General features: G+C 52.6%; 55 protein-coding genes and 3 pseudogenes (2 of these 58 cut by a window edge). 25 read left to right on the top strand and 33 right to left on the bottom strand.

Annotated elements, in window-relative coordinates; genetic code table 11:
- The 8 genes from ugpE to livK form a co-directional block, all read right to left on the bottom strand.
- Positions 1–69: the beginning of a sn-glycerol-3-phosphate ABC transporter permease UgpE gene (ugpE, locus tag ACE15A_RS01325; protein WP_000572196.1), read on the bottom strand. The gene continues 777 nt to the left of window position 1, outside the view; 69 of the gene's 846 nt are visible here — the first part of the coding sequence; its start codon is at positions 67–69; the stop codon falls past the left edge of the window.
- Positions 66–953: a sn-glycerol-3-phosphate ABC transporter permease UgpA gene (ugpA, locus tag ACE15A_RS01320; protein WP_000099303.1), complete on the bottom strand. Its 888-nt coding sequence runs from the start codon at positions 951–953 to the stop codon at positions 66–68. The genes ugpE and ugpA overlap by 4 nt, the downstream gene beginning before the upstream one ends.
- A gap of 104 nt (positions 954–1057) precedes the next feature.
- Positions 1058–2374: a sn-glycerol-3-phosphate ABC transporter substrate-binding protein UgpB gene (ugpB, locus tag ACE15A_RS01315; RefSeq protein WP_046093893.1), complete on the bottom strand. Its 1317-nt coding sequence runs from the start codon at positions 2372–2374 to the stop codon at positions 1058–1060.
- A gap of 311 nt (positions 2375–2685) precedes the next feature.
- On the bottom strand, positions 2686–3399 hold the full coding sequence (livF, locus tag ACE15A_RS01310) for a high-affinity branched-chain amino acid ABC transporter ATP-binding protein LivF (protein WP_053507985.1): 714 nt from the start codon (positions 3397–3399) through the stop codon (positions 2686–2688).
- Between the two features lies 1 nt (position 3400).
- The gene (gene livG, locus ACE15A_RS01305; protein WP_000082083.1) at positions 3401–4168 is read right to left on the bottom strand and encodes a high-affinity branched-chain amino acid ABC transporter ATP-binding protein LivG; all 768 of its coding nucleotides are present in this window, start codon (positions 4166–4168) and stop codon (positions 3401–3403) included.
- The gene (gene livM / locus ACE15A_RS01300; protein ID WP_053507986.1) at positions 4165–5442 is read right to left on the bottom strand and encodes a branched chain amino acid ABC transporter permease LivM; all 1278 of its coding nucleotides are present in this window, start codon (positions 5440–5442) and stop codon (positions 4165–4167) included. The genes livG and livM overlap by 4 nt, the downstream gene beginning before the upstream one ends.
- A complete protein-coding gene (gene livH, locus ACE15A_RS01295) occupies positions 5439–6365 on the bottom strand; it encodes a high-affinity branched-chain amino acid ABC transporter permease LivH (RefSeq protein WP_000003007.1) in 927 nt (308 codons plus the stop codon). Before livH ends, livM begins: the two co-directional genes overlap by 4 nt.
- A 59-nt stretch (positions 6366–6424) precedes the next feature.
- A complete protein-coding gene (gene livK / locus ACE15A_RS01290; RefSeq protein WP_053507987.1) occupies positions 6425–7534 on the bottom strand; it encodes a high-affinity branched-chain amino acid ABC transporter substrate-binding protein LivK in 1110 nt (369 codons plus the stop codon).
- A 422-nt stretch (positions 7535–7956) separates the two neighbouring features.
- Here livK and panM point away from each other — a divergent pair, with 422 nt between their 5' ends.
- Entirely contained in the window at positions 7957–8340 is a 384-nt protein-coding gene (gene panM / locus ACE15A_RS01285) for an aspartate 1-decarboxylase autocleavage activator PanM (RefSeq protein WP_000778869.1), read from the top strand.
- Between the two features lie 43 nt (positions 8341–8383).
- Here the strand turns inward: panM and ACE15A_RS01280 are convergent, their stop codons facing one another.
- The 5 genes from ACE15A_RS01280 to ftsY all read right to left on the bottom strand — a co-directional run bounded on the left by ACE15A_RS01280 (position 8384) and on the right by ftsY (position 14031).
- Positions 8384–9487, bottom strand: coding sequence for a branched-chain amino acid ABC transporter substrate-binding protein (locus ACE15A_RS01280; RefSeq protein WP_072158646.1), 1104 nt, complete (start codon positions 9485–9487; stop codon positions 8384–8386).
- Between the two features lie 249 nt (positions 9488–9736).
- Positions 9737–10591 (bottom strand): RNA polymerase sigma factor RpoH, encoded by an 855-nt coding sequence (gene rpoH / locus ACE15A_RS01275; protein WP_000159621.1) that lies wholly within the window; start codon positions 10589–10591, stop codon positions 9737–9739.
- A gap of 245 nt (positions 10592–10836) precedes the next feature.
- On the bottom strand, positions 10837–11892 hold the full coding sequence (ftsX, locus tag ACE15A_RS01270; RefSeq protein ID WP_001081707.1) for a permease-like cell division protein FtsX: 1056 nt from the start codon (positions 11890–11892) through the stop codon (positions 10837–10839).
- Complete coding sequence (gene ftsE / locus ACE15A_RS01265) at positions 11885–12553, bottom strand: cell division ATP-binding protein FtsE (RefSeq protein WP_000617729.1); 669 nt, start codon at positions 12551–12553, stop codon at positions 11885–11887. Before ftsE ends, ftsX begins: the two co-directional genes overlap by 8 nt.
- A 2-nt stretch (positions 12554–12555) precedes the next feature.
- Positions 12556–14031 carry a signal recognition particle-docking protein FtsY gene (gene ftsY / locus ACE15A_RS01260; RefSeq protein WP_053507989.1) on the bottom strand — a complete coding sequence of 492 codons (1476 nt, stop codon included), beginning with the start codon at positions 14029–14031 and terminating at the stop codon, positions 12556–12558.
- Between the two features lie 125 nt (positions 14032–14156).
- Between ftsY and rsmD the strand changes: the two genes are divergently transcribed.
- Together rsmD and ACE15A_RS01250 are read left to right on the top strand one after the other, a co-directional pair.
- A complete protein-coding gene (gene rsmD / locus ACE15A_RS01255; protein ID WP_000743275.1) occupies positions 14157–14753 on the top strand; it encodes a 16S rRNA (guanine(966)-N(2))-methyltransferase in 597 nt (198 codons plus the stop codon).
- Positions 14743–15012, top strand: coding sequence for a DUF1145 family protein (locus tag ACE15A_RS01250; protein WP_000906762.1), 270 nt, complete (start codon positions 14743–14745; stop codon positions 15010–15012). The genes rsmD and ACE15A_RS01250 overlap by 11 nt, the downstream gene beginning before the upstream one ends.
- A 21-nt stretch (positions 15013–15033) precedes the next feature.
- Here ACE15A_RS01250 and ACE15A_RS01245 read toward each other — a convergent pair whose 3' ends face one another.
- Complete coding sequence (locus tag ACE15A_RS01245; RefSeq protein WP_000042850.1) at positions 15034–15405, bottom strand: DUF2500 domain-containing protein; 372 nt, start codon at positions 15403–15405, stop codon at positions 15034–15036.
- A gap of 141 nt (positions 15406–15546) precedes the next feature.
- On the opposite strand from ACE15A_RS01245, the gene ACE15A_RS01240 reads away from it, so the two are divergent.
- From ACE15A_RS01240 to ACE15A_RS01230, 3 genes are all read left to right on the top strand, one after another.
- Positions 15547–16173, top strand: coding sequence for a lysoplasmalogenase (locus tag ACE15A_RS01240; protein ID WP_000964735.1), 627 nt, complete (start codon positions 15547–15549; stop codon positions 16171–16173).
- A gap of 80 nt (positions 16174–16253) precedes the next feature.
- Positions 16254–18452 carry a Zn(II)/Cd(II)/Pb(II) translocating P-type ATPase ZntA gene (gene zntA / locus ACE15A_RS01235; RefSeq protein WP_053507990.1) on the top strand — a complete coding sequence of 733 codons (2199 nt, stop codon included), beginning with the start codon at positions 16254–16256 and terminating at the stop codon, positions 18450–18452.
- A gap of 199 nt (positions 18453–18651) precedes the next feature.
- Positions 18652–20295, top strand: a complete 1644-nt coding sequence (locus ACE15A_RS01230; protein WP_053507991.1) for a methyl-accepting chemotaxis citrate transducer — start codon at positions 18652–18654, stop codon at positions 20293–20295.
- 23 nt (positions 20296–20318) lie between these two features.
- Here the strand turns inward: ACE15A_RS01230 and tusA are convergent, their stop codons facing one another.
- Positions 20319–20564 (bottom strand): sulfurtransferase TusA, encoded by a 246-nt coding sequence (tusA, locus tag ACE15A_RS01225; protein WP_001541054.1) that lies wholly within the window; start codon positions 20562–20564, stop codon positions 20319–20321.
- 169 nt (positions 20565–20733) lie between these two features.
- Between tusA and ACE15A_RS01220 the strand changes: the two genes are divergently transcribed.
- Positions 20734–21399 carry a 7-cyano-7-deazaguanine/7-aminomethyl-7-deazaguanine transporter gene (locus ACE15A_RS01220; protein WP_053508032.1) on the top strand — a complete coding sequence of 222 codons (666 nt, stop codon included), beginning with the start codon at positions 20734–20736 and terminating at the stop codon, positions 21397–21399.
- A 72-nt stretch (positions 21400–21471) separates the two neighbouring features.
- Positions 21472–22029 carry a DcrB family lipoprotein gene (locus ACE15A_RS01215; protein ID WP_023247822.1) on the top strand — a complete coding sequence of 186 codons (558 nt, stop codon included), beginning with the start codon at positions 21472–21474 and terminating at the stop codon, positions 22027–22029.
- A 3-nt stretch (positions 22030–22032) separates the two neighbouring features.
- On the opposite strand, the gene ACE15A_RS01210 is transcribed toward ACE15A_RS01215, so the two are convergent.
- Complete coding sequence (locus ACE15A_RS01210; protein WP_064055964.1) at positions 22033–23250, bottom strand: MFS transporter; 1218 nt, start codon at positions 23248–23250, stop codon at positions 22033–22035.
- Between the two features lie 130 nt (positions 23251–23380).
- On the opposite strand from ACE15A_RS01210, the gene ACE15A_RS01205 reads away from it, so the two are divergent.
- From ACE15A_RS01205 to nikR, 3 genes are all read left to right on the top strand, one after another.
- The gene (locus tag ACE15A_RS01205; RefSeq protein WP_053507993.1) at positions 23381–24430 is read left to right on the top strand and encodes an AI-2E family transporter; all 1050 of its coding nucleotides are present in this window, start codon (positions 23381–23383) and stop codon (positions 24428–24430) included.
- Between the two features lie 51 nt (positions 24431–24481).
- A complete protein-coding gene (gene acpT / locus ACE15A_RS01200) occupies positions 24482–25060 on the top strand; it encodes a 4'-phosphopantetheinyl transferase AcpT (protein ID WP_023247819.1) in 579 nt (192 codons plus the stop codon).
- 91 nt (positions 25061–25151) lie between these two features.
- Positions 25152–25553 carry a nickel-responsive transcriptional regulator NikR gene (gene nikR / locus ACE15A_RS01195; RefSeq protein WP_023247818.1) on the top strand — a complete coding sequence of 134 codons (402 nt, stop codon included), beginning with the start codon at positions 25152–25154 and terminating at the stop codon, positions 25551–25553.
- Positions 25554–25626: 73 nt separating this feature from the next.
- Here the strand turns inward: nikR and ACE15A_RS01190 are convergent, their stop codons facing one another.
- From ACE15A_RS01190 to ACE15A_RS01170, 5 genes are all read right to left on the bottom strand, one after another.
- Positions 25627–26751, bottom strand: a complete 1125-nt coding sequence (locus ACE15A_RS01190) for an ABC transporter permease (protein ID WP_023247817.1) — start codon at positions 26749–26751, stop codon at positions 25627–25629.
- Entirely contained in the window at positions 26751–29492 is a 2742-nt protein-coding gene (gene rbbA / locus ACE15A_RS01185) for a ribosome-associated ATPase/putative transporter RbbA (protein WP_064055963.1), read from the bottom strand. The genes ACE15A_RS01190 and rbbA overlap by 1 nt, the downstream gene beginning before the upstream one ends.
- A complete protein-coding gene (locus tag ACE15A_RS01180) occupies positions 29489–30556 on the bottom strand; it encodes an HlyD family secretion protein (protein ID WP_023247815.1) in 1068 nt (355 codons plus the stop codon). Before ACE15A_RS01180 ends, rbbA begins: the two co-directional genes overlap by 4 nt.
- A gap of 63 nt (positions 30557–30619) precedes the next feature.
- Positions 30620–30757, bottom strand: coding sequence for a hypothetical protein (locus ACE15A_RS01175; protein ID WP_164984559.1), 138 nt, complete (start codon positions 30755–30757; stop codon positions 30620–30622).
- A 107-nt stretch (positions 30758–30864) separates the two neighbouring features.
- Positions 30865–32058: an NAD(P)/FAD-dependent oxidoreductase gene (locus ACE15A_RS01170; protein ID WP_129382339.1), complete on the bottom strand. Its 1194-nt coding sequence runs from the start codon at positions 32056–32058 to the stop codon at positions 30865–30867.
- A gap of 230 nt (positions 32059–32288) precedes the next feature.
- On the opposite strand from ACE15A_RS01170, the gene pitA reads away from it, so the two are divergent.
- Entirely contained in the window at positions 32289–33785 is a 1497-nt protein-coding gene (pitA, locus tag ACE15A_RS01165; RefSeq protein WP_000902757.1) for an inorganic phosphate transporter PitA, read from the top strand.
- Between the two features lie 83 nt (positions 33786–33868).
- On the opposite strand, the gene uspB is transcribed toward pitA, so the two are convergent.
- Entirely contained in the window at positions 33869–34204 is a 336-nt protein-coding gene (gene uspB / locus ACE15A_RS01160) for a universal stress protein UspB (RefSeq protein ID WP_000626193.1), read from the bottom strand.
- A gap of 387 nt (positions 34205–34591) precedes the next feature.
- Here uspB and uspA point away from each other — a divergent pair, with 387 nt between their 5' ends.
- Positions 34592–35026 (top strand): universal stress protein UspA, encoded by a 435-nt coding sequence (gene uspA, locus ACE15A_RS01155; RefSeq protein WP_053507996.1) that lies wholly within the window; start codon positions 34592–34594, stop codon positions 35024–35026.
- A gap of 317 nt (positions 35027–35343) precedes the next feature.
- Entirely contained in the window at positions 35344–36816 is a 1473-nt protein-coding gene (gene dtpB, locus ACE15A_RS01150) for a dipeptide/tripeptide permease DtpB (RefSeq protein WP_053507997.1), read from the top strand.
- Between the two features lie 84 nt (positions 36817–36900).
- Here dtpB and ACE15A_RS01145 read toward each other — a convergent pair whose 3' ends face one another.
- A complete protein-coding gene (locus ACE15A_RS01145; RefSeq protein ID WP_023247812.1) occupies positions 36901–37404 on the bottom strand; it encodes an Rrf2 family transcriptional regulator in 504 nt (167 codons plus the stop codon).
- A gap of 226 nt (positions 37405–37630) precedes the next feature.
- Here ACE15A_RS01145 and ACE15A_RS01140 point away from each other — a divergent pair, with 226 nt between their 5' ends.
- The 8 genes from ACE15A_RS01140 (at position 37631) to ACE15A_RS01105 (ending at position 45393) form a co-directional block, all read left to right on the top strand.
- Positions 37631–38833 (top strand): NAD(P)/FAD-dependent oxidoreductase, encoded by a 1203-nt coding sequence (locus tag ACE15A_RS01140; RefSeq protein ID WP_023247811.1) that lies wholly within the window; start codon positions 37631–37633, stop codon positions 38831–38833.
- A 459-nt stretch (positions 38834–39292) separates the two neighbouring features.
- Complete coding sequence (locus tag ACE15A_RS01135) at positions 39293–40102, top strand: sorbitol-6-phosphate dehydrogenase subunit (RefSeq protein WP_053507999.1); 810 nt, start codon at positions 39293–39295, stop codon at positions 40100–40102.
- Positions 40103–40132: 30 nt separating this feature from the next.
- On the top strand, positions 40133–41596 hold the full coding sequence (locus tag ACE15A_RS01130; protein ID WP_053508000.1) for a PTS mannitol transporter subunit IICB: 1464 nt from the start codon (positions 40133–40135) through the stop codon (positions 41594–41596).
- Positions 41593–42021 carry a PTS sugar transporter subunit IIA gene (locus ACE15A_RS01125; RefSeq protein ID WP_023247808.1) on the top strand — a complete coding sequence of 143 codons (429 nt, stop codon included), beginning with the start codon at positions 41593–41595 and terminating at the stop codon, positions 42019–42021. The genes ACE15A_RS01130 and ACE15A_RS01125 overlap by 4 nt, the downstream gene beginning before the upstream one ends.
- 40 nt (positions 42022–42061) lie before the next feature.
- Positions 42062–42760 carry a DeoR/GlpR family DNA-binding transcription regulator gene (locus tag ACE15A_RS01120; protein WP_023247807.1) on the top strand — a complete coding sequence of 233 codons (699 nt, stop codon included), beginning with the start codon at positions 42062–42064 and terminating at the stop codon, positions 42758–42760.
- Positions 42761–42777: 17 nt separating this feature from the next.
- Positions 42778–43950 carry a mannitol dehydrogenase gene (locus ACE15A_RS01115; protein ID WP_053508001.1) on the top strand — a complete coding sequence of 391 codons (1173 nt, stop codon included), beginning with the start codon at positions 42778–42780 and terminating at the stop codon, positions 43948–43950.
- 2 nt (positions 43951–43952) lie between these two features.
- Positions 43953–44240: an HPr family phosphocarrier protein gene (locus ACE15A_RS01110; protein ID WP_023247804.1), complete on the top strand. Its 288-nt coding sequence runs from the start codon at positions 43953–43955 to the stop codon at positions 44238–44240.
- A gap of 61 nt (positions 44241–44301) precedes the next feature.
- Positions 44302–45393: a glycerol dehydrogenase gene (locus tag ACE15A_RS01105; protein ID WP_053508002.1), complete on the top strand. Its 1092-nt coding sequence runs from the start codon at positions 44302–44304 to the stop codon at positions 45391–45393.
- A gap of 47 nt (positions 45394–45440) precedes the next feature.
- On the opposite strand, the gene hxpB is transcribed toward ACE15A_RS01105, so the two are convergent.
- From hxpB to ACE15A_RS01075, 6 genes are all read right to left on the bottom strand, one after another.
- Complete coding sequence (hxpB, locus tag ACE15A_RS01100; protein WP_053508003.1) at positions 45441–46091, bottom strand: hexitol phosphatase HxpB; 651 nt, start codon at positions 46089–46091, stop codon at positions 45441–45443.
- Between the two features lie 81 nt (positions 46092–46172).
- A complete protein-coding gene (gene hxlB / locus ACE15A_RS01095) occupies positions 46173–46730 on the bottom strand; it encodes a 6-phospho-3-hexuloisomerase (protein ID WP_023247801.1) in 558 nt (185 codons plus the stop codon).
- Positions 46720–47454 (bottom strand): ribulose-phosphate 3-epimerase, encoded by a 735-nt coding sequence (locus ACE15A_RS01090; protein ID WP_023247800.1) that lies wholly within the window; start codon positions 47452–47454, stop codon positions 46720–46722. The genes hxlB and ACE15A_RS01090 overlap by 11 nt, the downstream gene beginning before the upstream one ends.
- A gap of 227 nt (positions 47455–47681) precedes the next feature.
- Entirely contained in the window at positions 47682–48434 is a 753-nt protein-coding gene (gene rsmJ / locus ACE15A_RS01085) for a 16S rRNA (guanine(1516)-N(2))-methyltransferase RsmJ (protein ID WP_023247799.1), read from the bottom strand.
- A gap of 6 nt (positions 48435–48440) precedes the next feature.
- The gene (gene prlC, locus ACE15A_RS01080) at positions 48441–50483 is read right to left on the bottom strand and encodes an oligopeptidase A (protein ID WP_023247798.1); all 2043 of its coding nucleotides are present in this window, start codon (positions 50481–50483) and stop codon (positions 48441–48443) included.
- 181 nt (positions 50484–50664) lie between these two features.
- Positions 50665–51936, bottom strand: a complete 1272-nt coding sequence (locus ACE15A_RS01075; RefSeq protein WP_023247797.1) for a phosphatase PAP2 family protein — start codon at positions 51934–51936, stop codon at positions 50665–50667.
- A 210-nt stretch (positions 51937–52146) separates the two neighbouring features.
- Between ACE15A_RS01075 and ACE15A_RS01070 the strand changes: the two genes are divergently transcribed.
- A complete protein-coding gene (locus ACE15A_RS01070; RefSeq protein WP_023247796.1) occupies positions 52147–52989 on the top strand; it encodes a 23S rRNA (adenine(2030)-N(6))-methyltransferase RlmJ in 843 nt (280 codons plus the stop codon).
- Positions 52990–53093: 104 nt separating this feature from the next.
- Positions 53094–54446: a glutathione-disulfide reductase gene (gorA, locus tag ACE15A_RS01065; protein ID WP_053508004.1), complete on the top strand. Its 1353-nt coding sequence runs from the start codon at positions 53094–53096 to the stop codon at positions 54444–54446.
- 46 nt (positions 54447–54492) lie between these two features.
- Here gorA and ACE15A_RS01060 read toward each other — a convergent pair.
- The 4 genes and pseudogenes from ACE15A_RS01060 to ACE15A_RS01045 all read right to left on the bottom strand — a co-directional run.
- Positions 54493–54726, bottom strand: a pseudogene (locus tag ACE15A_RS01060) (L-asparaginase); the annotation flags it as partial.
- Positions 54699–54806 (bottom strand): annotated as a pseudogene (locus tag ACE15A_RS01055) (fructoselysine 6-kinase); the annotation flags it as partial. The pseudogenes ACE15A_RS01055 and ACE15A_RS01060, both read right to left, overlap by 28 nt.
- Positions 54800–55385, bottom strand: a pseudogene (gene fraB / locus ACE15A_RS01050) (6-phosphofructose-aspartate deglycase); the annotation flags it as partial. The pseudogenes fraB and ACE15A_RS01055, both read right to left, overlap by 7 nt.
- Positions 55386–55560: 175 nt before the next feature.
- Positions 55561–56280, bottom strand: coding sequence for a GntR family transcriptional regulator (locus tag ACE15A_RS01045; RefSeq protein WP_023176266.1), 720 nt, complete (start codon positions 56278–56280; stop codon positions 55561–55563).
- A 325-nt stretch (positions 56281–56605) separates the two neighbouring features.
- Here ACE15A_RS01045 and ACE15A_RS01040 point away from each other — a divergent pair, with 325 nt between their 5' ends.
- Positions 56606–56936 carry the 5' end (the start) of an alpha,alpha-trehalase gene (locus tag ACE15A_RS01040; protein ID WP_000934254.1) on the top strand. Its footprint extends 1319 nt past the window's final position, so the window shows 331 of its 1650 coding nt (coding positions 1–331); it begins with the start codon at positions 56606–56608; the stop codon falls past the right edge of the window.

The raw sequence follows: 56936 nt of genomic DNA, 5'->3' as shown, positions 1-56936 counted from the left end.
AATGACCGCGATCCCCAGAATCAGCATGGTATGGCTGAATATTGTCAGCCCGCGACGATTCTCTATCATTGGTAACGCACCTTACTTTCCACATAGCGGAACTGCACCACCGTCAGAATGATGACGAGGAACATCAACACCACCGACTGCGCGGCGGACGCCGAGAGATCCAGGCCGGTAAACCCTTCGCGATAGATCTTATAAATCAGCGTCGTGGTGGCTTGTACCGGCCCGCCGGCGGTCGCGGCGTCGATCACCGGGAAGGTGTCGAAAAAGGCGTACACCAGGTTGACCACCAGCAGGAAGAAACTGACCGGCGCAATAAGCGGCAAAGAAAGCCGGAAGAAACGACGAATCGGCCCGGCGCCGTCAATGGCCGCCGCTTCCACCAGCGAGCGGGGAATGGATTGCAGCGCGGCAAAGAAGAATAAAAAGTTGTAACTAATCTGCTTCCAGACTGACGCAAATACCACCAGGAACATCGCCTGACCGCTGTTTTGCGCGTGGTTCCAGTCATAGCCGAATTCGCCGAGGAAATGGGTGATTAATCCCCGCCCCGGGTTAAACAGGAAAATCCACAATACGGCGGCGACGGCGGGCGCGACGGCATAAGGCAGTAGCATCAGCGTCTGATAAAAACGGCTGCCGCGCACCACGTAATCCACCAGGGCGGCGAAAAACAGCGAGACCAGCAGGCCGCTAAACGTGACCAGCGCGCTGAATTTAATCGTCGTCCAGAAGGCGTCGAGATAATAACTGTCGTGAAAAAGCGCGACGAAATTCTCCAGCCCGACAAATTGGCTGGAAAAACCAAACGGATCGACGCTTTGCAGCGAATACCACAGCGCTTCGCCCGCAGGCCAGATAAAGAAAATAACGGTGATAACCAACTGCGGGGCAACCAGTAAATACGGCAGCCAGCGCGAGCGGAACACCGGACGGGATGATGACATGAAGGTTCTTTTCCTGGAAGGTGCCGGATGGCGGTGCAAGCACCTTATCAGGCCTACAAACGCTGTAGGCCTGATAAGCGCAGCGCCATCCGGCACTTATACACTTAAGATTTGCTCGCTTTCTCAAAACGACGCAGCAACTGATTCCCGCGATCCACTGCGGTATCCAACGCCTGTTGTGGGGTTTTCTTCCCGGTCCAGACGCTTTCCAGCTCTTCGTCCACGATGGTACGAATCTGCGGCATATTGCCCAGACGCAAGCCTTTGGTGAAGGGTAACGGCGGCTTATTCAACATCTGGCGAGTGGCGATATCCGCACCGGGGTTTTTATCGTAATAACCCTGCTCGCGGGTCAGCTCGTAGGCGGCGGTGGTAATCGGCAGGTAGCCGGTTTTTTGATGCCATTCAGCAGCGTTTTCCGGTTTTGCCAGGAAGTCGAGGAATTTGGCGACGCCGGTATAGGTTTCTTTATCTTTACCCTGCATGACCCATAGGCTGGCTCCGCCGATAATGGCGTTTTGCGGCGCGCCCTTGATATCAGCGTCGTACGGCATCATACCCACGCCATAGTTAAATTTGGCATACTGGCGGATATTGGCGAGCGAACCGGAGGACGCGGTTGTCATCGCGCAGTCACCGTTATAAAACTTCTCGGTAGACTCGTCCTTACGCCCAACATAGCTAAAATCGCCTTTTTTATTCATCTCTTCCAGCAGCGCGATATGTTTCACCTGCTCTGGCTTATTAAACTCCAGCACCGCATCTGTACCGTCAAAGCCATTGTTTTTACTGGCGAAGGGGAGACCGTTCCAGGCGCTGAAGTTTTCCAGTTGGATCCAGCCTTGCCAGCCGCTGGCGTAACCGCATTTCATGCCTGCCGCTCTCAATTTCGCGGTATAGTCAGCCAGCTCCTGCCAGGTTTTCGGCGGCTGCTCCGGATCTAAACCGGCTTTCTTAAAGGCGTCTTTGTTGTAGTACAGCACCGGGGTAGAGCTGTTAAAAGGCTGGGAGAGCAGATGCCCGCTTTTGGCATCGGTGTAGTAGCCTGCAACGGTCGGTACAAACTGGGACTCGTCAAAGTTAATACCGGCGTCTTTAAACACTTCATAAACCGGCTTAATGGCTTTCGAGGCCATCATGGTCGCCGTCCCAACCTCATAAACCTGCAATATTGCCGGCGCGTTGCCAGTACGGAATGCCGCGATCCCGGCGCTCAGGTTCTGTTCATAATTGCCCTTATAGACCGGAACGATTTTGTAATCCGGATTGGCCTGGTTGAAACGTTGCGCCAGTGAATCAACTTCTTTGCCTAACTCCCCTTCCATTGAATGCCAGAAGGGAATAGTGGTGACGGCCAACGCCTGACCCGTAAATGCCAGAGTCAGCGCCAGTCCTAAAGCTGTATGTCGTAACGATATCATCGGTTATCTCTCTTTTTGTGCCGGGATGCGCGATATCACGCGTTTTATGTTCGCGGGGGTAACATGACATGTTCGAATGACAGAAAAATAACTTTTTTATTACAAAAAAAAGATAGTAAGCAGTCAGGGAGATGACAAGGCGATGAAAGGTCGGGGGAAGTAAAGTGAGAGCTGAAACACGTATAAACGCCTTATCAGACTCTGGTGACGCACCGCCGGATGACGACGCTGACGTGTCTTATCCGGCCTACGAAGGGTGTTGTAGGCCGGATAAGGTATGTACGCCGCCATCCGACATTTACCGCAAAGATTTATCCTCCCAGATAGGCGTTACGCACCGCTTCGTTCGCCAGAAGCCGTGCGCCGGTATCTTCTAAAACCACATGACCGTTTTCGAGTACGTAACCCCGATCGGCGAGCTTCAGCGCCTGGTTAGCGTTTTGCTCAACAAGGAAGATGGTCATGCCCTGCTCGCGCAACTGCTCAATGGTGTCGAAAATTTGCTGAATAATAATCGGCGCCAGCCCCAGCGACGGTTCATCCAGCAGCAATAGCCTCGGCTGGCTCATCAACGCGCGGCCAATCGCCAGCATCTGCTGTTCGCCGCCAGACATGGTGCCCGCTCGCTGGATACGGCGTTCATGCAGACGCGGAAACAGCTCGTACACCCATTTGATACGCTCCTGAAACCGATCGCGCTCGACAAAAAAACCGCCCATCGCCAGATTCTCTTCCACCGTCATCCGCGAGAAGACGCGCCGCCCTTCCGGCACTATCGCCACCGCTTCACGCATGATTTTCGCCGTCTGCCAGTCGGTGATGTCTTTACCGTCAAACACCATCCGTCCGCTGGAGGCACGCGGATCGCCGCACAAGGTGCCAAGCAGCGTCGTTTTCCCCGCGCCGTTAGCGCCAATCAGGGTAACGATTTCCCCCTGGTTGATGTGCAGACTGACGTCGTGCAGCGCCTGAATCTTGCCGTAGTGAGCGCTGACCTTTTCAAACGTTAACATCGTTTTTTCCATCTTATGCCTCACCCAGATAAGCGCGAATGACGTCCGGGTTGTTGCGGATCTCTTCCGGCGTGCCGTTCGCCAGCGGCGTGCCCTGATTCACCACGTAAATGCGATCGGAAATGCCCATCACCAGTTTCATATCGTGTTCAATCAGCAAGATAGTGGTGTTGTGATGGTTACGTAGTTCGGCAATCAGCTCATCCAGCTCTTTGGTCTCTTTAGGGTTAAGACCGGCCGCCGGTTCGTCGAGCATCAGAATTTCTGGCTGTGTCACCATGCAGCGGGCAATCTCCAGCCGACGCTGGTCGCCGTAGGCCAGATTACTGGCCTGGCGGTTGGCATGTTCAAGCAGGCCAATACGCTCAAGCCAGGTCGCCGCGCGGTCCAGCGCTTCGCTTTGCGCGCGGCGGAAAGCGGGCGTTTTCAACAGGCCGGAAAAGAGGCCCGTTTTCAGTTGCTGGTGCTGCGCTACCAGCAGGTTTTCAATCACCGTCATTTCGCGAAACAGACGCACATGCTGGAAAGTGCGCACCACGCCCATGCGGGCGATCTGCTGGCCCGGCAGTCCTTCCAGATGCCGCTCGCGCAGTGTGATCGTACCGCCTGTCGGCTTATAAAAACCGGTCAGACAGTTAAACACCGTGGTTTTACCCGCGCCGTTAGGGCCAATCAGCGACACAATTTCCCGCTCACGCAATTCCAGCGATACATTGTTGACCGCCAGCAAACCGCCAAAGCGCATCATCAGGCCGTTAACCGCTAATAATGGCTGACTCATGCCTGCTCTCCTTTCGCCTGACCATTTTTCAGCTTCAACTGCGGACGCGTCATCGGCAGCAATCCCTGCGGGCGCCAGATCATCATCAACACCATCAAACCGCCGAGCATCAACATGCTGTATTCGTTGAAGTCGCGCATCAATTCGCGCGATACCACCAGCAGAACCGCCGCCAGGATCACCGCAAACTGCGAGCCCATTCCGCCCAGCACCACAATCGCCAGCACGAAGGCGGACTCAGCGAAGGTGAAGGATTCCGGGCTGACAAAGCCCTGGCGGGCGGCAAACAACGTACCGGCGAAACCGGCAAACGCGGCGCTGATAGTAAAAGCGGTCAGCTTGATGCGCGTCGGGCTTAAGCCTAATGAACGACAAGCGATCTCATCTTCACGCAACGCTTCCCACGCCCGGCCCAGCGGCATCCGCAGCAGGCGGTTAATGACAAACAGCGACAAGACCACCAGCAGCAAGGCTACCAGATAGAGGAAGATGACCCGGTCGGACGGGTCGTACTTCACGCCAAAGAAATTGCTGAAGGTATCCCAGCCGCCTTCGCGGGTACTGCGGCTAAACTCCAGACCAAACAGCGTCGGTTTGGGGATCTGGCTAATGCCGTTCGGACCGCCGGTTACTTCGGTGTTGTTGAGCAGCAGAATACGGACGATTTCGCCGAAGCCGAGCGTCACAATCGCCAGATAGTCGCCGCGCAGGCGCAGTACCGGGAAGCCAAGCAGGAAACCGGCGGCAGCAGAGACCAATCCCGCCAGCGGCAGGCAAGTCCAGAAGCCCAAACCGTAATAGTGGTTGAGCAGCGCAAAGGTGTAGGCGCCGATGGCGTAAAAGCCGCCATAGCCCAATACCAGCAGACCGGACAGCCCCACCACCACGTTCAGCCCCAGACCGAGGATGATATAAATCATGGTCAGGGTGGCGATATCCACGCTACCGCGCGACACCATAAACGGCCACGCCACGGCGATAACCAGCAGCGCTATCAAAAACAGCTTTTGCTTAACGGTAGAGCCATCGATCGCCGGCAGAATAAACTTCGGTCCGGAGACGTTCTTCACCGCTTTCTGGCACATCGGACGCAGCAACTGAAAGAAAAAGACCACTGCCGTACCGATAAAGATCCACTGCCAGCGGATGTCGGCGGCGGTATCCACCACCAGCCTGGTGCCGTCCAGCTCCAGTTGTACGCCCATGAAGACGCCAGCCAGAACGAAAAACATCGCCGCAGAGAACAGAGCCATCGCAATATGCATCGGTTTCATACTTTCTCTACCTCCGGACGACCCAGGATACCGGTCGGCATCACCAGCAGTACCAGAATCAGCAGAGCGAACGACACGACATCTTTATATTCGGTACTTAAATATGCAGACGAGAGCGCTTCGGCGACGCCCAAAATCAGACCGCCAATCATCGCGCCCGGAATGCTGCCAATACCGCCCAGCACCGCCGCGGTGAACGCTTTCATCCCGGCCATAAAACCGATGTAGGGGTTAATCACGCCGTAAAATTGTCCGAGCAGAACGCCCGCCACCGCCGCCATTGCCGCACCGATAACAAACGTTAGCGCAATGACGCGGTCGGTATTAATGCCGAGCAGGCTGGCCATTTTCAGATCCTCCGCACAGGCGCGGCAGGCGCGGCCCATCCGGGAGTAGCGAATGAAAATGGTTAGCGCCAGCATAGCCAGAAAGGTGACTATCCAGATAACTGCCTGCATGGTGGTGATGGACGCGGAAAAGTTTTCGCTGCTGCCCACAATCCACTGGCCGTTGAACAGGCTGGGCAACGCCACGTCGCGCGAACCTTCCGTCAGGCTGACGTAGTTTTGCAGGAAGATAGACATCCCGATGGCGGAAATCAGGGCTATCAGGCGTTTGGAGTTGCGCACGGGCCGGTAAGCGACTCGCTCAATACTCCAGCCGTAGGCGCTGGCAATAATAATCGCGCCGATAAATCCGGCGGCCACCAGTAGCCAACTGGTGTCGATCCCCATCATCATTAGCGCGGCGATAATCATAAAAGAGACGTAGCTGCCGATCATGTACACCTCGCCATGAGCGAAGTTGATCATGCCGATAATGCCGTACACCATCGTATAACCGATAGCAATCAGCGCGTAGGTGCTTCCCAGCGTGACGCCGTTAAACATCTGCTGCAAGAAATAGAGAAACTGCTCGGACATAAGGTAACCTTTTTAAACCCGCCCGGCGTGCGGGCGGTGGGATAACTTATCTTCTGGCATTACTTCGCGACGGTTGACGAGCCGTCGGCGTGCCACTGGAAGACGCCAAATTCAAATCCCTTAAGATCGCCTTTTTCATCCCATTTCAGCGGCCCAATGACGGTATCAGCCCCGTTCGCTTTAAGATCTTTCACCAGATCCAGCGGAGCATGGCTGGCGCTACGCGCCATTGCGGTCGCCAGTGACTGGACGGCGGCGTAGGTGATCCAGACGTACGGGCCGCTGGGATCTTTCTTGTCGGCTTTCAGCGCCTCGACAATCGCCTTATTCGCCGGGTCCTGGTCATAACGTTTTGGCATCGTCACCAACATGCCTTCCGCCGCACCGCCCGCAATATTGGACAGCGACGCGTTACCCACGCCTTCCGGCCCCATAAATTGCGTTTTCAGGCCATTAGCCCGCGCCTGGCGCAGCATCTGCCCCATTTCCGGGTAGTAGCCGCCGTAATACACAAAGTCGATATTCTCTTTTTGTAAGCGGGCAATCAGGGCGGAGAAATCTTTTTCGCCGGCGGTAATACCATCAAAAAAGACAATATTGGCACTGCCCTGCTTCAGGCCATCCTGCACGGAGCGTGCCAGTCCTTCGCCGTATTGCTGTTTATCGTGAATGATAGCGATACGTTGCGGTTTCACCGTTTCCAGGATGTATTTCGCGGCCGTTGGCCCCTGGGAGGAGTCCAGGCCGGCGGTACGCATAATGTACTGATAGCCGCGCTGGGTCAGCTCCGGGTTAGTCGCCCCCGGGGAGATCATCAGAATACCTTCATCTTCATAGATATCGGAAGCCGGCTGGGTAGAAGAAGAACATAAGTGACCAATAACGTACTGAATGCCGTCGTTAACGATTTTGTTGGCCACCGCCACCGCCTGTTTTGGATCGCAGGCATCATCGTATTCCACGCCGACCAGCTTATCGCCTTTAATACCGCCTTTAGCGTTGATGTCTTTAATGGCCTGGCGCGCGCCGTTAAATTCCATATCGCCCCATTGCGCTACCGGGCCGGACATCGCCCCGACTACGGCGACTTTAATATCGTCTGCCATTGCCCCCTGCGAGGCTGCTAATGCAACGATCCCTGCGATTATCGTTTTCGCTTTCCGTTTCATGTGCCTGTATCCCCATTCGTGATGTTATATATTTTGTGTTTTGCTGGTTAAAAAGCAGACTGTGCTTTTTATAAACGGTGCGCTTTTTGCCTGTCTCATTAATGGGTTAGCGCAGCATTTAAAGCATAATGAGATTAAAATCTCTATTTTTCAGTCTATTAAGGAAAGATAATATTCTGCTTTTAGCTATAGATAAACAAAAAAAATTGCACTTGTCAGCATAAAATAACGGTATATTAAGCGGAATAATTCACTAGCATTCAGGGGATTATGCTGCCTGTTTTTCATTCTCTAATGTTTCAAACTGTAGTTATCGTTGTTAAAAAATTAATAACCTGGTAAATGACACAAAAAAGAGAAAGCATCTGGCCTGACTATTTCGGTACACTGATCGCATCTTTTGAAATCGGGACAAGCCGTCGATGAAGCTGACCATTCTTCGTTTAGAACACTTTAGCGCTCAGGATCAGATCGATCTGGGCAAAATCTGGCCGGAATATTCCGCCTCCTCATTAAGCGTAGATGAAACGCACCGGATTTATGCCGCGCGGTTTAACGAGCGTTTGTTGGGCGCCGTAAGAGTAACGCTGAGCGGGACGCAGGGCGCACTGGATTCGCTACGCGTGCGTGACGTGACGCGCCGTCGTGGCGTCGGGCAATACCTGGTAGAAGAAGTCATCCGCGATAACCCCAATGTCTCGTCGTGGTGGATGGCGGATGTCGGTGTTGAAGACCGCGGCGTTATGGCGGCGTTTATGCAGGCGTTAGGCTTTACCGCCCAACATGACGGCTGGGAGAAGCGCTAAAAAAGCCGGATGGCGACTACTGAATGCGCCATCCGGCTAACGACTATTTGGCGTCGGTCGCCGTCCCGTTCGCATGCCAGGTAAATACGCCGAACTCAAAGCCTTTCAGATCGCCTTTCTCATCCCACGACAGCGGTCCCATTACGGTGTCGACCGTGGCGCCTTTCAGGTATTTGGCGATTTCCGCCGGATCGTCAGACTGATTCAAACCCGCCTGCAATGATTGCAACGCCGCATAGGTTGTCCAGACAAACGCGCCGCTAGGATCTTGTTTCTTCGCTTTGATGGCGTCCACAATCGGTTTGTTCGCCGGGACCTGATCGTAGTTCTTCGGTTTGGTGACCAGCATCCCTTCGGCAGACTCTCCGGCGATGTTAGACAGCGAGACATTCGCCACCCCCTCCGGCCCCATAAACTGGGTTTTCAGCCCTGCGGCGCGAGACTGGCGTAAAATCTGCCCCATTTCCGGGTGATAACCGCCGTAGTAGACAAAGTCGATATTTTCTTTTTTCAGACGCGCTACCAGAGTGGAGAAATCTTTTTCACCGGCGGTAATACCATCAAAGAACACGACGTTAGCGCCGCCTTTCTTCAGACCGTCCTGCACCGCGCGCGCCAGCCCTTCGCCGTACTGCTGCTTATCGTGGATAATCGTGATACGCTGCGGTTTTACCTTCTCCAGAATATACTTTGCCGCCGTTGGTCCCTGGTCAGAGTCCAGACCGGTCGTGCGCAGGATCAGGTTATAGCCGCGCGCGGTCAGCTCCGGCGCGGTCGCTGCCGGGGTTATCATCAGGATGCCTTCGTCTTCGTAGATATCAGACGCTGGCTGTGTGGAAGAGGAGCATAAGTGACCGATAACATACCTGATGCCGTCGTTCACCACTTTGTTAGCGACAGCTACTGCCTGCTTCGGGTCACAGGCGTCGTCATATTTCACCGCGACGAGCTTATCGCCTTTAATACCGCCTTTCGCATTGATATCGGCAATCGCCTGTTCCGCACCGGTAAATTCCTGGTCGCCATACTGCGCCACCGGACCGGACATCGCGCCGACAACCGCGACTTTAATGTCGTCTGCGAATGCCATATGGCTTAACGACAGGGCGATACATCCTGCCAATAACGTTTTACCCTTCATATTCATCCTGATAATCCCCATTCTTCTGGTTGTTACGTGTGTTGTGATGTTATTGTTCAGCACTTTATTTCGATTATTGGCCTACCGCTCGTGCTTTAGCAGCATACTCTGCTAAAACATACCCGATTTTGATAGTTTTTGAATAGTTAATTTGACAATTGAATAACAATTTAATGACAGGGTGAGCGAACTCAATGATAAAAACAAAAAAACCCCGGATTTACATCCAGGGTTTTACGGGTCGTGAAGGGGAAGTTACGCTTCGATCGCGGCGCGAAGCTTTTTCATGGCGTTCTTTTCAAGCTGGCGCACACGCTCAGCGGAGACGCCGTAACGATCGGCCAGCTCCTGCAACGTAGACTTATTGTCTTCGTCCAGCCAGCGAGCGCGGATAATATCCTGGCTACGCTCGTCGAGCCCCTGCATCGCATCGGTCAGTCGGTTGGCGGCCTGCTCTTCCCAGTTATCGTCTTCAATGCCGTCGGCAAAGTTAGACGATTTATCCTGCAGATACAGCACCGGCGCCATTGGCTGGCTGTCGGACTCATCGTCCGAAGACATGTCAAACGTCATGTCCTGCGCCGCCATACGCGACTCCATCTCACGCACGTCTTTACTGGAAACACCCAGTTCGCGCGCCACCATTTCAACCTCATCCTGATTAAACCAGCCCAGACGCTGCTTGGTTTTACGCAGATTAAAGAACAGCTTACGCTGCGCTTTCGTGGTTGCGACTTTAACGATACGCCAGTTACGCAGCACGTATTCGTGAATTTCTGCTTTAATCCAGTGTACGGCGAAGGAAACCAGGCGCACGCCTACTTCCGGGTTAAAACGACGTACGGCTTTCATCAGGCCGATGTTGCCTTCCTGGATCAAATCCGCCTGCGGCAGACCATAGCCCGCATAGTTACGAGCAATATGAACAACAAAGCGCAGGTGAGACAGGATCAGCGTTTTAGCTGCTTCCAGATCGCCCTGGTAATGCAGCCTTTCAGCCAATGCCCGCTCCTCGTCAGCCGATAACATCGGCCACGCGTTCGCCGCCCGGATATAAGATTCCAGGTTGCCAACAGGGGCTAAAGCTAAATTTTGCATTTCTTTGGTCATTCAAATCCTCTCAATCAGTATTGCCTGGCACCGTCAGCGAGCAACAACCGTGCCAAAGCCGATGAGCAACGAGAATATCACCCACTCTTTTATCAGACAGTGATTTTATCCACAAGTTCAATGTAACACTGTGCATAATTTGCACAAATCTTGTGACATAAAGATGACGCGCGGGGAAGAGACAACAGGGACTCTTTCCCTGCGAACGGAAGCCCATTGCAGGGAAAGATTATACCACGATTTTATCAATCGGGAGTAAAGTGACGTAAATGTTGCACCGTGGCCAACCAGGCGGCGATCCAGCCAATCATGGAACAGACCAGCAGCAGCAACAGGCACTCATCGAACGATAAGCCATTGAGATCAAACTTCGTGCCGAAGACCTGCGCCACTTCAGTCACCGCCGATGATAAACGCATCACCAAAATTTCAGACAATATCAGTGAAAGAAACGCGCCGGAAAAACCGAGCAACGCGCCGCCGTAGAGGAACGGACGCAGGATAAAGCCATCGGTCGCGCCAATCAGCTTTTGCACGTTAATGGTGTCGCGACGGGCAAAAATGCTCAGACGCACGCTGTTGCCGATAACGAGGAAGACCGCCGCGACCATCAGCACGCCGATCATCGCCGACACACGGCCCACCAGCCCGGTGAGCGCCGCCAGGCGCGCAAACCAGCTATCATCCATGCGGACTTCGTCAATGCCGTTAATCTGCGAGATACGGTCGCGCAGCGTATTAAGCGAGGCGGTACTTTGAAAGTCCAGCTTGGGGATCACCACCGCCACCGCCGGTAGCGGGTTCTCTTCCAGCATATCCAGCGCGCCGCCAAAACCCGACCAGTTGCGGAATTCTCCCAGCGCGTCCTCACGGGACAGGTAGTTGACCTTCTCAACGCCCTGCTCGGCCTGAAGCTGCCCAACGACCCGCGCCGCCGCATCATCATCCAGCGTTTTTTGCAGATAAACGGTGATCTGCGGCGACGGATAATACTGAGTCGCCGCCTGGTTGACGTTCTTATAGACCATGTAACAGACGCTGGGCAGCGTCAGGGAGATGGCGATCACCATCACCGTCAGAAACGTCGCCAGCGGTTTGCTTTTCAGATCCTGCAGCGCGCCGTGCCAGGCATAGCGCACCTGCTCATTAAAGACGTTCGTTTTACGTGAGTTCGGTTTCGGCGTCGGCTTCTGGCGTCCTGGCGCGTTGCGCCCGCCGCCTGTTCCGCCGCGAGACTTACGCAGTCGATCCAACCGTCCGCCGAACTGCCTGATTTGGTTAATCGCGTCGCGCCTATTCATTGGCCAGGCCTCCATGCAGATGTCCATCGCTCAGGACGAGCTGCCTATAGGAACGACGGGAGATAAGTCCAATATCGTGCGTCGCCATCAGTACCGTCACCCCTACGCGGTTAAACTCTTCAAACAGACGTAAAATCCCTTCCGACAACGCGTCGTCCAGGTTCCCGGTCGGTTCATCCGCCAGCAATACCGCTGGCTTATTGACCACCGCGCGGGCGATGCCCACGCGCTGTTGTTCGCCTCCGGAGAGTTGAATCGGGAAGTTTCTCGCTTTGTCCAGTAGTCCAACCTTATCCAGCGCCGCCGACACACGACGACGGATATCATCGCCGCTGGCACCGGCAATGATTAACGGTATCGCCACATTGTCATAGACCGTGCGATCCATCAGCAGATGGTGATCCTGGAAAATCATCCCAATCTGGCGGCGCAAAAACGGCACTTCGCGGTTTTTCAGGCGCGTAATATCATGCCCGCTGAAGAAGATTTTGCCGGCGCTGGGCCGCTCAATCCCACAGATTAGCTTCAGCAGGGTACTTTTCCCCGCGCCGGAGTGGCCGGTCAGAAACGCCATCTCGCCTGGCCGCATATGGAATGTCACTCCCTGCAGCGCTTGTCTCCCGCCGAGATAGGCCTTGCTGACATGTTCAAAGCGAATCATTGTTAATCCTCTCGGGCAAAAAGTGCCTCAATAAAATCGTCCGCCTTAAACGGACGCAAATCCTCGATACGTTCGCCCACGCCAATGTAACGAATAGGAATGCCAAACTGGTCAGCTACCGAGAAAATCACCCCGCCTTTCGCCGTACCGTCCAGCTTGGTCAGGGTAATACCGGTTAAGCCTACCGCTTCATGGAACAGTTTGGCCTGGCTTACCGCGTTCTGTCCGGTGCTGGCGTCAATGGTCAGCATAACTTCATGTGGCGCTTCTTCGTCCAGCTTTTTCATGACGCGAACGATTTTTTTCAGCTCTTCCATCAGGTGCGACTTGTTCTGCAAACGCCCTGCCGTATCGGCAATTAACACATCCACATTACGCGCCTTCGCGGCCTGGATAGCGTCAAAAATCACCGAGGCGGAGTCCGCGCCGGTATGCTGGGCGATAACCGGAATGTTGTTACGCTGTCCCCAGACCTGTAGCTGTTCGACCGCCGCCGCGCGGAAAGTATCCCCCGCCGCCAGCATCACTGATTTACCCTGCTGCTCAAACTGGCGCGCCAGTTTACCGATAGTGGTGGTTTTACCCACGCCGTTCACGCCAACCATCAGAATAACAAAAGGCGTTTTACCTTCAATATTAAGCGGTTCGTCTACCTTCGCCAGAATCTCGCCCATCTCGTCTTTCAACAGACCATACAGCGCCTCGGCATCTTTAAGCTGTTTGCGGCTGGCGCCTTCCGTCAGATTAGCGATAATCTTACGCGTGGTTTCCACCCCGACATCAGCGATGAGCAACTGCTCTTCCAGCTCCTCGAACAAATCATCGTCGATTTTCTTGCCGCGGAACAGACTGATAAATCCGGAACCGAGATTTTCTTTGGTTTTCAGCAGGCTGCGTTTCAGGCGGGCAAAGAAACCTTCTTTAGTCGGTTTTTCCTGCTCCTGAACGATCGCTTCCACCGGCGCGTCTTCTTCCGCTGGCGGAACAACCATCACCGCCTCTTCCGCCGCCTGAGCGGCCAGCGCCTGCGCTTCCAGCTCTTCGTCGGTGAATTTCGCCGCGTTTTCGCCCTCTTCTTCTACCGCGGCAATGACCTCTACGGTTTCCGCTTCGGCCTGCCACTCTTCCGGCGAGATAGCCTCGTCTTTGACCTCTTCCGGCAGCGGCAATTCTTCGCGTTCCACCGCGATCTGCGGCGCTGCCGTCTCAACAGCCGTCGCGGGCTCCGGCTCTACCGGCTGCGGTTTTTCGCTCTCCTGAACTTTCTCAGTAACGTCCACCACCTCTTCCGCAAAGGCTTCGGTTTCTGCTTTGCTGTGCGCGGGCGTTTGCGCGTCTATGTCTGCCGCCGTTTCAACAGGGGGCTCAACCGGTCGTTGTTCCTCAACAATCTGCTGTTCTTCGGTCTGTTCCTGCTTCTGCTCTTTACCACCGAAGCCCAACCAGGAAAAGAAGCCACGTTTTTTCTGTTTTGCCATCTGCGACTACACCCCTCGCGGCGCTATATACATGGAAGCTAAAAAAATGATGAAATAGTCTATCACTTAACTTAATTCACATCACCGCCTGGAATAACTTGCAACAGGCGGTTCGAGCAAGAGAAATGAAAAAACCGACTCACTCTGGCAGCGGCCAAATCCGCATTATTGGCGGGCAATGGCGTGGCCGTAAATTACCGGTTCCGGACAGCCCGGGTCTGCGTCCCACCACCGATCGCGTGCGCGAAACGTTATTTAACTGGCTGGCTCCGGTAATGGTAGACGCCCATTGTCTGGATTGCTTTGCCGGCAGCGGCGCTCTGGGCCTGGAGGCGCTATCGCGTTATGCGGCCCAGGCAACGTTACTGGAAATGGATCGCGCCGTATCGCAGCAGTTGCAAAAAAATCTGGCGACGCTGAAAGCCAACAATGCTCGCGTCGTCAATACCAATACTCTGGCCTTCCTCAGCCAGCCGGGAACGCCGCATCACGTCGTCTTTGTCGACCCGCCGTTTCGTAAAGGGCTGCTGGAAGAGACGTTACAATTGCTGGAAACCCAGGGATGGCTGGCCGACGACGCGCTAATCTACGTAGAAAGCGAGGTGGAAAACGGTCTGCCGCCCGTTCCGGCGAACTGGGCATTGTATCGAGAAAAGGTGGCCGGACAGGTCGCTTATCGTCTGTATCAGCGCGACGCGCAAGGAGAAAATGATGTTGATTAATCTGGGCCGCTTATTAATGCTCTTCGTGTGGGCATTTTTGATTCTTAATCTGGTGCAACCCTTCCCGCGCCCGCTCAATATCTTCGTCAACGTGGCGTTGGTGTTCATGGCGCTGATGCACGGTATGCAGTTGGCGTTGCTGAAATCAACGATACCGAAAGAGGGTCCGCAGATGACGACGGGAGAGAAAATCCGCATTTTCCTGTTCGGCGTGTTTGAGCTGCTGGTCTGGCAGAAGAAGTTTAAGAACAAAAAATAACGTTTGCTGCCGGATGACGGTTTATTCGTTATCCGGGGTACGGCTAACAAACCCGACGAACCGCGTTCCCTTATAGCTCAGCGTACCTTGATCGCCCACCGTCAAAGCGTGGTACTGCTGCGCTTGTAAACGGAACGTTTTTTCCAGACCGCCATTGAGCGGCTTAAAACTTGCCTCATAGCGCATACTGGTTCCCGCCGGGCTCACTTCCTGCTGGCGAGAGCGTCGGTCATTAACCGGCTTCTCCCGTTTATTGCTGACCACGACCAGCTTTTGCTGTAACGGCGCCGCCTCATTAGCGGCTTTTTCCCGCCGTTGCTGAACGAAGCGGAACGACGCGGCAACTACGATTAATGCAATGATTATAATGAAGAAAAGCGGTGGCTTACTCATACTGTTAACCTGTCAGAAAATGCGGAAATAAGCATACCCTGCCCGTTATAGTGTTGTCATCTGACCGTCACGGCCTCTACACTGAATAATAGAGCCGCAAGCATACCGTTTGCGAAAAAATAACGAATTCAAGGAATTAAGATGCTTTGGTCGTTTATCGCTGTCTGCCTGTCCGCATGGCTGTATGTGGACGCCTCCTATCGCGGGCCAGCCTGGCAACGCTGGGTTTTTAAGCCCGTCACGTTATTACTGTTGCTGTTACTGGCCTGGCAAGCGCCGATGTTTGACGCCATCAGTTATCTTGTGTTGGCCGGGCTGTGCGCCTCGCTGGTCGGCGATGCGTTAACGCTCTTACCGCGTCAACGCCTGCTGTACGCCGTCGGGGCATTTTTCTTATCGCATCTGCTCTACACCATTTACTTTGCCAGCCAAATGACGTTGTCGTTCTTCTGGCCGCTGCCGCTGGCGTTACTGATAGTCGGCGCGTTGCTTATCGCCGTTATCTGGACGCGACTGGAGGAGCTACGCTGGCCGGTGTGTACTTTTATCGCCATGACGCTGGTCATGGTCTGGCTGGCGGGCGAACTGTGGTTCTTCCGTCCAACGGCGCCAGCCCTTTCGGCCTTTACCGGCGCGACGCTGCTGTTCATCGGCAATATCGTCTGGCTGGGTAGCCATTACCGCCGCCGTTTCCGGGCGGATAACGCGATTGCCGCCGCCTGCTACTTTGCCGGACACTTCCTGATTGTTCGCTCGCTGTACCTGTAAATAATAGCGCTTGACTCTGGAGTCGACTCCAGAGTGTATCCTCCGGTTAATGAGAAAATTATCATCAACTGGAGGACGTTATGTCGACCCCTGATACCGATGGCAAAAAAGTCCCGCCCTTTACCTCCTTCAGATTAGCCCCGGCAATACAGAAGGCCGATAGCTGCTGCTGCGAAGAACATTGCGCGTCCAGCGCGCCTGTTTCTACTGCCGTGGCAGGCACGCGCTATACCTGGAAAATCTCCGGCATGGACTGCGCCGCCTGTGCCCGAAAAGTGGAGAATGCGGTACGCCAAATTCGCGGCGTCAACCAGGCGCAAGTGCTGTTCGCCACCGAAAAGTTAGTGGTCGATGCCGACACCGACCTCCGCGCGCAAATTGAACGCGCCGTACAGAAGGCGGGTTATACCTTGCGTAGCGAAGATTCGCGCGACGCCACGCCTGAATCTCGTCTTAAAGAGAACCTGCCGCTTATTACGCTGATCATTATGATGGCGATAAGCTGGGGGCTGGAGCAATTTAACCACCCGTTCGGCCAACTGGCCTTTATCGTCACCACCCTGGTCGGTCTGTATCCTATTGCCCGTCAGGCACTGCGGCTGATGAAAAGCGGCAGTTGGTTCGCTATTGAAACGCTAATGAGCGTCGCCGCCATTGGCGCGCTGTTTATTGGCGCGACGGCGGAGGCGGCAATGGTATTGCTGCTGTTCCTCATCGGCGAGCGCCTGGAAGGATGGGCCGCCAGCCGCGCCCGTAAAGGCGTCAGCGCGTTAATGGCGCTTAAACCGGAAACGGCGACCCGTCTGCGCGACGGCGTACGGGAAGAGGTCGCTATTAATACCCTGCGACCGGGCGATATTATCGAAGTCGCCGCCGGGGGGCGTTTACCCGCCGACGGTAAACTGGTTTCCGGTTTCGCCAGCTTTGATGAAAGCGCGCTCACCGGCGAGTCTATCCCAGTGGAGCGCGCAACGGGCGACAAAGTCCCGGCAGGCGCGACCAGCGTTGACCGTCTCGTCACCCTGGAGGTGTTATCTGAACCTGGCGCCAGCGCGATTGACCGTATCCTGACGCTGATTGAAGAGGCGGAAGAGCGCCGTGCGCCCATTGAGCGGTTTATTGACCGTTTCAGCCGCATCTATACGCCAGTCATTATGGTCATCGCGCTGCTGGTGACGCTTATTCCGCCGCTGATGTTCGATGGCGGCTGGCAGGAGTGGATTTATAAAGGGCTGACGCTGCTATTAATCGGTTGCCCGTGCGCGCTGGTGATCTCCACGCCCGCGGCCATTACCTCCGGGCTGGCGGCGGCGGCACGGCGCGGCGCATTGATTAAAGGCGGCGCAGCGCTGGAGCAACTGGGCCGTATCACGCAGGTCGCCTTTGATAAAACCGGTACGTTGACCATCGGTAAACCACGGGTGACGGCGATTCATCCGGCAAGCGGTATCAGCGAGGCTGAACTGTTGGCGCTGGCGGCAGCCGTAGAACAAGGCGCTACGCACCCGCTGGCGCAGGCTATTGTCCGCGAAGCGCAGACACGCGATCTGGCGATCCCGACGGCGGAATCGCAGCGAACGCTGGCCGGCACCGGAATTGAAGCGCAGGTTAACGGCGAACGTATTCTGATTTGCGCGGCGGGAAAACAGCCTGCGGCAGCGTTTGCCGGGCAAATTAGCGAACTGGAAAACGCCGGGCAGACGGTGGTTCTGGTGCTACGTAACGAGACCGTTGTTGGCGTCCTCGCCCTCCAGGATACGTTGCGTGACGATGCGCGCGACGCCATCCGCGATCTGCATCAGTTAGGCGTTAACGGCGTGATTCTGACCGGCGATAACCCACGGGCGGCGGCAGCGATTGCCGGCGAGCTGGATCTGGCGTTTAAAGCCGGGCTACTGCCGGAAGACAAGGTGCGGGCAGTCACCGCCCTTAACCAACAAGCGCCGCTGGCCATGGTGGGCGACGGCATTAATGATGCGCCCGCGATGAAAGCCGCCAGTATCGGAATTGCGATGGGCAGCGGTACTGACGTCGCGCTGGAAACGGCTGACGCTGCCCTTACTCATAACCGTCTGCGCGGGTTAGCGCAGATGATTACGCTGGCGCGCGCTACCCACGCGAATATCCGGCAGAACATCACCATTGCGCTGGGGCTGAAAGCCATTTTTCTGGTGACGACGCTACTGGGTTTTACCGGGCTATGGCTGGCAATCCTGGCGGATACGGGAGCCACGGTATTGGTGACCGCCAACGCGCTACGTTTGCTGCGTAAAAACTAATCTTCTCCCGCCCGGCGGCGTCGTGTCGCCGGGTTATCCCGCGATATTCCTTTCTTTGTACATATTATTCACGCGAAAATTATTTATTTTCTATTACTTATCAAACCATTAATCAGAAATAGCGTGAGTTGATGTAAGGTTAATTTTTATCCAACCGATATTGATCATACCGTCTACAAAATAAGGAATGTTAGGCACTATGAAAAATATCAAAGTCATCACCGGCGTTATCGCGACGCTGGGCATATTTAGCGCCTTATTGCTGGTGACAGGAATACTGTTTTATTCCGCCGTCAGCAGCGATCGGCTGAATTTCCAGAATGCGAGCGCACTGAGTTACCAACAACAGGAACTGGGCGGCAGTTTTCAGACATTGATTGAAACCCGCGTTACCATTAACCGCGTGGCGATACGCATGTTAAAAAATCAGCGCGATCCCGCCTCGCTGGACGCCATGAACACGCTGTTAACCAACGCTGGCGCGTCGCTCAACGAAGCGGAAAAGCATTTCAACAACTACGTGAACTCCGAAGCGATCGCGGGAAAAGATCCGGCGTTGGATGCCCAGGCCGAAGCCAGCTTCAAGCAGATGTATGACGTTTTGCAGCAGTCTATCCACTATCTTAAAGCCGATAATTACGCCGCCTATGGCAACCTCGACGCGCAAAAAGCGCAGGATGACATGGAGCAGGTATATAACCAGTGGCTCTCTCAAAATGCGCAATTAATAAAATTAGCCAGCGATCAGAATCAGAGCAGCTTTACCCAGATGCAATGGACGCTGGGGATAATTCTACTTATCGTGCTCGTCGTGCTGGCGTTTATCTGGCAGGGGCTTCAACGCGTTCTACTACGCCCGCTGCAACGGATTATGGCGCACATTCAAACTATCGCCGACGGCGATCTCACCCATGAGATAGAGGCCGAAGGACGCAGTGAAATGGGCCAACTGGCCGCCGGTCTCAAAACGATGCAGCAGTCGTTAATCCGTACCGTCAGCGCGGTGCGCGATAACGCGGACTCTATCTATACTGGCGCAGGCGAAATTTCCGCAGGCAGCAGCGACCTCTCTTCCCGAACCGAACAGCAGGCCTCGGCGCTGGAGGAGACCGCCGCCAGCATGGAACAGTTAACCGCCACGGTACGACAAAACTCCGATAACGCACGACAGGCGACCGGTCTGGCGAAAACAGCATCAGAAACCGCGCGTAAAGGAGGACGCGTGGTGGATAACGTAGTGCACACCATGAATGATATCGCCGAAAGTTCGGAAAAAATCGTGGACATCACCAGCGTGATTGACGGTATCGCCTTCCAGACCAATATCCTGGCGTTAAACGCCGCGGTAGAAGCAGCCCGCGCCGGCGAACAGGGGCGAGGATTCGCGGTCGTGGCCGGAGAGGTACGCACGCTGGCCAGCCGTAGCGCGCAGGCCGCCAAAGAGATCAAAGTGTTGATTGAAAACTCCGTGTCGCGCATTGATACCGGCTCTACGCAGGTACGCGAAGCTGGAGAAACCATGAAAGAGATCGTCACCGCCGTGACCCGCGTGACCGATATTATGGGCGAAATCGCCTCTGCCTCCGATGAGCAAAGCAAAGGCATTGAGCAGGTGGCGCAGGCGGTATCGGAAATGGACAGCGTGACGCAGCAAAACGCCTCACTGGTAGAGGAGTCCGCAGCGGCGGCGGCGGCGCTGGAAGATCAGGCTAACGAACTTCGTCAGGCGGTCGCCGTGTTCCGCATCCAGAAACAGCCTCGTCGGGAGGCGCCGCCGACGCCGTTAAGCAAAGGCTTAACGCCACAACCCGCCGCAGAACAGGCGAGCTGGGAAAGCTTCTAATCAGCATGCTATCTGCCGTACGGTTAATGCGCTTTACGCAGTAAATAGCGGTACGGCAAACCCTCCGTCTCTTGCGCCAGCAGATCGTGTTCCATAAAGGTACAGAACCCAGGAATATCACGCGTCGTCGCCGGATCGTCGGCGATAATCAGCAATGTTTCGCCAGTTTGCATGTTGCGCACCGTTTTGCGCACCATCATTACCGGTTCAGGACAACGCAGCCCCAGGGCGTCAAGCGTATGGTCAGGGGAGGAAAACAGATCGCTCATCTTTGTCTCAATCGTAAAAAAACGGCGATATTTTACGCCCATCTTCGTCAGTAAGCCAGGCAGGTTAACGATTGCGTGAAAATTAGCCATTGCAATGCCAGCGCAAAACAGTATTATGCGGCGGTTCTTTATTGGGTTCCCTCACCCCATCCAACAAAAAGGTCACAATATGACTCCGTTTACACAATCACAGCGCATAAAAGCGTTGTTCTGGCTATCGCTATTCCATTTACTGGTAATCATTTCCAGTAACTATCTGGTGCAGCTCCCCATCACTATTTTTGGTTTCCACACCACCTGGGGCGCGTTTAGTTTTCCTTTTATTTTTCTCGCCACCGATCTTACCGTGCGTATTTTTGGCGCACCGCTGGCGCGCCGCATTATCTTCGCCGTCATGCTCCCCGCGCTGCTGGTGTCGTATGTGGTGTCATCGCTGTTCTATATGGGCGTCTGGCAAGGTTTCGCTGCGTTGGCGAACTTTAATCTGTTTGTCGCCCGTATCGCCGCCGCCAGCTTTATGGCCTACGCGCTGGGACAGATCCTTGATGTCCATGTGTTTAACCGTCTGCGCCAAAATCGCCGCTGGTGGCTGGCGCCGACCGCCTCAACGCTGTTTGGCAATATCAGCGATACTCTTGCCTTTTTCTTTATTGCGTTCTGGCGAAGCCCCGATGCCTTTATGGCCGAGCACTGGATGGAAATTGCGCTGGTGGACTATTGCTTCAAGGTGCTCATCAGCATTATTTTCTTCCTGCCGATGTACGGCGTTTTACTGAATATGTTGCTGAAAAGGCTGGCAGATAAATCTGAAATTTCCCCATTACTGGCAAGTTAAAGGTTCGTTTTCTGAGTTGTGATAAGATGAGCGAATGAGCCGTTATGGCTGTTTATCGAAAGGAAGAAGTCAATGCGCAATTTGGTTAAATATGCCGGTATTGGCCTGCTGGTTATGGGGCTTGCGGCCTGTGATAACAACGATACAAAAGCACCGGCAGAAGGTGCCGCCGCAGAAAGTCAGGCCTCCGGGCAGCCCGTCAGCCTGATGGATGGCAAACTCAGTTTCTCACTGCCGGCGGATATGACCGATCAGAGCGGTAAGCTGGGCACCCAGGCCAATAATATGCACGTTTATTCTGACCCAACGGGCCAGAAAGCGGTGATTGTCATCGTCGGCGATAATACCGATGAACCGCTGTCGGTGCTGGCGAACCGCCTGCTCGAGCAACAGCGTAGCCGCGACCCTCAGCTTCAGGTAGTCACCAATAAGTCTATTGAGCTCAAAGGCCATACGTTGCAACAACTGGACAGTATTATCTCCGCGAAGGGACAGACGGCGTATTCTTCCATCGTGCTGGGCAAAGTGGATAACCAATTGCTGACGATTCAGGTCACACTGCCTGCGGACAATCAGCAAAAAGCGCAAACCACGGCTGAAAACATCATCAATACGTTGGTTATTCAGTAACCTTTACGACGATGATGCGGCCTCCGGCAGTGCAGACGGAGGCCGTTTTTTTAAGCGCCAGGTAAGCAATAGCGCCATCGCTACCAGCCCGGCCGCCACCAGATAGATCACCGGCACGCCCGCCCAGGCCATCACCAGCCCCGCCAGCGGCCCGGTAATCCCCAAAGATAGATCCATAAATACGGTGTAAGTCGCCAGCGCCGCGCCCTGGTTCTGCGGCGGCACCGCTTTGACGGCCACCACGCCCAGCGCCGGAAAGACCAGAGAAAACCCCATACCGGTGAGCAAAACGCCGATTTTCGCCATCCACGGCATGGCTGCCGTCCCAACCAGTAACAGACCAATAATCTCCACGCCAAAGCAGATCATCGCAACATTCAACCCGCCCAAGCGATTGATGCCGTTAGGGAACAGCAAACGCGTACCGACAAACGCGATGCTAAATAACGTGAGCGCAAAGGCGGCGCCATCCCAGTCTTTAGCATCATAAAATAAGGTAATAAACGTCGCGATAACGCCAAACCCTGCCGATGCCAGGGACAACGCCATACCATACAGCCAGACACGCCCCAGCACCGCGCGAAACGGCAGCGGTTTGCCTTTGTTCGCCTTCACCGACGGACGTGGAAGCGCTAACAGTACCGCCAACAGAGCTACGCCCATCACCGTTAGCGCCAGTCCCTGTAACCCGCCCCAGGCATAACACAGCACGCCCAGCGGCGCGCCCATCGCCATTGCGCCGTAGGTGACGATACCGTTCCAGGAGATGACCCGACCAATATGCAACGACCCAACGACGCCGACGCCCCACAGTGTCGAACCGGTGCCGGCAAAACTTTGTCCAATCCCCAAAATCACGCGACCAAGCCCCAGTAGCAACAAACTGATCATGGGCCAGTTGTCGGCGATATCCGCCAGCAGGTAGCCGAGTCCGCTTAAAAAACAACCGAACAAGCCAAAGACAACGATTTTTTTCGGCCCTAATACATCCGCATACCGCCCGGCATGGGGACGGCTTAACAGAGTGGCGAAGTATTGCAGGCTGATAATAAGCCCCGCCCAGAACGCGCTGAATCCCATCGCATCATGCACATAGCCGGGCAAGACGGCGAGTGGCAGGCCGATAGTCAGGTAGCTGGCAAAGTTAAACATCACAATGGAGACGATACGCAGATTGAGGCGCAATCCATTTAGCGCCGGTTCAGCGACGGGTTCGGGCATGAGTATCACCGCATTTTTACATCATGTTTTCATTTCTATCATGGCGCGCGGTGAAAATCAGTAGTGAGATTCAGATTATCGGTATCAGGTCAGCCGCTACACTTAGAAAAAACACAACAAGGAAAACTTCATGGTAACCGCTCAGCCCGACAAAACGGGTATGCATATTCTGCTGAAACTGGCCTCCCTGGTCATCATTCTCGCCGGGATTCATGCCGCGGCGGATATTATTGTACAACTCTTGCTGGCGCTCTTTTTCGCCATCGTTCTTAATCCTTTAGTGACCTGGTTTATTCGCCGGGGCGTGAAGCGACCGCTGGCGATTACTATCGTGGTGGTCGTCATGCTGATTGTGCTTACCGCGCTGGTGGGCGTGCTTGCCGCATCGCTTAATGAATTTATCGCCATGCTGCCTAAATACAGTAAGGAACTGACGCGTAAGGTCTTACACCTTCAGGAGTTAATGCCCTTTCTGAATTTACATATGTCGCCGGAACGTATGCTCCGCGGGATGGATTCCGATAAAATTATGCTCTTCACCACGACATTAATGACCGGTGTATCGGGCGCGATGGCAAGCATTGTGCTGCTGGTGATGACCGTGGTTTTTATGCTGTTTGAGGTACGCCATGTGCCTTATAAATTACGTTTTGCGCTTAACAATCCACAAATCCATATTGCCGGCCTGCATCGCGCCCTGAAAGGCGTCTCGCATTATCTGGCGCTGAAAACGCTGCTCAGTCTGTGGACGGGCGCGATTATCTGGCTGGGGCTGGCGTTAATGGATATTCAGTTTGCGCTAATGTGGGGCGTACTGGCCTTTTTGCTCAATTACGTTCCTAATATCGGCTCGGTGATTTCCGCCGTTCCGCCCATGATTCAGGCGCTGTTATTTAACGGTTTTTACGAATGCGTACTGGTCGGCGCGCTCTTTTTGGTGGTCCATATGGTGATTGGCAACATTATGGAGCCACGCATGATGGGTCATCGTCTGGGAATGTCCACGCTGGTGGTATTTCTCTCGTTACTGGTCTGGGGATGGCTATTAGGCCCGGTAGGGATGCTATTGTCCGTTCCCTTGACCAGCGTTTGCAAAATCTGGATGGAAACCACTAAAGGCGGCAGCAAACTGGCAATCTTACTGGGGCCAGGCCGACCGAAAAGCCGTTTACCGGGATGAGGCGACAGATGCTACAATCACCTCCTCTTTATATGCAACGTTGGTCCTGATATGTACCAGATCGTTCTGGGAAAAGTGTCCACATTAAGCGCAGGTCAATTGCCCGACGCGTTAATCGCCCAGGCGCCGCAGGGCGTTCGCCGGGCAAGCTGGCTGGCCGGGCGCGTGCTGCTTTCCCGTGCGCTCTCGCCGCTACCGGAGATGGTGTATGGCGAACAGGGCAAACCAGCTTTTTCCGCCGGAACGCCGCTGTGGTTTAACCTCAGCCATAGCGGCGACACTATTGCTCTGTTGCTTAGCGATGAAGGTGAAGTCGGCTGCGATATTGAAGTGATTCGTCCGCGCGATAACTGGCGTTCGCTGGCAAATGCGGTATTCAGTCTCGGCGAACATGCTGAAATGGAAGCGGAACGTCCGGAGCGACAACTGGCGGCATTCTGGCGTATCTGGACGCGTAAAGAAGCCATCGTGAAACAACGCGGCGGCAGCGCCTGGCAAATCGTCAGCGTGGACAGCACATTGCCCTCTGCGTTGTCGGTCAGCCAGTGTCAGCTCGATACGCTCAGCCTGGCAGTCTGCACCCCCACGCCTTTTACGCTGACTTCGCAGACGATAACGAAAGCGCAATGACACATTAATTTTTCCCTCTGGCGCCGGACGTGTGTTACAAAATGCGGAGCTTTCCATGCGCCGACGCGCCATACCAAAAGGTTTAAGTCAGATGCAACGTGTCACCATCACCCTCGATGACGATTTACTGGAAACGCTGGACAGCCTGAGCCAGCGACGCGGCTATAATAACCGCTCCGAAGCGATCCGCGATATTCTGCGCGGCGCTCTGGCGCAGGAGGTCACCCAGGAACACGGTACGCAGGGTTTCGCGGTACTTTCGTATGTTTATGAACATGAGAAACGGGATTTAGCCAGCCGCATCGTCTCCACCCAGCATCATCATCATGATTTATCCGTCGCCACGCTGCACGTCCATATCAACCACGATGACTGTCTGGAGATCGCCGTTCTGAAAGGCGATATGGGCGACGTACAGCATTTTGCCGATGATGTTATCTCCCAGCGCGGCGTGCGCCACGGCCACTTACAGTGTTTGCCGAAAGAAGACTAACGCCTCAGCGCCTTGCCGGGAGCGCTTCGCTTGCCCGGCCTACGTCCGCACGTCTGTAGGCCGGATAAGAGAGTTATGCCATCGTGCCAATCGTTTTTCTAAAGCGTAATAGCGCTATCAGGAAGAACACGCCGCCTATCGCCAGCAGGGTCAGGAACTGCGGCCAGACGATACTCAAACCTGCGCCGCGATAAAGAATGGCCTGGGCAAGGCTGACAAAATGTGTCGTTGGCATGGTCAGCATAATATCCTGCACCGCCTGCGGCATACTTTCGCGCGGCGTGGAGCCGCCGGAAAGCATTTGTAGCGGCAACAGCACCAGAATCATTAATAGCCCTAGTTGCGGCATCGAACGGGCGACAGTGCCCATAAAAATCCCTATTGAAGTGGTGGCGAACAGGCTCAGCGCCACGCCCAACATAAACAATGGGATCGATCCTTCAATCGGTACGCCAAGTACGCCTTTCACCATCAGCATCAAAGACAAACCGGAAACCACCAGCACGACCAACCCCATTGACCATACCTTCGCCATCATGATCTCAAAGGGCGTAACCGGCATCACCAACAGATGCTCAACCGTGCCGTGTTCTCGCTCGCGGATCAGCGCCGATCCGGTCAGCACTATCGCCAGCATGGTAATGTTGTTGATAATCGCCATCACGCCGCCAAACCACGCCGGGTCCAGATTCGGGTTAAAGCGCATCCGAATCTCCAGCGACACAGGCTGGACGCTATTATCCCGATAGCGCGCCACAAAGCTGTTGACCTCGCCGCTAATAATATTCTGGATATAACTGTTGCCGGTAAACGCCTGGCTCATGCGCGTCGCATCGACGTTAACCTGAATATCAGGCTGACGTCCGGCCAGCACATCACGCTGGAAATTCGGCGGAATATTAACCGCGAAGGTATAGCGTCCGGCATCCAGTCCGGCATCCATTTCCGTTGCCGTAATCATCTCCGGCGGCAGAAACCACGGGCGGTAAAAACTATTCACAATACGGTTCGACAACTGCGACTGATCCATATCGGCGATGGCGATAGGGGCAAGATGCAACGAACCGGGCAGGACGGTAGCGGAGGAGTAAACCGAAATCGTAAAGGCGAAGACGATCAGCGCCAGCATCGCTTTGTCGCCCAGCAGACTGCGCAGTTCTTTGACGCCGAGGTTATAAATATTACGTAATCCGCGCATTACCCCTCCTGTTTTTTCAGCAGCAGAATGCTCAGACCCATTACCACCGGGACAGCAATCAGTAGCGGCATAAATAAGGGCCAAAGATCGGACAGATCCAGTGCTTTGGAAAACGTCCCACGCGCGATCGTCAGAAAATGGCTGGTCGGGTAGATCTCGCCGATCCATCTTCCCGGCCCCTCCAGCGAGGCTACCGGATCGATCATGCCGGAAAATTGTGTTGCCGGAATGAGGGTAATAATCGACGTCCCAAAAATAGCGGCAATTTGGCTCTTCATAAAAGTGGAGATCAGCAGCCCCAGACCGGTGGCGATGATGACGTAAAGCAGCGCCGCCAGGGTAAGCGTGAGAAAGCTGCCTTTCAGCGGCACGCCGAATACAAAGACCGACAGCGCGCACAGTAACAAGAAGTTCAGCATACCCAGCGCGATATACGGCAGTTGTTTACCCAGCAAAAATTCGCTGCGCGTCGTCGGCGTTACGTACAGATTAATCATCGACCCCAGCTCTTTCTCCCGCACCACGCTCAGGGCGCTAAGCATTGACGGGATCATCATGAGCAGCAGCGGAATGACCGCCGGAACGATAGCGGGCAGACTTTTCACATCCGGATTATAGCGATAGCGCGTTTCAATGTTGAGCAGCCCGGCCTGTTTAACCGGGTTCGGCTGACGACTCGCCGCCTCCTGCAGCCAGCTTTGGTGCATCGCCTGAACATACCCCTTCACCGTCTCGGCGCGGCTGGGCATGGCGCCATCCACCCAGACGCCAATCTGCGCTGGCGTACCGCGAGCAATATCGCGGCCAAAATTAGGCGGGATCTCAATGGCAACCGCCAGCTCTCCCGCACGCATCCGCCGGTCAAGCTCGTCATAGCTGGCGAGCGGCGGCTGTTCGATAAAGTAGCGGGACCCTGCCAGATTGAGCGACCACGCCTGGCTACTGACGGTTTGATCGCGATCGAGTACGGCAAAACGCAGGTTTTCCACGTCCATACTGATGCCATAGCCCATAATCAGCATCAGAATTACCGTTCCCAGCAGCGCCAGCGTCGAGCGTACCGGATCACGGCGTAGCTCCAGCGCTTCGCGGCGACTGTAGCTGAACAAACGCCGGAAGCTCAATCCCTGCCGCGACGGTTTATCTGACGCGGCGGGCATCTGGGATGGCGGTATTGTGGTTTCAGGTGTCGCTCCCGCGGCTTCCTGTAGCCAGGAAATAAACGCCGCTTCCAGATTGGCCGCGCCTCGCTGTTGCACCAGTTCTTGCGGCGTCCCGCTGGCGAGCACTTTACCGGCGTGCATCAATGACATTCGGTCGCAACGTTCCGCTTCGTTCATAAAATGGGTCGAGATAAAAATCGTCACCTTATCCTGACGCGAAAGATCGACCATAAGCTGCCAGAACATATCCCTGGCGACCGGATCAACGCCGGACGTTGGCTCATCAAGAATCAGCATTTCCGGGCGATGGATCACCGCTACCGCCAGCGATAAACGCTGGCGGATACCGAGCGGCAACGACGCGGGGAGCGTATCTTCCACCTCCGTTAGCATAAAGCGTTCGCTCATCTGCGCGACGCGCGCCGGGATCTCCGCTGGCGGAATATGAAACAGGCGGGCATGAAGTTCCAGATTCTGCCGCACGGTGAGTTCGTTATAGAGCGAAAAAGCCTGCGACATATATCCGACCCGGCGACGGGTGTCGATGTCATTCGGGTCCACCGGCTGACCAAATAGCCAGGCCTGGCCTTCGCTGGCGGGAAGCAGACCGGTCAGCATTTTCATGGTGGTAGATTTGCCGCAACCGTTCGAACCGAGGAAGCCAAAAATCTCGCCGCGCGGAATGCGGAAATTAACATGGTCAACCGCGACGAAATGACCGAAACGCATGGTCAGATCCCGCGCTTCAATCGCAATCTCTTGTTGCTCAGCGCGGTAAGGCGGAATTACCACCGGCTTATGCGCCTGGCGCTGCGCTTCTGGCAACAGGGCGATAAACGCCTGTTCCAGCGTCGCGCTATGGGTTTTTTCCCGCAGTTGCTGCGCGCTGCCAGTTGCCAGTATCTCGCCCGCATTCATCGCCACCAGCCAGTCAAAACGCTCCGCCTCTTCCATATAGGCCGTTGCGACCAACACGCTCATATTGGTCTGCCGTTGGCGGATACTGTCGATTAAGTCCCAGAACTGGGCGCGGGAAAGCGGGTCCACGCCGGTGGTAGGCTCATCAAGAATCAGTAATTCCGGGTCATGAATCAGCGCACAGCACAGCCCCAGCTTTTGTTTCATCCCACCGGACAGCTTCCCGGCAGGACGGTCACGAAACGGCGCCAGGCCGGTACTGTTCAGCAGCTCGGTAATACGCGCTTCGCGTTCAGCTTTGTCATGGCCAAAGAGACGGGCGAAAAAATCGACGTTCTCATAGACCGATAGCGTGTGATAAAGGTTTTTCCCCAGTCCCTGCGGCATCCAGGCGATGCGCGGACAGACGTCGCGGCGATGTTTCGCATTGCGCATATCACCGCCCAGGACGATAACGTTCCCTTGTTCAATCACCCGCGCGCCAGAAATCAGCGACAGTAGACTCGACTTACCCACCCCGTCCGGACCAATCAGCCCGACCATACGACGGGCGGGAATGTCCAGCGTGATATTGTTCAGCGCGACCGTTTTTCCGTAATGCTGGCTCACCCCCTCAAGCTGCGCCACGGGAGGAACAGGCACCAGCGTCAGCGACGTCATTGCGACAACCTCACGCTTAGAGAGTCAGGCCAGGGCACGCGCTCGTCCAGACGAACCCAGGCCATTCCCGGCAAACCGGTTTTGACATATTCCAGGTGCTGTCGCAACAGCTCTGGCGGAATACGCGCCTTCACCCGGAACATCAGCTTCAACCGTTCATCGTGGGTTTCCACGGTTTTGGGGGTGAACTGCGCCACGCTGGCGACAAAACTGATCGTTGCCGGTATACGGAGATCGGGCGCGGCATCAAGCACCAGACGCGCTTCGCCGCCGATCTTCAACAACCCCGCCTGTTCGGTCGGCAGGAAAAATGTCATATAAACATCGCTGAGATCGACCATGTTCAACACCCGGCCGCCAGCCGATAACACTTCGCCCGGCTCAGCAACGCGGTACTGCACGCGCCCGTCGCGCGGCGCTTTTAATTCGCTGTCGTCAATGTCGGCGACAATACGCCGCTCGGTCGCCTGCGCCGCCTCCACGCGTGTTTGCGCCTGGATAATATTGGTGTGCGCCGCCTCAATCGCCGCTTTTGCCGCCGATACCTGCGCTTTGGCGGACTCCAGGGCGGCGCGCGCGCTTTCCGCCGCCGCGCGATCGTCATCTAACTGTTGTACAGATACCGCGCCACGCTGCGACAGCGAACGGGAACGCACGTGACGTTTAGAGACAGAATCCAGCTCAGCTTCCCGCTGTTTGACGACCGCCTGCGCGGCGCGCATTTCACTCTGGCGTTGCTCCAGCAAGGCGCGGGCGGCGGCAACCGCGCTCTCGGCCTCTTTAATCTGCGCTATCGCCTCCAGCCGCTGCTCCTGCAATACGCGAGTGTCCATTTTCGCCAGTACCTCGCCCTGACGAACGAACTGCCCTTCATTCACCCGTATCGTCTCGATACGACCAGCGATTTTGGTGGCGATATCGACTTCCGTCGCTTCTATTCTGCCGTTGCTGGCGGCAAACCCTTCCGGCACGCCCGCAGGACGTAGCATCCACCCTACGACGCCGGCAATAACCACCAGGATGCCTGCAATCCACCACACCAGATGGCGCTTCATTTTGTCCATAATCGACCCGCCGTAATCCCTGTTGTCCAACAATGCGTGTCACAAAGTCCGCCAGACGCGCGTTCAGCGGAGGTTTTCATCCGGGATATGAATGAAAAAGAAAAAGGGGCCAAACGACGAATAGTCGCCGATGAAGCGCTCGCCGTCAAAGGGAGTGAATGATGTAGGTACCCGAAAAAGAGGGAGTAATGTTGTCATCATCAGCGTTCCTGGCCGTAAATGAAACACGCATACTCATAACTGCTATAAATCGATACTAACACCTCTGTCCGGGATGTCTATTCGCTTATTGTTTGTAATGGTACTTATCATTTTGCTGCCAAATCCTGCGCGCAGGCCCAGGCGCTCGACCAGGCCCACTGGAAGTTATAGCCGCCCAACCAGCCGGTGACGTCCATCACTTCGCCGATAAAATAGAGACCCGGCACGCGGCGCGCTTCCATGGTCCGCGATGACAGTTCGTTTGTATCCACGCCGCCCAGCGTCACTTCCGCTGTCCGATAGCCTTCGGTGCCATTGGGCTGCACTTGCCAGGCAGTAAGCATGTCAACCAGCGCCTGCTGGTCACGGACGTTCAACTGCCTGAGCGATACATCCGGGATCTGCCCCAACTGTTGTAAACACTCTACCAACCGTTTCGGCAGATGCATCGCCAGCGTGTTCTTCAGACTCTGGTTCGGGTGCGCGTTACGCTGTTCATTGAGAACGTCATCCAGCGAGAGGTCCGGCAATAAATTAATGCTCACCAATTCGCCCGGTTGCCAGTAGCTCGAAATCTGTAAAACGGCGGGTCCGGACAGCCCACGATGGGTAAAAAGCAGGTTTTCCCGAAATACCGTGCCATTGCGGGCGGTAATCACGCAGGGAACAGATACGCCAGACAGCGTCTGGAGCTGTTCTAACAGCGGCTTATGTAGCGTAAAGGGCACCAGCCCGGCGCGAGTAGGCAACACCTTGAGACCAAACTGTTCGGCGATTTTATAGCCAAACGGCGATGCGCCAAGGCCCGGCATCGACAGGCCGCCGCTGGCGATCACCAGCTTTTGCGTAACGACCGTCTCGCCGTTCAACGTCAGCACGAAACCCGACTCATCACGTGCGACACTCAATACCTCGCTACGCAGGCGCAGCGTTACGCCACCTTTGTCGCACTCGGCAACCAGCATATCGACAATGCGTTGAGCGGAATCATCGCAAAAAAGCTGTCCCAGCGTTTTCTCATGCCAGGCTATCCCGTATCTGCCGACCAGATCGATAAAGTCCCACTGTGTATAACGGGCTAACGCTGATTTGCAAAAATGGGGGTTCTGGCTCAAATATGCAGCAGGCTCAACATAAAGATTAGTAAAGTTGCAGCGCCCACCGCCGGACATGAGGATTTTACGTCCTGGCTTCTTGCCATTATCGATGAGCAGCACGCGGCTACCCGCCTGTCCTGCCTGCGCTGCGAAAAACATGCCCGCTGCGCCAGCGCCTATAATAACGGCATCAAACCTTTCCACGTGACTTTCCTCTCTCAAATTCGGGCGGGAATTGTAAAGTTTCCTCAGTGGTCGCACCAGCGCGAAAAGCGCCTGAAAATGGTATTTGTCTGAAATATATAAGATAATTCTTTAGTGGCATAAAACAAAGCACGAAGCACATCAAAAAAAGTCTATATTTCACTTTGCCCGCGCCGCCAAAGTCACTGATAATGCGCCGCGTTCATGTCCTCAAGATGGCGTAACGTCCTATGCTACATTTGTTTGCTGGCCTGGATTTACATACCGGGCTTTTATTATTGCTTGCTCTGGCTTTTGTGCTGTTCTACGAAGCGATTAACGGCTTCCATGATACAGCCAATGCAGTCGCAACCGTGATTTACACCCGCGCGATGCGTTCGCAGCTGGCGGTTATCATGGCGGCGGTGTTTAACTTTTTTGGCGTTCTGCTGGGGGGTCTCAGCGTGGCGTATGCCATTGTGCATATGCTGCCAACGGATCTCCTGCTCAACATGGGTTCCGCGCACGGCCTCGCCATGGTCTTTTCCATGTTGCTGGCGGCGATTATCTGGAACCTCGGTACCTGGTATTTCGGGTTGCCTGCTTCCAGTTCCCACACGCTGATTGGCGCGATTATCGGCATCGGTTTAACCAATGCGATGATGACCGGCACGTCAGTGGTGGATGCGCTTAACATCCCGAAAGTTATCAATATTTTCGGCTCGCTCATCATCTCCCCTATTGTCGGTCTGGTGTTCGCTGGCGGTCTGATTTTCTTGCTGCGTCGCTACTGGAGCGGCACTAAGAAACGCGCCCGTATCCACCTGACGCCAGCCGAGCGTGAAAAGAAAGACGGCAAGAAAAAGCCGCCGTTCTGGACGCGTATCGCGCTGATTCTCTCAGCTATCGGCGTGGCGTTTTCGCATGGCGCGAACGATGGTCAAAAAGGCATTGGCCTGGTCATGCTGGTGCTGATTGGCGTCGCGCCTGCGGGTTTCGTGGTTAATATGAATGCCTCCAGCTACGAAATCACCCGTACGCGCGATGCTATCAACAATGTCGAAACGTACTTTGAGCAGCGTCCTGACCTGCTGAAAGCCGTCACCGGCGTTGACCAACTGATTCCGTCTCCGGAACCGGGCGCGACTGAACCGGCTGAATTCCACTGCCATCCGGCTAACACCATTAACGCGCTTAACCGTGCGAAAGGGATGCTGGCAAACGTGGAAAGCTACGACAAGTTAAGCGTTGAACAGCGTAGTCAGTTGCGTCGCATTATGCTGTGCATCTCCGACACGACCGACAAAGTCGTGAAATTGCCTGGCGTAAGCAGCGATGACCAGCGTCTGCTGAAAAAGCTGAAGACCGATATGTTAAGTACCATTGAGTATGCGCCGGTGTGGATCATCATGGCGGTGGCGTTGGCGCTGGGTATTGGTACGATGATAGGCTGGCGTCGCGTGGCGACCACTATCGGCGAGAAAATTGGTAAAAAAGGCATGACGTATGCGCAGGGGATGTCGGCGCAGATGACGGCGGCAGTCTCTATCGGTCTTGCCAGCTACACCGGTATGCCAGTTTCTACCACTCACGTACTCTCCTCTTCAGTGGCGGGAACCATGGTCGTTGATGGCGGCGGGTTGCAGCGTAAAACCGTGACCAGCATTCTGATGGCCTGGGTATTTACGTTACCGGCGGCGATTATTCTTTCCGGCGTGTTGTACTGGCTTTCCCTGAAAATTATTTAAGCCGACTGTGCCGGATGGCGTTATCGCTTATCCGGGAGGCTTATCTCACACGAGCGGGTCAGGAAACTGGCCCGCTTTTTTATTCAGTGCCAAATCATGAGCGCAATCAAGCTCACTACCACCAAACCGCATAACGCGCTGGTTAGCAGAAACTGACGGCGGACGCGTTCACAACGGCGAATAAATTCTTCATCATGATGATCGCGATAGCGCTGAGCGTAGATATACCATACCAGGCGCACCTGTTTATTAGGCTGACCATGCGTGGTAAAGAAGCCGCCGCCATCGACATATTGATAGAGCAAAGGATCGCAACCACGAAGTACCACTAACAGTGCGCGTAACGATGAGAAATAGCGCGCCATATTAACAATGCAAACGACACATAAAGCCCAGAATAGTGAGACGGTGCTTATCATATCTCCTCCCCGGCGACCCGCCCACGGAGTTCCTCTCCGGGACTACCGCTCCCCGATACCCTGCCAGACAATCAGTGAAAGAGTACTACGAAAGCCGCCCATGTTAGCGCTCCGCATTCGAACGGCTCTTATACACATTGTAGGAGATCAGTTAATTTTTTTACCAGAAGGTTAATCACTATCAATGCAATTCACTGAAAATTTTGTTTAACTAACTGGCAAGCAAGGCAGATTGACGGATTATCCTGGCCGCTATAATGTAAGGATAGTTATGGTAAACGGCTGAGCTAGCCCCGCGCATAGAGTTCGCAGGACGCGGGTGACGCGGCGGCATAAGAAACGCCAGTAGCTCAATGGTCATCGACAACTTATGGAAGGAGTAACACTATGGCTTATAAACACATTCTTATCGCAGTTGATCTCTCCCCGGAAAGTAAAGTTCTGGTTGAAAAAGCGGTCTCTATGGCGCGCCCCTACAACGCGAAAATCTCCCTGATCCACGTTGACGTGAATTATTCTGACCTGTACACAGGTCTGATTGACGTCAATCTGGGCGATATGCAGAAACGTATCTCCGAAGAAACCCACCACGCGCTGACCGAGCTGTCTACTAATTCTGGCTACCCTATCACTGAAACCCTGAGCGGTAGCGGCGACTTGGGCCAGGTGCTGGTTGACGCCATCAAGAAATACGATATGGATCTGGTCGTTTGCGGTCATCACCAGGACTTCTGGAGCAAACTGATGTCTTCTGCGCGCCAGCTGATCAACACCGTTCACGTTGACATGCTGATTGTTCCGCTGCGCGACGAAGAAGAGTAATACTTGCCGGCTGGCGGCTAAGACCTTATCTGGTCTATAGTCAATCAGGTTGGCCTGAACCATCAGGCCAATTCCGGCTATCAACAACAACGCCCGCTTATGTGGGCGTTTTGTTTATCCCCCTCTCCGCAGCACTCAGTACATCATTCCATCACACCAAACATAATTAGTGTGATCCGATAATTAGTTTGCATATCATTTGTATAATAACCTATTAATCCGGCTAATAGCCGCAGTCTATATCAGGGTAAGACTTTTCGGCGCGTTTTGATATGCGCGCTCATACGTTTCGGGATGGCATTGAAAGGCGAAGGAATATGAATACAACTGCACCTACGGGCTTGCTGCAGCAACCTCGTCCATTCTTCATGATCTTTTTTGTAGAATTATGGGAACGATTTGGCTATTACGGCGTCCAGGGCATCCTGGCGGTTTTTTTCGTTAAACAATTGGGTTTTTCTCAGGAACAGGCCTTTATTACCTTTGGCGCTTTTGCGGCGCTGGTTTATGGCCTGATCTCCATCGGCGGCTATGTTGGCGACCATCTGTTAGGGACTAAACGCACCCTGGTCCTGGGCGCGATTGTGCTGGCGATTGGCTATTTTATGACCGGCATGTCGCTATTAAATCCCGATCTGATTTTTATCGCGCTGGGCACGATTGCCGTGGGCAACGGGTTATTTAAAGCCAATCCCGCCAGCCTGCTCTCTAAATGCTATCTGCCTAAAGATCCCCGGCTGGATGGCGCTTTCACCCTGTTTTACATGTCGATTAACATCGGTTCTTTGCTATCGCTATCGCTGGCGCCGGTGATAGCCGATAAGTTTGGCTATGCCGTGACCTACAATCTGTGCGGCGCCGGTATAATTGTTGCGCTTCTGGTGTACTTCGCCTGCCGTGGCATGGTGAAAAATATCGGTTCTGAACCGGATCATAAACCGCTACGTTTTCGCAACTTGCTGCTGGTATTACTCGGCACCGTCGTCATGGTTTTCCTCTGCGCCTGGCTGATGCACAATGTTAAGATAGCCAATCTGGTGCTCATCGTCCTTTCTATCGTCGTCACTATTTTCTTCTTTCGCGAAGCGTTTCGTCTGGATAAAACCGGCCGCAATAAAATGTTCGTGGCGTTTATTCTGATGATTGAAGCCGTGCTGTTTTACATTCTGTATGCGCAGATGCCTACCTCGCTGAACTTCTTTGCGATTAATAACGTGCATCATGAAATTCTTGGATTCACCATTAATCCAGTGAGTTTTCAGGCGCTGAACCCATTCTGGGTGGTCGTCGCCAGTCCGGTACTGGCAGCGATTTACACCCGACTGGGTAGCAAAGGCAAAGATCTGACCATGCCGATGAAGTTTACGCTCGGCATGTTCCTCTGCGCGCTGGGTTTTCTGACCGCCGCCGCCGCCGGGATGTGGTTCGCCGATGCGCAAGGACTGACGTCGCCGTGGTTTATCGTGCTGGTGTATCTGTTCCAGAGTCTGGGCGAATTGCTAATTAGCGCGCTGGGACTGGCAATGGTCGCCGCCCTGGTGCCGCAGCATCTGATGGGCTTTATTCTGGGAATGTGGTTCCTGACCCAGGCCGCCGCCTTCCTGCTCGGCGGTTATGTGGCGACCTTCACCGCCGTACCGGAAAACATCACCGATCCATTGCAGACGCTGCCCATTTATACCGGCGTCTTTAGCAAAATTGGTCTGGTAACGCTGACGGTCACCGTGGTGATGGCCATTATGGTGCCGTGGTTAAACCGGATGATTAATACCCCGGATAACGCCCAATAATCGTTAATGCCGGATGGCGGCGCAGTTCACAGAGCGTCTTATCCGGCCTGCGGCACCAGGCCGTTGGCCGGATACATCGGCATCTTAACCTTTTCGCGCGTCGATCCACGCTTGCACTTCAACCACAAAGGTATCCGGCGCTTTACGATACATTTTACGCGCCAGATCGAGAATAGTATGCTGCGCCAGCGCCTCTTCCATGCGTTGCTGCGCTATATCCATCACTGAACGCACGCCGCAAATCCCTTCGCAAGCCCACGCGGGCGGTTGCGCATCAAATACCGCCAGCCGCTGGCGAATCTCGCGGCATTCAAAAATCCGTTTATCGCCGTCTATCGCGTTGACCACATCGAGCACCGTAATATGCTCGGCAGGTTTGGCAAGCTGAAAACCGCCCCCCTTCCCCTCAATGCTACGCACCAGACCAGCCTTCGACAGACGGGTAAAAATCTTGGCCAGATAGTCATAAGGCACGCTTTGCAGGTCCGCAATCTCGCGAACGCTCATTTCACGAGCATCTCCCTTGCTGTCCACCATGCACATCAGACTATGGATACCGTACTCAACCCCGGAACTGTAGAAAGCCATACTCTTATCTCAGCCAAATTAACTCTGAGTTATTTTAGCTTTTTCATCATCGCCATGCCAGACAAGAAGCAATCTCACATAATGCAATACAGTTTTAGTGTTTAATTTTCAAATAGATAATCGCACACTCCGAACGTAAATACTAAACACGGACAAAATAACATTGCCTCTTTTAACTAGGACCAATACAATCCGAGTAAATAAGTCATCATCAGGTGAAACCAAAATGCATAAAAATATTCTGATCGTAGGGGCGGGATTTTCCGGGATGTGGGCAGCGCTCAGTGCGGCTCGTCTGGTAGACAAATATCAAAGCGAGGATATTAAAATCACCGTTATCGCACCTCAGCCTGAACTACGCGTGCGTCCTCGTTTTTATGAAAACGCGGTGACAACGTTGGTCGCGCCGCTTCAGCCGCTGTTTGATATCACCGGCGTGAACTTCCTGCGCGGAACGGTGCGGCAAATCTTCCCGGGCTCAAAAGAGGTGAGCTGGACGGATGCCAGCGGCGAAACGCGAGTAAGCCGCTACGATCGCCTGGTACTTGCCAGCGGCAGCCACGTAGATCGCTCACAGGTGGCCGGCGCTCAGACACATGCTTTCGATCTGGATCAGCTGGAAAGCGCGGCAGTTCTGGAACAACATCTGAAAGACCTGGCTTACCAGGCTGAAAGTGAAGCGCGTAATACCGTGGTCGTTTGCGGCGGTGGTTTTACGGGCATCGAGATGGCGCTTGAACTGCCTGGTCGCCTGTGCGATATCCTCGGCGCCGATGCTAAGACCAGAGTAGTCGTAGTTGAACGTAGCCCAGAGCCGGGCGCACGCTATAGCGAAGCATTGCGTAATGTTATCATTGAAGCCTCTGCGGAACTGGGCGTGGAGTGGCTCGTTAACGCAGAAGTCGAAAGCGTGGATGCCGCAGGCGTGACGCTGAAAGACGGGCGGACGATTGCATCGCAAACGGTGATCTGGACAGTTGGCGTACAGGCCAATGGCCTGACGGCGCAGATTGGCGCTCCGCGCGATCGCCAGGGGCGTCTGCATGTGAATACCGCACTTCAGATACCAGGTCACGAAGATATCTACGCCACCGGCGACGTGGCCTATGCCGCGACCGACGACAAAGGCCATCATGCGCTAATGACCTGCCAGCACGCGATTCTGTTAGGCAAGTTCGCCGGTAATAACGCTGCGGCCAGCTTGCTGGAGGTGACTCCTCTGCCATATCGTCAGGAAAACTATGTTACCTGTCTGGATCTTGGCGCCTGGGGCGCAGTCTATACCGAAGGGTGGGATCAGCAGGTAAAACTGACGCGCGCCGAGGCGAAGAAACTCAAGATGTCAATCACCAGCAAGCTGATCTACCCGCCGAAAGCAGACCGCGCAGCGGCGTTTGCGATTGCCGATCCGCTGGCGCCGTTTGTTTAAACTGTCTGAACAATACCACGCCCTGGCAACTCCACTCCGGTCAGGGCGTTCTTAAAGGAATATCTGAATAGGCTCCCTTCTTCTTTCTCCCTCAACTTCTTAAGCGCCGCTTTCTTACATACCAACAATCTCATATGAAAAATGCAAAAAAATGCGCATCCGAAATCAAAACAAGCATATAAACGCATTAATGAATCGGTTAATTATAAATCACCCTGGAAATGCCAGCATCTACGCAAAATACAATGAAATAATGCAACAATTTGATTTATATAAAATAAACAATATCCATTGTGACTTGCCTCGCAAATCAAATCGATTGTCATAGGCAATGCGTTTTTCTGCGCATAAATTATAAACGCGCAAAAAAACGCATACATGTAAAAAACATGCTACAGGCACGGCTGAAAGCTCCCGTACCAGCATGTGTCAATCAACGCCGCAAAATGAGGGTTAAAAATGGATCAAGCAACGAAGTGGTTAGATCTGTCAGGGAAAGTTGTGATCGTAACCGGAGGAAGCATGGGGTTGGGAGAAAAAATGGTTGAAAATTTGCATGCTAACGGCGCGACCGTCGTGTATGCCGACTTATCACCAAATCAAACTTTCAGCCAATGTGATGATATTACCTTTATCAAGTGTGACGTAACCGACAAAAAAGAAGTTGAAAACTTAACCCAGTCCGTTGTTGCGAAATTTGGTCATATTGATGGGCTGGTCAATAACGCTGGCGTTAGTCGTCCACGTTTACTGGTCGATGTTTTTAAAGAAAAGCCTGAGTACGAGTTGAGTGAGGATGACTTCGACTTTATGGTGAATGTAAACCAGAAAGCGGTATTCCTGATGTCACAGTCTGTCGCACGTCAGATGGTTGAACAACAGTCCGGCGTGATTATCAATATGACATCCGAGGCGGGTGTTCAGGGTTCCCGTGGTCAAAGCTGTTACTCTGCAACCAAAGCCGCTGTCAATGCGTTTACATTTTCGTGGTCGAAAGAATTGGGTCCTTACAATGTTCGCGTGGTCAGCGTTGAGCCAGCAATCAATGTACCCACGCCAATGAACAGCGAGGCCAATTTCCGTGCGCTTGCTTACACGCGAGGTACAGATCCTAACCATGTTCATAAAGACTACAAAGGCATAATTCCTCTCGGCCGACCGGGTAAACTTGAAGAGATTGCAGACTTAATTTCTTTCCTTGTCTCCGAGCATTCCTCCTATATCACCGGTTCAGTTATTAATATCACCGGCGGTAAGTCACATCATTAATCACTAACCAACATACAAATGGAGCCGACCATGGGGAACAATCAAATTGCCAATAGCCCTACGTTAGCGAAAATAAGAAAGTTTGGTGGAGTTATGAGCGGCATGGTCATGCCGAATCTGGGTGTTTTTGTAGGATGGGGACTGATGGCCGCCATCTTTATACCCAATGGCTGGTTCCCTAATGAAAAATTAGGTGAGATGGTCGGCCCAATTCTGAATTATCTTTTCCCATTACTCATTGGTTATACAGCAGGCTATAACATTCATGGCCAACGTGGAGGTGTTATCGCCGCATTTGCAACTATGGGCGTCATCGTCGGTTCAAATATTACGATGATTAGCGGGGCGATGGTTATGGGTCCCCTTTCTTCATGGTTGCTAAAGAGATTCGACCAAAAAGTACAACATAAAATTAAACCGGGATTTGAAATGTTCGTAAACAATTTCAGTCTCGGTATTATCGGGTTGCTTTGCGCCATTTTTGCCTATATGACCGTTGGGCCGGTAATCCGCTTACTTATCGTCATCATCACCTCGGGCGTGAACTGGTGTACAAGCCATAATCTGCTGCCTTTGCTTTCCGTTTTTATGGCCCCTGCTCAAGTACTCTTCCTGAATAATGTTGTCAATCACGGTATTCTTGCGCCGATTGGCTTTGCTCAGGTTCCTGAACTGGGTAAATCGATCATGTTCCTCGTTGATACCAATAATGGCCCATTACTTGGAACATTAATGGCTATCGCACTTTTTGGTCGTGGTCGGGCGAAAAAAACGGCACCAATGGCCATGTTTATTGCCGGTATAGCAGGGATTGGTGAGGTCTACTTTCCCTTTGTGCTGGCCAACCCTTTACTGGTATTCGCCACTATGGGCGGGCTTGCTGTCTCTTTATTCTTACAGGTGATTATGGGCGGCGGGCTGATCGGCGTGGCATCACCAGGCAGCTTAATTGCCATTGCGATGATGACGCCGAAAAGCGCGATTATTGCGAATCTGGTGTCCATCAGCGCCGGTTTCCTCGTCTCATGCACATTAGGCTGGCTATTGCTTAAAGTCAGTCCAGGAACAGAAAACGATGAAGATGAAAACCCTGTCATAGTTGGAGGACGTCAGGTTAAGTCCGTCACTGACTTTGTTCCAGGAGTCACAAGTATGGCGACAGCAACCAGAGGAAAAACGGTTCAAAGCATCCTTGTCGCATGTGACTCCGGAATGGGTTCCAGTGCAATGGGCGCGTCAGTCCTGCGTAAACGGTTGAAAGAAGAAGGACTGGACTATATTACCGTCATCAACGATTCCGCAAACCGAGTAGGTAAAGATTATGACATTGTCATTACCTTATCTGGTCTTATCGAACGGGCAAAATTAAGCTGTGAAAATGACGACACCGTCTTCATGACTGTGAAGAACTTTATTAAATTAAGTGATTATGATGAAACTGTAACATTCATAAAATCACAGAATAATATGAATCAGCAAGAGGTGACAGCATGAATAATATTTTCACGCCTGATAACATCATTCTCAATGCACAAGCCAAAGATAAGTTTGACGCTATACGAATCACCGGAAACATCCTTAAGGAAAATGGGTATGTCACGGATGAATACATTAAAAGAATGATAGTGAGAGAAGAAATTGTTTCAACTTATCTGGGCAATGGTTTAGCCATCCCGCATGGAACAGATGGTTCTGATTGTGAAATCATTAAAACTGGCATCTCACTAGTCCAGTTTCCCGATGGGGTAGACTTTGGCGATGGCAATACTGCATATATAACCATTGGTATTGCAGGAAAAGAAGCCGAGCATATGGACTTACTTAACAAAATCGCCTTAATTTGCATTGAAGAAGATAATGTCCAGACACTGCGTAATGCCACATCTATAGAACAGGTTTTACAAGTGCTAAACATGTAAGATATACTCATTATTCTATGAATAAAATGAGTAAGTTACGATGAAAGCTGCCAGACAAGACATCATTCTACAGATACTTGAAAAGGAAAAAAAGATTGTAGCCAGTAAATTAAGTGAGCGCCTAAAAGTTTCTGAAGATACGATTAGGCGCGACTTAAATGAATTGGCAAGCCAGGGTTTAATCAGACGCGTGCACAGTGGTGCTATACGCGTAGGGCCTGCGGTTACTGAGTTTAATGTCCGCCAGGACTTAAATATTAGTGAAAAAGTGAAAATTGCCAAAAAGGCGATACATTTAATCAAAGAAAATAGTGTTATTTTAATTGATGGAGGGACAACGAATTACGAATTGGTAAAATTAATTCCGAAAGATTTAAAATGCACCGTAATTTCTAACAATATTCCTATTCTACACTTACTCAGTGATTATCAGAATATAGAAGTTATGGGATTAGGTGGCAGACTCTACAAAAATTCTTTGGTATTAATTGGTGCCGAGACAATTCGTGAACTGGAATCAATCCGCCCAGACATTTATTTTATGGGCGTTGCACATGTTGATAGTGAAGTCGGTGTAACGCTTCCTGGTCTGGATGAATGTTATACAAAACAAAAAATGGCCGAGGTCTCAAATGAGGTTGCCATTCTTGTTACGGAAGAAAAACTCGAGACCAGGTCTAATTTCGTCGTGTCCTCTCTCAAGGATATAAATTATATATTCACGAGCAAGGACGCATAATATGATGAGGTGTACTAATGAAACGTGTATTAATTGTGGGTGCTGGCCGCCTTGGCAAAGGGTTCGTTGGCGAAACGTTTGATAATGCAGGCTGGAATATTACATTCCTTGATAAAGATCAGAGAGTTATTGATGCTCTAAACAAACAAAATAAATATACCGTCCAGGTTTTCCGAACTGATGATATCATTATGCATGAAGTCACTAATTTTAATGCTTTTACTACAGACGATCAGTACTCTGTGATGAGCGACTTCCTTGAGTCATCGGTTATTATGTGTCCACTTTATCCTGAAGACTTTGAAGAGTCAGCACATTATCTGGGTAAATGCTTTGAACGTCAATTCCAGACCGATCCTGAAAAAAAAATGACGTTAATTTGCCTGACCAACAAAAATCATATAATCAAAGATATTGAATCGTGGTATCGCAATGCCATCCCCTCTTCAGAAGCACAAAACTGGTTCGATACTCACGTAGCCGTTCGCGATTCTATTGTCCGCCGTTCCACGGATGCGCAGACGCACTATGCAACCCAGATTGATAGCACAGCCGTTGCCTCTCTATTAATACAGTCACCACTCTACAACGACATTAGTGATGTTGAATGGTTAGAGCCCCGTGAACATCTGGAAATGCTCAAAGACATTAAAGTTTTTACTATTAACGGTCCCCACGCCACCACCGCTTTCTATGGCCACCTGAAAGGTTACAAAACGATTCCTGATGCCTCCGCGGATCCGTCTGTTGCAAAACTGGCGAACGCCGTGCACGATGTTACTATTACTGCCGTAATGAAGGAATATCCGCAAATCACTCGCGACGCATTGAAAGATCTTGAATATCTTCCGAAAGCAAAAAATGAGCTTCCAGACTCCATCCACCGTGTCGCTTACGATCCCATCCGAAAACTAGCGTATCAGGACCGTTTGATGGGGGTAGTACAGCTTTGCCTGAAATATGATCTCGACTATTCACCGTTAACCAAAGCAATTGCCTGTGGTCTGGCATATTATGCTGAGGACGATAAGGCATCAGTGAAATTACAGCGGTTTATTCAGCAAAATGGTTTGCTGACGAGTGCAGCAAAAGTAATAGGGTTACCGAAAGACCACCCGGTTACACTTGATGTGGCATATCAATACTTAGCACTGGATGCCGAAAACTTAATTCCAACCATACAGCTTTAATTATGACAACAGAACTTAATTTAAGTGCTCGTTTCGTTATTAAAAATGAGCATGGAATTCACGCACGCCCAGGCGCACATTTTGTTGCTGCATTAAAACCATACAGATGTACTGTAAAAATCGCTAATCTTGCTCGAAGCAATAACTATGTTAACGCTAAAAGTCTGATGGCATTAATGTCTTTAGGTATTAAAAAAGGACATGAGGTCAACATCCTTTTTCATGGCGAAGATGCACAAAGTGCATTACAAAAGATACGCTGCGAAATTGAGAATGGATTAGGAGAATAAATATGTAGTTGACGCTTATTTCATATGGGCGTCAATTCATATCATCTTAAGGATAATATTTATGATTACCACCGCAATATTTCCCGGAAGATATATTCAGGGCGCTAATGCTATTGAGAAATGTCTGGGAAATGAATTAGCCCGTTTTGGTAAAAATGCGATGATTCTTGAGGATCCCATTGTTCACAAAAATATTGGAGGAAAAATTACCGAAGCCTTGAATCCCAACGTTACGTTTGAACTTGAAATATTTAATTGCGAATGCTGTGATGAAGAGATCGAGAGAATTTCTACCTCAGCACAGGCATGTTCGGCAGAAATGATTGTGGGTATCGGAGGCGGTAAGACACTGGATACGGCCAAAGCCGTTGGCGCCAAATTGAATATTCCGATTATCGTTATTCCTACTCTTGCCTCCACCGATGCGCCATGCAGTTCCCTCGTTGTGATTTATACCGCTGAAGGTCAGTTCAAGCGCTATATGATGATTCCCCATAACCCTTCGCTGGTTTTTGTCGATTCTCAAGTGATCGCCGACGCACCTGTGCGTTTTCTGCTTTCTGGGATAGGCGATGCCGTAGCGACATGGTTCGAAGCGGAAGATTGTCGCATTAAAGGTGCAGGAAACATGACCGGAAGGCCTGGGCCAATGTCCGCCTACGCTCTGGCAAAATTATGCTTCGATACGTTGCTAACCTATGGTGAACAGGCAGTTTCTGCATGTCGCATGCACCAGGTCACTCCGGCTCTTGAACACGTCATCGAAGCCAATACATTACTTTCAGGACTAGGTTTTGAAAGCGGGGGTCTCGCTGCTGCTCACGCAATTCACAACGGACTGACGGTGTTACCAGAAACGCATAAATTCTGGCATGGAGAAAAAGTCGCCTTTGGCACGCTTGCTATGTTACTGATGACAGACAGAGAGCCTGACCTAATCAGGCGAGTCTATCAGTTTTACCGGCAAATCGGACTGCCTGTTACGCTCGCGGAGATTGGCATAACCGATCGTTCTGTTCAACATTTGATGGAAATCGCACTAGCAGCCTGTCAACAGGGTGAGACCATGCATAATGAACCCTTTGAAATTAGACCTGAAAATATCGTTGCAGCATTGATTGCCGCGGATGAATACGGTAGACGTTATTATTAAAAACAAGCTTCTTTGCAGGTTTACGTGACGCCCGTAAGCCTGCTTTTTTATGCAGTCAACCACTCTAACACCTGGCAATGGTTCAAAATTACTGTGTCGGCAATAGTAAAACGCGGGTCATTTTGTTGGTGTTCAGCAGGTAATGCAATAACGCGCATCCCGGCAGCCCTCGCTGCAATAACACCATTTAATGAATCTTCAATCACCAGGCATGTTTCCGGTTCTGCCTTCAACATTGCGGCAGCAGTCAAAAATATTTCCGGGTGCGGTTTGCCGTACGAAAGCCCGTCTGCGGAAACTACGGCAGAAAAATAGTGCCTGATGTTAAGTGTATTAAGAACATTATCTATTTGATATTGCGGTGAAGAAGAGGCTACAGCCATTAACGATCCCCGCCGCTGTAGATAATTAAGTAACTCAAAGATACCCGCGATAGGTTTCGGTTGTTGACGTATTTTTTCTGCAACCTGGGCAACTATAGTGTCCTGAATTTGCGGCAGATTATTAGACGGAAGACCATGATTTTCATGCAACTTCCGCAGGAAAATACCCACCGGCATCCCTGTGAATAAATCAAAATCCTTTGGGCCGAGAGAGATATTGTAATGTCTAAGATAAAATTCGCATTCAACCTGTTGCCATACAGGTTCAGAATCAATAAGTACGCCATCCATATCAAAAATAATGATCTTTGACATTTTTACTCCTTATAAAAAATGCCATAACACAGTCAATAATTACTGAGTCATGGCATATAAATTTGTCATTTAAATTTTTATTCATTCAAGGTTGGCATGATATTGCCAGAGCAATTCCATATTAATTTTATGATTATCAATGAACTGGAGCGCAATAATATCGCCAAGTAACAGAAGTGATTGTTCAAAAAGCGATGTCATCGGTTGAACCGAAGGGATTTCAGACGCCAGATTAAGTTTTGATTTTACCGGAATACGAACAAAATGGTCGCACAATTCTTTCATGCTACTTTCAGCATTAGCACCAATATGTACAATTTGGGCATTAAAACTTTTCGCTTTTCTGGCTATACCCACGGGAAACATACTTTCACCACTACCCGATCCAACAATCAGAAGATCATTTTTGGTAATTGCCGGTTCTGTTATTTGCCCGACCACATACGTTTTGATTCCCAGATGCGCTAACCGTTTAGCTATGGCTTCCAAAGACAATAAGACTCTTCCAACCCCCACGAAAAAGACACTATCAGCAGCTTCAATCATCTCCAGTAACCGCTCAACATCCTTAGATGCAATGTTTTCCAAAGTGGCGTTTAACTCATGTAATACACGTTTCTGATTCGCTTTATAACTCACAGGCCACTCCCCCCTTCGCCCGTTGCGCCAGTCCCGCAGCGATTTTTTCATTTAATTGTGACTTGTTCTCCATAAGCGTGGCCCCACGGAAAAAAAGCCCAGTGCTGCCGAGTACCAGATTACTCGCCCCCGCCGCGACCAACCCAGGAATGGTGGCAAATGAGACTCTACCATCAACCTGTATTGCAGTATGAGTTCCTGCCTCCGCAATCCGGGCATGCAGATGGCGGACTTTATCTTCCGCATAAGGAACCTGCTGTTCATCTTTATTACTGGCAAACCCCGGATTAATCAGCATAAGTAAAACGTAATCTAACGAAGGAAGAAGATAGTCAAGTGAACGTAAACTGGTGGCGGGGTTGAGTGCGATTCCCGCTTCAACTTTTTGTTTCTTAATTAGATTTACCAGCCTGTCGGGATGCAGTGACGTTTCATAATGGAATGAAACCCGCCGTACACCAATATCGAGCGCCTGTTTAATAAACCACTCATTATTCATCGACATAATATGGATATCAAAATCGAGATTCGTTTTTTCACGTAATTGCCTGATTACCTCTAAGCCCAACGGCATACTGGGACTAAACGTGCTATCAATAAGATCAATATGTAGCGCGTCTACACCTATTTCCTCCAGTTCCCTCACCGAGTCGCTTAAACTCAGCAAATCTGTACACATCAAAGAAGGCGATAAAACAACATCAGCAACCGTCCTTTTACTCATTGTGATCTCTCCTGAAATGCGCAATTATGCATGAATTTAAATGATATGCGCACAAAAACGCATTAACTATGTAAAGATAGCTGAACTGTGATCACGGTCGAAAACAATTAAAAAACACTTTAATTTTCAATTGATTAAATAGACAAAAAAGAAGATAAGCAAATGCGCTTTCAGTACAAAAGCGCACAAACAAACACGATTATGCAAATGAAGATTAAATTACTGCATTACTCCGGCGTTCCCGGGTAAATATCGAACCGGTGGCCTTTGGTGACGATGGCGTTGGGCGTCGCGACATCCGCCAGCGGCGGCGCATAATCGGGACGTTTAACCACCACGCGTTTGGTCGCCAACTGACGCGCCGGTTCCAGCAGTCCGTCGGCGTCTAAATCCGGCCCCACCAACGACTGAAACACCCGCATCTCTTTCTTCACCAGCGCGCTTTTCTGCCGGTGAGGAAACATTGGATCGAGGTAGACCACCTGCGGGCGCGGAATGATATCAGTCAGCGCCGTCAGGCTGGAAGCATGAATCAACTGTAAACGTTGCTGCAACCACGGGCCGATGTCCGCATCTGCGTAGCCGCGCGTCAGACCGTCATCCAGTAAGGCCGCCACCACCGGATTACGCTCCAGCATCCGCACGCGGCAACCGACTGACGCCAGCACAAACGCATCGCGCCCCAGCCCCGCCGTGGCATCAACCACATCCGGCAGATAATCGCCCTTAATACCGACCGCCTTCGCCACCGCTTCGCCGCGCCCGCCGCCAAACTTACGTCGATGGGCCATCGCGCCGCCGACAAAATCGACGAAAATGCCGCCGAGCTTCGATTCGTCGCGCTTGCGCAGCTCCAGATGCGCTGTAGTCAGTACCAGCGCCATCGGGTTGTTTTCGTCATGCTCCAGTCCCCAGCGGGCAGCCAGAACAGATAAGGCGCCGTCTGTGGCGCCCGTTTCATCTATTAAGCAGATTTGCACGTAAAATCAGCCTTTAATCCCGTAATGCTCCAGCATCGCGTCCAGTTGTGGTTCACGGCCACGGAAGCGTTTAAAGAGTTCCATCGGCTCTTCAGAACCACCGCGAGTCAGGATGTTATCAAGGAACGACTGACCGGTCTCACGGTTGAAAATGCCCTCCTCCTCAAAGCGGGAATAAGCGTCCGCCGCCAGTACGTCGGCCCACAGATAGCTGTAGTAGCCTGCCGCATAGCCGCCAGCAAAGATATGGCTGAACGCATGTGGGAAGCGGCCCCATGTCGGTGACGGCACCACGGCGACCTGTTTTTTAATTTCAAAGAGCGTCTCAAGAATTTTCGCCCCTTGCTGCGGGTTAAATTCCGCATGTAGACGGAAATCAAACAGACCGAACTCCAGTTGACGCAGAATAAACAGCGCCGCCTGATAGTTTTTCGCCGCCAGCATTTTATCCAGCAATTTCTTCGGCAACGGCTCGCCAGTTTCATAATGACCAGAGATAAACGCCAGCGCGTCCGGTTCCCAACACCAGTTTTCCATAAACTGACTTGGCAGTTCGACCGCATCCCACGGCACGCCGCTGATACCGGAGACCCCGGCGGTCTCAATGCGGGTCAGCATATGATGCAGGCCATGACCAAACTCGTGGAACAGGGTGATCACTTCATCATGGGTAAACAGAGCGGGTTTACCGTTTACCGGACGGTTGAAATTACAGGTCAGATAAGCGACCGGCTTTTGCAATGTGCCATCCGCTTTACGCATTTGGCCGACACAGTCGTCCATCCACGCGCCGCCACGTTTGTTTTCACGCGCATACAGATCAAGGTAGAAGCTGCCGCGCAGCTCGTTGTTATCGTCATACAGCTCAAAGAAACGAACATCCGGATGCCACACCTCCACATCAGCGCGCTCTTTCGCGGTGATGCCGTAAATGCGTTTCACCACTTCAAACAGGCCATTCACGGCTTTGTTTTCCGGGAAGTACGGACGTAGCTGCTCATCGCTGATGCTGTACAGGTGCTGTTTTTGCTTTTCACTGTAGTACGCGATATCCCACGGTTGCAGCTCGTCGACGCCGAACTCCGCTTTCGCGAAGGCACGCAGTTGCGCCAGCTCTTTTTCCCCCTGCGGACGAGCACGTTTCGCCAGATCGGTTAAGAAATCGAGCACCTGCTGCGGATTTTCCGCCATTTTGGTGGCCAGCGATTTATGGGCATAATTTTCGAAGCCCAGCAGTTGCGCCAGTTCATGGCGCAGCGCAAGAATTTCTTCCATCACCGGGCTGTTATCCCATTTTCCCGCGTTCGGCCCCTGATCGGAGGCGCGAGTGGAATAGGCGCGATACATCTCTTCGCGCAACGCCTGGTTGTCGCAGTAAGTCATCACTGGCAGGTAGCTTGGAATATCCAGCGTCAACAGGTAGCCCTGCAACGCTTTTGCTTCGGCCTGCGCTTTAGCAGCGGCGAGCGCGCTTTCCGGCATTCCCGTCAGCTCGGCTTCATCGGTAATGAGCTTCGTCCAGCCCTGCGTTGCGTCCAGCACGTTATTGCTGTACAGGTTGCCCAGCTCAGACAGGCGAGTGGCGATTTCGCCGTAACGCTGCTGTTTCTCTTTCGGCAGGCCGATGCCGGACAGTTCAAAATCACGCAGCGCATTATCAATCGCTTTCTTCTGTGCTGTATTCAGAGTGGCGTAATGATCGCCATCGCGCAGGTCGCGATACGCGTTGTACAACCCTTCATGTTGCCCAACCCAGGTGCTGTATTCAGACAGCAACGGCAACGTCTGTTCGTAGGCTTCGCGCAGCTCCGGGCTATTTTTCACCGAGTTAAGGTGACTCACCGGGGAGAAGATTCGTCCCAGCGCATCGTCGACTTCCGCCAACGGCTGGCAAAGATTTTCCCAGGTATACGGCGCGCCATGCGCCACAACGCCTTCTACCGCCGCCCGGCAATCAGCCAACGCTTGGGTGACCGCAGGCACCACATGCTCCGGTTTAATTGCAGAAAAAGGCGGCAGTGAAAAAGACGTCAGTAATGGATTGGTCATATGCGCAGTCCTGTAGAAGAAGGTGAGTGGAGCGCGCTTTTGGCGCTCTCGCGATGAGATCTAGAATGGGGGATAGTGAGGGGAATTTCAATGATGGACAGCGTACAGACGTGGGTATCGCTGCAATAAGCCGCCCCTTAAACATCATCCCGGCTTACGCTTTATAAGCCGGGTGACAACGTTAGCGCATTTTTCTCGCCATCTCGTAAGCAGCGGCCAGATCCAGACGCTGCCAGAACTGTTGGTCATCGGTCTCGCCCGATAACGGATATCCTGCCGGTAACGCCGTCTCTTCCATTAGCGCCTGACGCTGTGCCGTTGAAAAATTCGGTAGCGCGGCCTGTAGCAGAACATCCGCACCTTTTGGTATTTTCAGCGGCTGATGCTCGCCTTTCTGTTGCGGCAGGTTATAGGTCATGGTGAAACGGTAAAAGGTATGCATGGCCGGATCGCGGTACGGATCGTCTTTTCCGGCCGATGCCGCGCATTCGACAATCGTCGTACCGCACTCTTTCACCAGCGCCTCGCGCAATTGAGCGCGAGCTTCGTTGAACAACGTACGATAATGCGGATCGTTAAGATAGTGCGCGACATTACGCTGCGCGACCATCCGCGCGCCCATCACATCCAGCGGATAGTGTACGCCAAGGACCAGGCGGGAATAGCCATAACGCGCGCCGCGAATCACCAGCGCATCAAAGCGTTCCGGGATCATTTCCGCCATCAACAGCGCATCCGTATAACCGACGTTCGTGTGACCGCTGGGGAAAGAACCGCCACCCGCGGTATAAGGATGACCATCTTTTACCACCACATCGTCCGGCGTCAGATGGATAGTATTACCCGGCACCTGGAAAGGACGCGGGTAGTGAAAATATTTTTTCGCCGCGCTGGTGCTGACTTCCGAGGCTTTAATCAGCGCCGCCGCTTTGCCCAACTCACCTTTATCATAAGCGGTAAGAAATGCCCGCCCCAGCCGCGGCCCCATCGCGTCGCTCAGGAAATAGAGATAGCCCACGCTTTCCGCATCCGCCAGCGCCTGGTGACGGGTATTAACATCGGCATCGTGATTAATCGCCGTCACCGTCGCCAGATTGTCTTTCAATACTGCTTCCGGCAATGTATTGAAGGCGGAAAGCAGGGTAATTCCCACCTGTTGATTCTTAGTGGTATGAAAATCATAACCGCTAGCCTGTAACCAGGCGTTATCCGCCTGGACGGAATTTTGTCGCATCTGAGCCAGGGCGTCGCGAGTCAACGCGGCGGCATCGCCTTGTAATGCCTTGCGCAACTGTGTCAGCCATTGAAACTCAAGGTCATTAAAGGCGACGCTCGCCGAGTCGGGCGTCACGATTTTCGCTATCGACTCCGCCTGGGACAGGGGAATATCTTTCGCCAGTACCGGCAGCGCCAGCGCCAGAGATGACGCCAGTACAGTAATGTGTAGTTTCATTATGGTTCCTTTCATTAAAAATAACGCCAGGTCAAAACCACTACCTTGCCCACAGGCGATGCTGGCCTGCTCATTTGACGGTTTGATGATACGAACACGTCTTGCAATACTTTCACAACGCGCGAAACAACATGGCGGTACTGGGGTAATCTGCGCGGATCTGCGGTAAACTATCGGTTAACTTGTTTACTTCCCGGAATATCTGTATCCATGCTCAGTTATCGTCACAGCTTTCACGCAGGCAACCACGCCGATGTCCTTAAACATACTGTTCAGAGCCTGATCATCGAGTCGCTAAAAGAGAAAGAAAAACCGTTTCTCTATTTGGACACGCACGCGGGCGCGGGGCGTTATCAGTTGGGCAGCGAACATGCTGAACGTACCGGAGAGTATCTGGAAGGCATCGCCCGTATCTGGCAGCAGGACGATCTGCCCGCCGAACTGGAGCCGTATATTAGCGTCGTAAAACATTTCAACCGCAGCGGGCAGTTACGCTACTATCCGGGCTCTCCGTTAATCGCCCGCCAGTTGCTGCGTGAGCAGGACAGTCTGCAACTCACGGAATTGCATCCCAGCGACTTCCCACTGTTGCGCGCGGAGTTTCAAAAAGACAACCGCGCGCGCGTGGAACGCGCCGACGGCTATCAGCAACTGAAAGCCAAATTGCCGCCGGTTTCCCGCCGCGGTCTGATCCTCATTGACCCGCCTTATGAAATTAAAACCGACTACCAGGCGGTAGTCAGCGGCATCAGCGAGGGTTATAAACGTTTCGCCACCGGTACATACGCGCTATGGTATCCGGTGGTACTCCGTCAGCAGATTAAGCGCATGATCCATGATCTGGAGGCCAGCGGCATCCGTAAAATCTTGCAAATTGAGCTGGCGATCCGCCCGGACAGCGATCAGCGCGGGATGACGGCGTCCGGTATGATCGTGGTTAACCCGCCGTGGAAACTGGAGCAGCAGATGAACAACGTGCTACCGTGGCTGCACAGCAGGCTGGCGCCGAACGGTCATGGGCACACTTCGGTAAGCTGGATCGTGCCGGAGTAATCACAGCCATCGGTGGAACCTTTCACCTTCAGGTATACAATCGCGAATATTTTGGCGGGTAGCGCAGAATCTATCCGTCCGACAACGAACATAAAGGAGCGGTCATGACCAAACACTATGATTACATCGCTATCGGGGGCGGCAGCGGCGGTATCGCCTCGATTAACCGCGCCGCCATGTACGGCCAGAAATGCGCGCTCATCGAAGCCAAAGAACTGGGCGGCACCTGTGTTAACGTGGGCTGCGTGCCGAAAAAAGTGATGTGGCATGCCGCGCAGATTCGTGAAGCGATTCATCTGTATGGCCCGGACTACGGTTTTGACGCCACGATTAATCAGTTCGACTGGAGCAAGCTGATTGCCAGCCGTACCGCGTATATTGACCGCATCCATACTTCATACGACAACGTGCTGGGCAAAAATAACGTGGATGTGATTAAAGGCTTTGCCCGCTTTGTCGATGCCAAAACCATTGAAGTGAACGGCGAAACTATCACCGCCGATCATATTTTGATCGCTACCGGCGGCCGTCCGAGCCATCCAGGGATTCCTGGCGTGGAATACGGCATTGATTCCGACGGTTTCTTTGCGCTGCCTGCCTTGCCGGAGCGCGTCGCGGTCGTAGGTGCAGGTTATATCGCCGTTGAACTGGCTGGCGTTATCAACGCGCTGGGGGCGAAAACGCATCTGTTTGTCCGTAAACATGCGCCGCTGCGCAGTTTTGACCCGATGATTAGCGAAACGCTGGTTGAGGTGATGAACGCCGAAGGCCCGCAGCTACATACTCACGCAGTGCCGAAAGCGGTGGTGAAAAACGCCGACGGCAGTCTGACTCTGGAACTGGAAGATGGCCGCACTGAAACCGTTGATTGCCTGATCTGGGCCATTGGTCGCGAACCGTCGACCGACAATATTAATCTGGCGGCAGCGGGCGTGAAAACCAATGAAAAAGGTTACATCATCGTTGATAAGTTGCAGAACACGAACGTAGAGGGCATTTACGCCGTTGGCGATAACACCGGCGCGGTGGAGTTAACGCCAGTCGCGGTCGCCGCCGGCCGCCGTCTCTCCGAACGCCTGTTTAACAACAAGCCGGACGAGCATCTGGACTACAGCAACATCCCGACCGTGGTCTTTAGCCATCCGCCTATCGGCACTGTCGGTTTAAGCGAGCCGCAGGCGCGCGAGCAGTACGGCGATGAGCAGGTGAAAGTCTATAAATCATCGTTTACCGCCATGTATACCGCGGTGACGACGCACCGCCAACCGTGCCGTATGAAGCTGGTCTGCGTCGGACCGGAAGAAAAAATTGTGGGTATCCACGGTATCGGCTTCGGCATGGATGAAATGTTGCAGGGCTTCGCGGTGGCGCTGAAGATGGGTGCTACCAAGAAAGACTTCGATAATACCGTCGCCATCCACCCGACCGCGTCAGAAGAGTTTGTTACCATGCGTTAATATCTTGTGCGCCCACCTTAGAGGATGGGCGCACAGGCCTTCATGGTTAATACGTACTGAAATAACTCTGGATCAGTTCCGGATTATGCGTCTGAGTTAATGCCGTCATCAACAAGACCCGCGCCTTCGCCGGGTTGAGCGAATCAGACACCAGCCCTGGCTGTCCTTTATCCAGCGGTACTACGCCATTTCCGGTGCGGGAAGCGCGCACCACGATAATCCCGGCTTTCTCCGCTTTTTTAATCCCCGCGTCGCTGCGTACCGAGACCGAGCCTGCGCCGCCGATTTCCCGCCCTGCCGCAGGGCGCGTAGCACGCTTTCTTTATCGGGTTCCGCCATACCCGATTGCAAAATGTGTAAATGACTTTATCGTCTTTATATTCCTGAGCGAACGCCTGCGCGCGTTCCGCAACCTGCTCGCAAGCGCGCCAGACGATACGGTTGATTTTGCTGACGCCATCCTGAAAATCGTCGTAGTGCGCATACCCTTCCGTCTGCTGGAGCAGTTCGACCGTACTCAGCAGGCCTTTCATCGTTTTCTCGCCGGCAATATCTTTACCGTCGCCAAACGTGTACGTTTCCACATAGTCGCAATGCGCCACCAACGGTGAATCCATCACCCAGGTTAAACCAATGACCGGCGCGCCGTGCTGACGGGCGATTTCAGCCGCTTCAATTGTCTCTGGCGTATTACCTTTGTGAGAGGCGACAACCACAACGGCATTTTCTCCCAGTGCTACTGGCGGATTGTTAATAAATTCTCCGCTGTTATACAGACCGACAGTCAACGCTTTCGCTTCTTTTTCTAAAAATGCTTTTGCCGGATAGAACACCGCATAAGAACCGCCGCACGCCACGTAATAGAGGTGTTTAACGCCCCCTTTCTCTGCCTGCCTGGCTGGTCACAATATTGCTAACTGTCTCTTTCATACCCATCATGCTTTCCTCTGATTCCATCAATGATACAGACGAGGATTCGCCACAAATGACTCATAATGTATTGTCATTTTTATACGGCATTTAAAGACATTTGATCAAGATGAAAATCAAAAAAAATCGGGAGCCGCGATCTGGCTCCCGATTCAGCCTGCTCTCCGTTACCGTAACGCTGGCATCATACGGTAAAGCGTATTTTATCGCCGACGATCAACTGTTGCGAAACGCAGGAGAGTTCTCCTTTGTTATCAATCATTTCACTTTTTATCAGGATCAGTGGATAACCCTCGTTGACGCCGAGATAATGGGCGACTTCAAAGCTGGCATAAACCAGTTCGATCATCTTACGGGAGTGGGTAAACCATAAATGGTATTTCTCGCGTAAGCATTCATACAAAGAGTGATTATTAAGATCTTCTTCCAGTAAAAACGCGAAACGTGGGGGAAGATGTACGGTTTCCAGCGATACCGCCACATCGTCGGCATAGCGGATACGTTCAATGACGACCGCTTTTTCGCCATCGTTCATATTCAGTAACGCTTTTGTCTCATCGTCTACCGATTCAAAAACGGATTTGATGGTGCGTGACCCCGGGCGACGTCCCTGGGACTGGCATAACTCGCTGAAACTCATGATGCCGGTCATACTGCGCTGAAATTTCTCACTGGAGACAAAGGTGCCTTTGCCGGACACACGGGTCAGCAAATTTTCACGCGTCAGCGCATCCAGCGCCTTACGGACCGTGACCCTACTCACCTGCCAGCGCGCGCTCAGCTCATTTTCCGTCGGGATCTGCTGGCCTGGTTTATACTCTCCACGCGCAATAGCCTCTTTTAAAGCGGCTTCAAGCTGCTTATAAAGCGGTTTGGCGCTATTACTGTCGGGTTGCTCGATCATTTGTATCCATTTGTATTATCTTAATGCCATAGCCTGTATTATAACTATTTATGTTACCTTTGCTTGTGAATCCACGCCATGCGGTTACGTAGTTATACCGCTGCGAAACGAATGTTCTGATTTTAGGTCTGGGGGAGGCGTCATGAAAACAGTTTTTTCACTATAATATTCATTAAGTTATTAATAATTTTTCTTGGCAGGTAAATTGTAAAATGTGATCTACCGCACACTTTGCAACCCAGGTATCGAAGCGAATGTCTACGCTTAATAGACAGCCGGGCAACACCCGTATCTTTTACGACGCAAGCCGGAGGTCCTTGTCATTATGCTCAACCAGAAATTAAACCCCACGCCTTCTGAAGATCTGACTATTGATGTCGATCTGCTTTATGAAACAGACCCGTGCGAGTTAAAGCTGGATGAAATGATCGAGGCAGAACCGGAGCCGGAGATGATCGAGGGGCTTCCCGCCTCTGACGCCCTGACCCCTGCCGATCGGTATCTCGAACTGTTCGAGCATGTACAGTCAACAAAACTGTTTCCAGACAGTAAAACGTTCCCGGACTGCGCGCCGAAGATGGACCCGCTTGATATTCTGATCCGCTACCGTAAGGTCAGACGCCACCGTGATTTTGACTTACGCCGCTTCGTCGAAA

Origin of the sequence: Salmonella sp. HY31 (genome assembly GCF_042604575.1) — a bacterium.
In the GTDB taxonomy this organism is placed as follows: domain Bacteria; phylum Pseudomonadota; class Gammaproteobacteria; order Enterobacterales; family Enterobacteriaceae; genus Salmonella; species Salmonella diarizonae.
Note: the sequence above shows the minus strand (reverse complement) of the source record. Positions and strands in the feature narration are given on the sequence as shown.

Coding starts and splice junctions, on each gene's coding strand:
- ugpA (WP_000099303.1), bottom strand. CDS start 953: ATGTCATCATCCCGTCCGGTGTTCCGCTCGCGCTGGCTGCCGTATTTA.
- ugpB (WP_046093893.1), bottom strand. CDS start 2,374: ATGATATCGTTACGACATACAGCTTTAGGACTGGCGCTGACTCTGGCA.
- livF (WP_053507985.1), bottom strand. CDS start 3,399: ATGGAAAAAACGATGTTAACGTTTGAAAAGGTCAGCGCTCACTACGGC.
- livG (WP_000082083.1), bottom strand. CDS start 4,168: ATGAGTCAGCCATTATTAGCGGTTAACGGCCTGATGATGCGCTTTGGC.
- livM (WP_053507986.1), bottom strand. CDS start 5,442: ATGAAACCGATGCATATTGCGATGGCTCTGTTCTCTGCGGCGATGTTT.
- livH (WP_000003007.1), bottom strand. CDS start 6,365: ATGTCCGAGCAGTTTCTCTATTTCTTGCAGCAGATGTTTAACGGCGTC.
- livK (WP_053507987.1), bottom strand. CDS start 7,534: ATGAAACGGAAAGCGAAAACGATAATCGCAGGGATCGTTGCATTAGCA.
- panM (WP_000778869.1), top strand. CDS start 7,957: ATGAAGCTGACCATTCTTCGTTTAGAACACTTTAGCGCTCAGGATCAG.
- ACE15A_RS01280 (WP_072158646.1), bottom strand. CDS start 9,487: ATGAATATGAAGGGTAAAACGTTATTGGCAGGATGTATCGCCCTGTCG.
- rpoH (WP_000159621.1), bottom strand. CDS start 10,591: ATGACCAAAGAAATGCAAAATTTAGCTTTAGCCCCTGTTGGCAACCTG.
- ftsX (WP_001081707.1), bottom strand. CDS start 11,892: ATGAATAGGCGCGACGCGATTAACCAAATCAGGCAGTTCGGCGGACGG.
- ftsE (WP_000617729.1), bottom strand. CDS start 12,553: ATGATTCGCTTTGAACATGTCAGCAAGGCCTATCTCGGCGGGAGACAA.
- ftsY (WP_053507989.1), bottom strand. CDS start 14,031: ATGGCAAAACAGAAAAAACGTGGCTTCTTTTCCTGGTTGGGCTTCGGT.
- rsmD (WP_000743275.1), top strand. CDS start 14,157: ATGAAAAAACCGACTCACTCTGGCAGCGGCCAAATCCGCATTATTGGC.
- ACE15A_RS01250 (WP_000906762.1), top strand. CDS start 14,743: ATGTTGATTAATCTGGGCCGCTTATTAATGCTCTTCGTGTGGGCATTT.
- ACE15A_RS01245 (WP_000042850.1), bottom strand. CDS start 15,405: ATGAGTAAGCCACCGCTTTTCTTCATTATAATCATTGCATTAATCGTA.
- ACE15A_RS01240 (WP_000964735.1), top strand. CDS start 15,547: ATGCTTTGGTCGTTTATCGCTGTCTGCCTGTCCGCATGGCTGTATGTG.
- zntA (WP_053507990.1), top strand. CDS start 16,254: ATGTCGACCCCTGATACCGATGGCAAAAAAGTCCCGCCCTTTACCTCC.
- ACE15A_RS01230 (WP_053507991.1), top strand. CDS start 18,652: ATGAAAAATATCAAAGTCATCACCGGCGTTATCGCGACGCTGGGCATA.
- tusA (WP_001541054.1), bottom strand. CDS start 20,564: ATGAGCGATCTGTTTTCCTCCCCTGACCATACGCTTGACGCCCTGGGG.
- ACE15A_RS01220 (WP_053508032.1), top strand. CDS start 20,734: ATGACTCCGTTTACACAATCACAGCGCATAAAAGCGTTGTTCTGGCTA.
- ACE15A_RS01215 (WP_023247822.1), top strand. CDS start 21,472: ATGCGCAATTTGGTTAAATATGCCGGTATTGGCCTGCTGGTTATGGGG.
- ACE15A_RS01210 (WP_064055964.1), bottom strand. CDS start 23,250: ATGCCCGAACCCGTCGCTGAACCGGCGCTAAATGGATTGCGCCTCAAT.
- ACE15A_RS01205 (WP_053507993.1), top strand. CDS start 23,381: ATGGTAACCGCTCAGCCCGACAAAACGGGTATGCATATTCTGCTGAAA.
- acpT (WP_023247819.1), top strand. CDS start 24,482: ATGTACCAGATCGTTCTGGGAAAAGTGTCCACATTAAGCGCAGGTCAA.
- nikR (WP_023247818.1), top strand. CDS start 25,152: ATGCAACGTGTCACCATCACCCTCGATGACGATTTACTGGAAACGCTG.
- ACE15A_RS01190 (WP_023247817.1), bottom strand. CDS start 26,751: ATGCGCGGATTACGTAATATTTATAACCTCGGCGTCAAAGAACTGCGC.
- rbbA (WP_064055963.1), bottom strand. CDS start 29,492: ATGACGTCGCTGACGCTGGTGCCTGTTCCTCCCGTGGCGCAGCTTGAG.
- ACE15A_RS01180 (WP_023247815.1), bottom strand. CDS start 30,556: ATGGACAAAATGAAGCGCCATCTGGTGTGGTGGATTGCAGGCATCCTG.
- ACE15A_RS01175 (WP_164984559.1), bottom strand. CDS start 30,757: ATGATGACAACATTACTCCCTCTTTTTCGGGTACCTACATCATTCACT.
- pitA (WP_000902757.1), top strand. CDS start 32,289: ATGCTACATTTGTTTGCTGGCCTGGATTTACATACCGGGCTTTTATTA.
- uspB (WP_000626193.1), bottom strand. CDS start 34,204: ATGATAAGCACCGTCTCACTATTCTGGGCTTTATGTGTCGTTTGCATT.
- uspA (WP_053507996.1), top strand. CDS start 34,592: ATGGCTTATAAACACATTCTTATCGCAGTTGATCTCTCCCCGGAAAGT.
- dtpB (WP_053507997.1), top strand. CDS start 35,344: ATGAATACAACTGCACCTACGGGCTTGCTGCAGCAACCTCGTCCATTC.
- ACE15A_RS01145 (WP_023247812.1), bottom strand. CDS start 37,404: ATGGCTTTCTACAGTTCCGGGGTTGAGTACGGTATCCATAGTCTGATG.
- ACE15A_RS01140 (WP_023247811.1), top strand. CDS start 37,631: ATGCATAAAAATATTCTGATCGTAGGGGCGGGATTTTCCGGGATGTGG.
- ACE15A_RS01135 (WP_053507999.1), top strand. CDS start 39,293: ATGGATCAAGCAACGAAGTGGTTAGATCTGTCAGGGAAAGTTGTGATC.
- ACE15A_RS01130 (WP_053508000.1), top strand. CDS start 40,133: ATGGGGAACAATCAAATTGCCAATAGCCCTACGTTAGCGAAAATAAGA.
- ACE15A_RS01125 (WP_023247808.1), top strand. CDS start 41,593: ATGAATAATATTTTCACGCCTGATAACATCATTCTCAATGCACAAGCC.
- ACE15A_RS01120 (WP_023247807.1), top strand. CDS start 42,062: ATGAAAGCTGCCAGACAAGACATCATTCTACAGATACTTGAAAAGGAA.
- ACE15A_RS01115 (WP_053508001.1), top strand. CDS start 42,778: ATGAAACGTGTATTAATTGTGGGTGCTGGCCGCCTTGGCAAAGGGTTC.
- ACE15A_RS01110 (WP_023247804.1), top strand. CDS start 43,953: ATGACAACAGAACTTAATTTAAGTGCTCGTTTCGTTATTAAAAATGAG.
- ACE15A_RS01105 (WP_053508002.1), top strand. CDS start 44,302: ATGATTACCACCGCAATATTTCCCGGAAGATATATTCAGGGCGCTAAT.
- hxpB (WP_053508003.1), bottom strand. CDS start 46,091: ATGTCAAAGATCATTATTTTTGATATGGATGGCGTACTTATTGATTCT.
- ACE15A_RS01090 (WP_023247800.1), bottom strand. CDS start 47,454: ATGAGTAAAAGGACGGTTGCTGATGTTGTTTTATCGCCTTCTTTGATG.
- prlC (WP_023247798.1), bottom strand. CDS start 50,483: ATGACCAATCCATTACTGACGTCTTTTTCACTGCCGCCTTTTTCTGCA.
- ACE15A_RS01075 (WP_023247797.1), bottom strand. CDS start 51,936: ATGAAACTACACATTACTGTACTGGCGTCATCTCTGGCGCTGGCGCTG.
- ACE15A_RS01070 (WP_023247796.1), top strand. CDS start 52,147: ATGCTCAGTTATCGTCACAGCTTTCACGCAGGCAACCACGCCGATGTC.
- gorA (WP_053508004.1), top strand. CDS start 53,094: ATGACCAAACACTATGATTACATCGCTATCGGGGGCGGCAGCGGCGGT.
- ACE15A_RS01045 (WP_023176266.1), bottom strand. CDS start 56,280: ATGATCGAGCAACCCGACAGTAATAGCGCCAAACCGCTTTATAAGCAG.